This window comes from Qaidamihabitans albus (assembly GCF_016464705.1).
GTDB lineage: Bacteria > Actinomycetota > Actinomycetes > Mycobacteriales > Pseudonocardiaceae > Qaidamihabitans > Qaidamihabitans albus.
In genome coordinates this window covers 56594-113224 of the sequence record NZ_JAEHOB010000002.1, presented here as the reverse complement: position 1 = coordinate 113224, position 56631 = coordinate 56594, and the positions used below count along the sequence as shown (strand labels likewise).

The following is a 56631-nucleotide window of genomic DNA, read 5'->3' as shown; positions in this document are numbered from 1 at the left end:
GGCAGGGCGAGCGCGTCGCGCTGTCCTCGCCGGTGGCCGCGCTGAAGCTCGGCATCGCCACGATGTACCAGGAGCTCGACCTCATCCCGACCCTCTCCGTCGCGGAGAACATTTTCCTCGGCCACGAGCGTGCGCGGTACGGGTTCAGCCGTCCGGCCGCCGCCAGGGCCGAGGCGAGTGCGCTGCTGACGCGGCTGGGGCACCCGGAGATCTCGCCGGACACCGAGGTCGGCAAGCTCTCTGCCGCCGGCCAGCAGCTGGTGTCGATGGCCAGGGCGCTGGCCCACGACGCGAAGCTGATCGTGGCCGACGAGCCGACCGCCGCGCTCGCCAGCGACGAGGTGGACAACCTCTTCCGGATCATCGAGGAGCTGACCGCCGAGGGCGTCGCGGTCGTCTACATCTCGCACCGGATGGAGGAGATCCGCCGCGTCGGGCACCGGGTCACCGTCATCAAGGACGGCGGGACGGTCGCCTCCAACCTCGACGCCCGCGAGACGCCGAGCAACGAGCTGGTCGACCTAATGGCGGGCCGCAAGGTCCAGTCCGCCTTCCGCGAGGCGGGCGAGGGCAGCGGCGAGTTCGGCGACGAGATGCTGATGGTAGAGGGGCTGACCCGCGTGGGCGAGTTTCGCGACGTGTCGTTCACGGTGCGGGCCGGGGAGATCGTCGGCCTGGCCGGGCTCGTCGGCGCGGGCCGCAGCGAGGTGCTGGAGACGATCTTCGGCGCGCGCAGGCCCGACGCGGGCACGGTCACCGTCGGGGGCAAGAAGCTGCGGTCCGGCAGCGTCGCGGCCGCGGTGCGGGCCGGGGTGGGGCTCGCACCGGAGGAGCGCAAGAGCCAGGCCCTGCTGCTCGACATGTCCGTCGCGCACAACGCCACGCTCGCGAGCCTGCCCGGCTACAGCACGCTCGGCTTCAGCCAGCGCGCCAGGGAAATCCGTGATGCAACGTCTACTTTGGAGCGCCTCGACCTGCGCCCTGCCGACCCCCGCCGGATCGCGGGCACGCTCTCCGGCGGTAACCAGCAGAAGGTCGTGGTCGCCCGCTGGCTGGTGCACGGCTGCCGCGTGCTGCTGCTCGACGAACCCACCAGGGGCGTCGACGTCGGAGCCAGGGCGGAGCTCTACCGGCTGATTCACGAACTCGCCGCGACCGGCGTGGCGATCGTGCTCGTGTCCAGCGAAATCCCCGAGGTACTCGGCCTCGCCGACCGCGTCCTCGTCCTGCGCGAGGGCGAGGTGCTGGCGGACCGGCCCGCGGGCGAGCTGAGCGAGGCGGATGTCCTCGACATGGTTATGGAAGGGAGTGCGGCGTGACCAAGGCACTTGACCGGCCACCCGTCAAACCGGCGGCGACGGGTGCGGGACGCCGCGCGTTCCCCGTCGACGTGCGGCTGCTCGGGCTGACCGGTGTCCTCGTGCTGCTCCTCCTGATCGGATACGTGACCAACCCGGACACGTTCATCACGGAGGGCAACCTCTCCATCATGCTGCGGCAGGCCGCGGCGATCGGGGTCGTCAGCGTCGGCATGACGTTCGTGATCCTCACCGCGGGAATCGACCTGTCCGTCGGCTCCCTCGTCGCGCTCGCCAGCGTGTGGATGACGACGGTCGCGACCCAGTCCTACGGCCCGTTCGTCATGGTGCTCTGCGGCCTGCTGGTCGGGCTCGGCGCAGGGCTCGTGAACGGCATGCTCATCGCCTACGGCAAAGTGGTTCCGTTCATCATGACGCTGGCGATGATGGCGTCGGCCCGCGGCCTCGCCGAACGCATCAGCGGCAGGCAGACGCAGGTCGTCACCGAGAGCGGGTTCACCAGCTTCTTCGGGGCCGATTTCCTCGGCATCCCCGTGCTCGTGTGGATGCTCGCGCTTGTCTTCACCGTCGGCTGGGTGGTGCTCAACCGCACGACGTTCGGCAGGAGGACGTTCGCGATCGGCGGCAACGCGGAGGCCGCGCGCCTCTCCGGCATCAACGTCAAGCGGCACGTCGCGCTGGTGTACGGCATCAGCGGGCTCTGCTGCGGCATCGCCGCGATCATCAGCGTGGCGCGGACGACCTCCGGAGCCTCGACCACCGGCATGTTCTACGAACTCGACGCGATCGCCGCGGTGGTGATCGGCGGCACGTTGCTCTCCGGCGGGCGCGGCAGCCTCATCGGCACGCTGATCGGCGTCCTCATCTTCACCGCCCTGAGCAGCATCTTCACCCAGAACAACCTGGACACCGACATCCAGAGCATCGCCAAGGGCGCGATCATCGTCGCCGCCGTGCTGCTGCAGCACACCACCGCCCGGCGGCGCAAGGCGAAACCACGAGGCCCCGCAGAAGCCCCAACCGAAGCAACCGGGAGCGAGAAATGACAGGATCGAACTTAGCGCGGCGCGGATTCCTTTTCGGCGCGGCAGGCCTCGGTGCCGGTGCGGTGCTGGCCGGCTGCACGTCGAACGAGCCCGCGGGGTCCGGCGAGCCGCAGCAGGCCGCGGCGCAGGGTGACAACGCCGAGCCCGGCAAGCAGGTGACCATTGGGTTCTCCGCGCCCGCGGCCGACCACGGCTGGATGGCGGCGGTGACCATCAACGCCAAGGAGATGGCGGAGCAGTTCTCCGACGTCACGCTGAACGCCACCGAGGGCACCAACGACGTCAACCAGCAGATCGCGCAGGTCGAGTCGCTCATCAACGGCGGCGTGGACGCCCTGGTGATCCTGCCCTACGACGGCAAGGCGCTCACCCAGGTCGGCAGGCAGGCCATGGAGAAGGGCATCCCGGTCGTCAACGTGGACCGGGTCTTCGACACCGCGCTCGCCTACCGCATGTGGATCGGCGGCGACAACTACCGCATGGGCGTCAACGCCGGCTACTACATCGCCGAGCAGCTCAAGCAGAAGAACGTCAGCAACCCGGTGATCGCCGAGGTCGCGGGACTCGACTCGCTCCCGCTGACCCAGGAGCGCAGTCAGGGCTTCAAGGACGCGCTCAACACGGAGGGCTTCAAGGTGACCCGCCGTGTCGCCGCGGAGTTCACGCCGGAGACCGGCGAGCAGAAGACCGCGCAGCTGCTGCAGGCCGCGCCGAAGATCGACGCGCTGTGGAACCACGACGACGACCAGGGCATCGGCGTGCTGGCCGCCATCGAGAACGCGGGCCGGGACGAGTTCATCATGGTCGGCGGCGCCGGTTCGAAGAACATGATGGACCGGATCAAGAGCGACGACTCCGTCATCAAGGCGACCGTCCTCTACAGCCCGTCGATGGCGTCCTCCGCGATCGCCATGGCGCGGCTGATCGCGCAGAGCAAGGGCCTGTCCGACCTGGCCGAGCACGAGGTCCCCGCCAGCATCACGACCTACTCCGCCGTCGTGACCAAGGAGAACGTGGACCAGTACATGGATGTCGGGTTCGACTCGTGACGGAAGCACGCACAGCGAACGGACAGACGCTCGGCGTCGCCATGATCGGTCACTCGTTCATGGGAGCGGTGCACTCGCAGGCGTGGCGCAACGTGCACCGCTTCTTCGACGTCCCGCGCGCGCCGCGCATGGTCGCCCTCGGCGGCCGGGACGAACGGCGGACCAAGGAGGCCGCCGACCGGTTCGGCTGGGCTTCGGTGGAGACCGACTGGCGCGTCCTGGTCGAACGGGACGATGTCGACCTGGTCGACATCTGCACCCCGGGTGACACGCACTGCGACATCGCGCTCGCCGCGCTCGCCGCGGGCAAGCACGTGCTGTGCGAGAAGCCGTTGGCGAACACCGTGGCCGAGGCCGAGCAGATGGCCGCGGCCGCCGACCGCGCCGAGGCCGCGGGCGTGCACTCGATGGTGGCGTTCAACTACCGCCGGGTGCCCGCGCTGGCACTGGCGCGGCGGCTGGTCGACGAGGGCAGGCTCGGCGAGTTGCGGCACGTACGCGCGGCGTACCTGCAGGACTGGCTCTCCGACGCCACGGCGCCGATGACCTGGCGGCTGCGCAAGGAGCAGGCGGGTTCCGGTGCGCTCGGCGACATCGGCGCGCACATCGTGGACGCCACGCAGTTCGTCACCGGTGAGCGCCTCACCGGGGTGTCGGCGCTGACGAACACGTTCGTGCCGCGGCGGCCGGCCGCGGGCGGAGCCGAGGAGGACGTCACGGTGGACGACTGCGCGTTGTTCACCGGCCGGTTCGCCTCCGGTGCGGTCGCCAGCTTCGAGGCCACCCGCTACGCGCTCGGCCGGAAGAACGCGATGCGCCTGGAGATCAACGGCTCGCGCGGCAGCATCAGTTTCGACTTCGAGTCGATGAACCAGCTGTGGTTCTACGACGGTGACGATCCGGGTGAGCACGCCGGATTCCGGCGCATCCTCGCCACCGAGCCGGAGCATCCGTACCTGGAGGCGTGGTGGCCGCCGGGCCACCTGCTCGGCTACGAGCACACCTTCACGCACGAGGTGGCCGACCTGCTCACCGCGATCGGCACCGGCGAGCGGCCCCGGCCCAGTTTCGCCGACGGCCTGCGCGTGCAGCGTGTGCTGGCCGCGGTCGAAAAGAGCGCGACGAACGGCTCGCGCTGGGAACAAGTGGAAGAGGAGTAGGCGAGAAGCCCGGCGTTCACCGAGTCCCCACCGGTTGATCAAGGGAAGGTACCAGTGCGACGAAGCAGTAGTACCCGACAGCAAAGACCATCTCCCCGCCGCGGCTGGCGCATCGGCGCCGCCGCACTCGCGTTCTGCACCGGGCTCGGCGGCGCGACCGTCGCTTCGGCCCAGCAGCAGGAGGACCCCAGCGTTCTGGTGTTCTCCAAGACCGCCGGTTACCGGCACGCCTCGATCCCGACGGGTGTCAGCGCCATCGAGCAACTGGGGGCGGAGAACGGCTTCACCGTGGAGGCGACCGAGGACGCGGCCGCGTTCACGGACGAGAACCTGTCCCGGTTCGACGCGGTGGTCTGGTTGTCCACCACGGGCGACGTGCTCGACGAAGCCCAGCAGGGCGCGTTCGAGCGCTACGTGGAGGGCGGCGGCGGGTACGCTGGCGTGCACGCGGCGTCCGACACCGAGTACGACTGGCCCTGGTACGGCGACCTGGTCGGTGCGTACTTCGACTCGCACCCGCAGATCCAGCAGGCGACCGTCAACGTCGAGGACCGCCAGCACCCCTCGACCGCGGGCCTGCCGTACCAGTGGGAACGCACCGACGAGTGGTACAACTTCCGCGACAACCCCCGCCAGGACGTGCACGTGCTGGCCGCGCTGGACGAGTCGAGCTACGACGCGGGCGGCGGCGCGATGGGGGACCACCCGATCGCCTGGTGTCACGAGAACAGCGGTGGCCGCGCCTGGTACACCGGCGGCGGGCACACCGAGGAGTCCTACGGCGAGGCGGAGTTCCGGCAGCACCTGCTCGGCGGCATCCAGTACGTCACGGGCGTGGCCGACGGTGACTGCTCGCCCCCCGACCCCGGCACCGGCAACCCCTCGGACGAGGACTTCGACCAGCTCACCCTCGCCAAGGGCGAGCCGGCCACCGGCGAGCCGATGGCACTCGCGGTGCTGCCGGACCGCAAGGTGCTGCACACCTCACGTGACGGCCGCGTCTTCCTGACCACACCGGAGGCCACGACCAAGCTGGCCGGCACCATCCCGGTCTACAACCACGACGAGGACGGCCTGCAGGGCGTCGCGGTCGATCCCGACTTCGCGAACAGCCGGTGGGTGTACCTCTACTACGCGCCGCCGCTGGACACCCCGGCCGGTGACGCGCCGGAGAACGGCACGGAGGCCGACTTCGCGCCCTTCAAGGGCTACAACCAGCTCTCCCGGTACCAGCTGACCGAGGACGGCATGCTGGACCTGGCCAGCGAGCAGCAGATCCTGCGGGTCGACGCGGACCGTGGCATCTGCTGCCACGCCGGTGGCGAGATCGACTTCGATGCCGACGGCAACCTGCTGCTGTCCACAGGGGACGACACCAACCCGTTCGCCTCGGACGGCTACACGCCGATCGACGAGCGGGCGGACCGCAACCCGGTCTTCGACGGCCAGCGCACCTCGGCCAACACCAACGACCTGCGCGGCAAGCTGCTGCGGATCAAGGTCGAGGAGGACGGGAGCTACTCGATCCCCGAGGGCAACCTGTTCGCGCCGGGCACCGAGAAGACCAGGCCGGAGATCTACGCGATGGGCTTCCGGAACCCGTTCCGGTTCGCCGTCGACAAGGAGACGGGCTGGATCCACCTCGGCGACTACGGTCCCGACGCCGGTTCGGCGAGCCCGGACCGCGGGCCGGGAGGCACCGTCGAGTTCAACCTCATCAAGGGGCCGGGCAACTACGGGTGGCCGTACTGCGTCGGCGACAACCAGCCGTTCGTCGACTACGACTTCGCCACCAGTACCTCCGGCGAGCCTTTCGACTGCGCGGCACCGAAGAACGAGAGCCCGAACAACACCGGGCTGGTGGACCTGCCCCCGGTGCAGCCCGCGTGGATTCCGTACGACGGCGGCTCGGTGCCGGAGTTCGGTTCCGGCAGCGAGTCCCCGATGGGCGGCCCGACCTACGACTTCGACGCCGAGCTGGACTCGACCACGAAGTTCCCCGAGTACTTCGACGGCAAGAACTTCGCCTACGAGTGGGAGCGCGGCTGGATCAAGACCATCGAGGTCGGCCAGGACGGTGAGCGCGGGGCGATCGAGCCGTTCTTCGAGTCGATGGAACTCGTCCGCCCGATGAACATCGAGTTCGGCCCGGACGGCTCGCTGTACGTGCTCGACTACGGCAGCGGCTACTTCGGCGGCTCGCCGGACTCGGCGGTGTACCGGATCGACCACACGGCGGGCAACCGCACGCCGGAGGTCAAGCTGTCGGCAACCCCGACGTCCGGGCAGGCACCGCTCGAGGTGAGCTTCGACCCGGCGGGTACCGGCGACGCCGACGGCGGCGAGCTCACCTACGCGTGGGACTTCGACGGTGACGGCACGACCGACTCCACGGAGGCGGGTCCGGTTTCCCACACGTTCACCGGCACGGGCCAGTACAGCGCGAAGCTGTCGGTGACCGACTCGACCGGGTTGACCGGCTCGGCCAGCGTGGTGGTCACCGTCGGCAACACCGAGCCCACGGTGACGCTGGAGACGCCCGTCGACGGCGGCTTCTTCGGCTTCGGTGACAAGGTGCCGTTCAAGGTCACCGTGACCGACCCCGAGGACGGCCAGATCGACTGCTCGAAGGTGACCGTGGAGTACGTGCTCGGCCACAACGACCACGGCCACCCGCTGTCGCGGGCCACCGGCTGCGAGGGCGTGATCGAGACTCCCGCCGACGAGGGGCACGGGCTGGACGCCGACATTTTCGGTGTCATCGACGCCAGCTACACCGACAACGGCGCCGAGGGCGTGCCGGCGCTCACCGGCGAGGCCCAGACCGTGCTGCAGCCCAAGCTGAAGCAGGCGGAGTTCGCGAGCGAGCAGAACGGGGTCGAGATCGTCGGCGCCGCGGGCGCCAGTGGCGGCCAGCGGGTCGGCTACATCGACGACGGCGACTGGATCAGGTTCGACCCGGTGAACCTCACCGGTATCGACTCGATCGGCTACCGGGTCTCCTCCGGCGGCGCGGGCGGCACCATCGAGGTGCGCTCGGGCGCGGTGGACGGCGAGGTGCTGCAGACCGTGCCGGTGGAGAACACCGGTGGCTGGGACAACTACGTCGACGTCGACCCGGTCGCGATCTCCGACCCTGGCGGCACGAAGCCGCTGTACCTGGTGTTCAAGGGCGCCGGCTCGGGCGGGCTGTTCGACGTGGACGTGCTGCGGTTCACCGGCACCGGTGTGGCGCAGCCGCCCGAGCCGTGTGTGCCCGCCGAGCCGGACGAGGGCTACCGGATGCTCTTCGACGGCACGCAGGCGAGCCTCGACGGCTGGAAGCAGTCCGGTCCCGGGTCGTTCGAGCTGCGGGGCGCCGGGGAGAACTGCACGATCACCTCGACCGGTGGCATGGGCCTGTACTCCTTCGACCAGCGCTTCGGCGTCTACGACCTGAAGCTGGACTGGAAGATGGCGGGCGATGACAACTCCGGCGTCTTCGTCGGCTACCCCGACCCTGGCAACGATCCGTGGGTGGCCGTGCACCAGGGCTACGAGATCCAGATCGACGCCACGGACGCCCCGGAGAAGACAACCGGATCGATCTACGACTTCCAGTCGGCCGACATCGCGGCGCGGGACGCGGCGCTGAACCCGCCGGGCGAGTGGAACTCCTTCAAGATCGAGGTCAGGGGCCAGCGGATCCAGGTGTATCTGAACGGAGTCCTCATCAACAAGTTCGTCAACGAGGACCCCGACCGCAACCTGGCCCGCGGCTTCGTCGGGATCCAGAATCACGGGGACAGTGACGACGTCTCCTTCCGTAACATCCAGATCAAGGAGATCAGCACGGTCCCGGACAGGGCCGGCAACTGAACAACTCCCGGGTGGGTGTCCGCGGCGCGGCGGGTGCCCACCCGGGAGCTCCCAGCCGACGAAGAACGGCTGTTCCCCCGCGAAGAACTGAGGTTTGGCACTATGGGAACCACGGGGTTGTGGTTGATCGGCGCACGCGGCTCGGTGGCCACCACGGCGATCACCGGCCTGCTCGCACTACGGTCCAAGGCCGTCCCGGCGACGGCCTGCGTGAGCGCGCAGCCGGAGTTCGCGGATCTCGGGCTGCCCGACTGGGACGAGATACAGGTCGGCGGTCACGACATCGCCGACATCTCGCTCGACAAGCGCGCCGAGCTGCTCAGCGAGGCGGGTGTGATCCCGCACCGGTTGCTGGACGCGGCGCGCCCCGCGTTGTCCGAAGTGGACACCGAGATACGGCCCGGCTACCATCCCGCGACGCACTCCGGTTCCCAGGCCGACGCGGCCCGCAGGCTCGCCGACGACATCGGCTCCTTCGCCGAGCGGCACGGGCTGGAACAGGTGGTGGTCGTCAACGTCTCGTCCACCGAGCCGGTCTTTCCCGGCCTGCCCGAGCACGGCGCGCTGAAGGCGCTGGAGGCCGCGATGGCGGTGCCAGGACGGACGGTGCTGCCGCCGAGCTCGGTCGCCGCCTACGCCGCCATGCGCGCGGACTGTCCCTTTGTCGACTTCACTCCCTCGCTGGGCATCCGGCTGCCCGCGCTGGAGGAGCTGGCCAGGCGGCAGCGGCTGCCCTACGCGGGCTCCGACGGCAAGACGGGGGAGACGCTGGTGCGCAGCGTCCTGGCGCCGATGTTCGCGTCCCGGTCGCTGGATGTCCGCTCGTGGGCGGGCACGAACCTGCTCGGTGGCGGGGACGGCCTCACGCTCGCCGACGCCGAGCACGCGGGCAGCAAGCTGGAGTCGAAGGGCCGCGGGCTCGCCACCCTGCTCGGCAGTGAGGTCACCGCACCGCTGCACATCGACAACGTGCCCGACCTCGGTGAGCAGAAGATCGCGTGGGACCACGTGTCGTTCGAGGGTTTCCTCGGCGTCCGGATGAGCCTGCAGTTCACCTGGTCCGGCTACGACTCGACGCTGGCGGCGCCACTGGTGCTCGACCTGGCGCGGTTCGTCGCCAAGGCGCACGAGGCGGGGCAGTCGGGCCCGCTCGGCTCGCTCGCGTTCTTCTTCAAGGACCCGGTCGGCTCCCGGGAGCACCGCCTCGCGGAGCAGTACGCCGCCCTGCGCGACTGGGCGGGCACCCTGTGACCGGCGCACCTCGCCTCGGCGCCTTCGCCGAGCTGGTGCGCGCACCGGCGGCGCTGACCGTGCTGGGCGACACGGTGACCGGCGCGGCGGCTGCCGGCAGGCCGCTGCGCGGCAGGCGCTGGGCCCTGCCGCTGGCCTCGGCGGCCTTCTACTGGGCCGGAATGGCGCTCAACGACTGGGCCGACCGGGACCTCGACGCCGTCGAGCGCCCTGAGCGGCCCATCCCATCGGGCCGGATCAGCTCCGGCGCCGCACTAGCCGCTGGGGGTGTGCTGACCGCTGCCGGGCTCGGGCTGGCCGGGTTCGGCGGCGGACAGCGCTGCCTGCGGATCGCGGCCCCGCTGGCCGCCGCCGTGTGGGCCTACGACACGAGGCTCAAGGGCACGGCCGCGGGCCCGCTCGGCATGGCGACGTGCCGGGCACTGGACGTGCTGCTCGGTGCGGACGGGCGCTGGCGCGGCGCCGCTCCGGCGGCCGCGGCGCTCGGGGTGCACACCCTGGGCCTGACCGCGCTCTCCGGCGGCGAGGTGCACGGCGGGTCGAGCGAGACGGCGACCGCGGCGCTGGCCGGCACGGCGGCCTCCACCGGACTCGCCGTGACCGGGCGCAGCGCGCGCCGTTCGCACCGGCTGGCGGCACTCGCCTTCGGCGCCGGATACGCCGGCACGGTCGGCCGGGCGCAGTACCGGGCGGCCGCCTCGCCCTCGGCGGCGCACGTGCGCACGGCCACGGCCGCCGGTATCCACGGCATGGTCCCGTTGCAGGCGAGCCTGATCGCCCGGCACGGAGCGGTGCGCACGGCCACCGCGCTGGCCGGGGCACTGCCGCTGGCCCGCAGGCTCGCCAGGAAGGTGAGTCCCACATGAGCACGCTGCGCCTCGGTTACGGCACCAACGGCTTCGCCAACCACCGGCTGGACGACGCCCTCGGTGTCATCGCGGATCTCGGCTACCAGGGGGTGGCGCTCACCCTCGACCACGCCCACCTCGATCCGTTCGGACCCGATGTCGCCGAGCGCACCCGCCTGCTCGCCGCGCGCCTCGACCGCCTCGGCCTCGCCGTGGTGGTGGAGACCGGTGCGCGCTACCTGCTCGACCCGTGGCACAAGCATCAGCCGACCCTGCTCTCCACCGACCCCGGGCCGCGACTGGACTTCCTGAGCCGTGCGGTGCGGATCGCGGTGGATCTGGGCGCCGAGTGCGTGTCGTTCTGGTCCGGGGTCAGGCCCTCCGGCCCGGACGCCGTCGACGACGAGACCGCGTGGCGGCGGCTGTGCGGCGGTGTCGGCACGGTGCTGGAGGAGGCGGATGCCCGGGACGTGCGGCTCGCGCTGGAACCCGAGCCGGGGCATTTCGTCCAGCATCTCGCCCAGGCGCTGGACCTGCGGGCGGAGCTCGGCGCACCCGCGCGGCTCGGTGTCACCCTCGACGTGGGGCACTGCGTGGCGGTCGAGCCGAAGAACGCGGCGGAGTGCGTGCGCGAGGCCGGGGACCTGTTGTTCAACGTCCAGCTCGACGACATGCTGCCCGGCGTGCACGAGCATCTGGAGTTCGGCGCGGGTGAGCTAGACCTGACCGGCACGCTGGCCGCGCTGATGGAGGTCGGCTACCGCGGCCTCGCCGCGGTGGAGCTGCCGCGGCACAGCCACGCGGCGCCCGAGGTCGCCCGGCGCAGCGCGGCCGCGCTGGGTGCCGCGTCCTGGCTCGCCGAGGCGGAGAACCGCGTCCGCGCCGATCCCGCCTCGGCGCGGAGCCTGTTTCCCGCCGTGGGCCGCAAGGTCGGCCGCGCCGCGCTGCGCCCGGACACCGATCCGCACGGGCTCGTGCACGGCACGGTGGACGACCGGGCGCGCGGCAGGCTGCTCGCCGCGCTGAGCGAGGTGCTGCCCGCCGCGGAGCTGGCGAAGGAGGTCGCCGACCTGTACCGCTACGGTGACGGCGCCGAGCGCCGCGGCGTGCTGCGGGCGCTGCACCGGCTGCCTGCCGGAGCGCACGAGGTACGGGAGGCAGGTCTGCTACTCGTCGAGGACGCACTGCGGGCCAACGACACCGGGCTCGTCGCCGCCGCGCTCGGGCCGTTCGCCGCCGAGCACCTCGACGCGCACGCCTGGCGGCACGGGGTGCTCAAGTGCCTGTTCGTCGGCGTGCCGGTGGCCGCGGTGGCCGCCCTGCACGAACGCACCGATGCCGAGCTCGTCCGGATGGTCGGTGACTACGTCGCCGAGCGGAAGGCGGCCGGGCGCGACGTGCCCGCCGACGCGTACCTGATCGGAGAGGAGGCAGGCCAGTGAGGATCTTCGACCCGCACATCCACATGACGTCGCGGACGACGCTGGACTACGAGGCGATGTACGCCGCCGGGGTGCGCGCGCTCGTCGAACCGGCGTTCTGGCTCGGCCAGCCGCGCACCAGCGTGGGCTCGTTCGTCGACTACTTCGACGGGCTGATCGGCTGGGAACGCTTCCGTGCCGCGCAGTTCGGCATCCGGCACCACTGCACGATCGCGCTGAACCCCAAGGAGGCCAACGACCCTCGCTGCACCGAGGTGCTCGACATCATGCCGCGCTATCTCGCCAAGGACGGCGTGGTCGCCGTCGGCGAGGTGGGCTACGACTCGATGACCGAGGCCGAGGAGAAGGCGTTCGAGCGGCAGCTCGCGATGGCGGTCGAGCACGACCTGCCGGTGCTCGTGCACACCCCGCACCGGGACAAGCTCGCCGGCACCAGGCGCACGCTCGACGTGGTGCGCGACTCCGGGATCGCGCCCGAACGGGTCGTGGTGGACCATCTCAACGAGCTCACCGTCGGGCCGGTCGCCGACTCCGGCTGCTGGATGGGCTTCTCCATCTACCCGGACACGAAGATGGACGAGCACCGCATGGTGGCGATCCTCAAGGAGCACGGCACCGCGCGGATGCTGGTCAACTCCGCCGCCGACTGGGGACGCTCCGATCCGCTGAAGACGCTGCGGACCGGCGAGGCGATGCTCGCCGGAGGCTTCACCGAGTCCGATGTGGACACCGTGCTGTGGGAGAACCCGGTCGCCTTCTACGGGCAGAGCGGCAAGCTGATTCTCGATCCGATCGAGGACGCCGCGCCGACCGGGGAGACGTTCGAGGGCAACTCCGTTCTGAGAGGCCCCCGGCCGGACAGCGGTGCCTGATGCTGCTCTCGTACTGCACGAACGTCCATCCGGCGGAGGACCTCGACGGCATCCTGCGCCAGCTCGACACCTACGCCGTGCCGGTGCGCGAACGTCTCGGCGCCGACCGGCTCGGCGTCGGCCTCTGGCTCGCGGCCGAAGTCGCCGCGGGGCTGGCCGCCGACCGGGCGAGCCGGCAGCGGCTGTCCGCCGAGCTGACCGCCCGCGGGCTCGCGGTGCAGACGCTCAACGCCTTTCCCTACGGCGGCTTCCACGCCGACGTGGTGAAGCATGCGGTGTACGTGCCGAGGTGGACGGACGTGAGCAGGCTGCGGTACACGCTGGACTGCATCACGGTCCTGGCCGACCTGCTGCCCGCGGACGCCGCGTACGGCAGCATCTCGACGCTGCCGCTCGGCTGGCGGGAGCCGTGGAGCTCCTCGCACGACGTGCGCGCGGGAATCGCCTTCGAGGAGGTCACCCGCGTGCTGCGCACCGCGCTGGCGCGGCACGAGCAGCCGATCAAGCTGGCGGTGGAGCCCGAGCCGGGCTGCGTGCTGGACACGGTGGCCGACGCGGTCGGCTGGCTGGCCGAGCGGGTCGAACCCGAGTACGTCGGGCTCTGCCTGGACACCTGCCACCTCGCGGTGTCCTTCGCCGACCCGGCCGGCGCGATCGACCGTATCCATCGGGCCGGTCTGCAGGTGGTGAAGGTGCAGGCGTCGGCGGCCCTGCACGTCGAGCGGCCCGGCAGCGAGCAGGCGCGCGCCGCGCTCGCCGAGTTCGCCGAGCCCCGCTACCTGCACCAGGTGCGGGAGCTGGCGCCGTCGGGCGAGGTGCTCGCCGCCGACGACCTGCCGGAGGCGCTGGACACCCTGCCCGCGGAGGGACCGTGGCGGGTGCACTTCCACGTGCCGCTGCACGCACACCCGGACCCGCCGCTGACGTCCACGACCGGCGTGCTCGAGGCGAGCCTCGCCGCGCTGTCCGCCCACGACGGGCGGCTGCCGCACGTCGAGGTGGAGACGTACACCTGGAACGTGCTGCCCGAAGGGCAGCGCCAGGAGCTCGCCGACGGCATCGCCGACGAACTGCGCTGGGCCCGCGCACATCTGCTGGGCCAGGAGGTCCCCACATGAACGACAAGCTCATCGTCATCGACGTCGTGGGCATGACGCCGAAGCTGTTGCGGCACATGCCCAACCTCGCCGCGCTCGGCGCGCGCGGCTGGCAGGCGGAGCTCGGGACGGTGCTGCCCGCGGTCACCTGCAGCGTCCAGTCGACCTTCCTCACCGGCCGTACCCCGGCCGAGCACGGGATCGTGGGCAACGGCTGGTACTTCCGCGACCTCGGGGAGGTCTACCTGTGGCGCCAGCACAACCGGCTGGTGCAGGGGGAGAAGGTCTGGGAGACCGCCAGGGCGGCCCGGCAGGACCACGTCTCGGCCAACATCTGCTGGTGGTACGCGATGGGGATGTCGACCGACTTCACCGTCACCCCGCGGCCCATCTACCACGCGGACGGCCGGAAATCGCCGGACTGCTACGCGCGCCCGCCCGAGCTGCACGACCGGCTCACCGCGGACCTGGGTACCTTCCCGCTGTTCAACTACTGGGGCCCCACCGCGTCGATCGCCTCGACGAGGTGGATCGTCGGTGCCTCGCGCCGGCTGTTCTGGGACGAGCGGCCGGACCTGCTGCTGGTATACGTGCCGCACCTCGACTACGACCTGCAGCGCTTCGGACCGGACTCGCCGCAGGCGGTTGCGGCGGCACGCGCGGTTGACGCCGAGCTGGCGCCGCTGCTCGGTGACGCCGAGCGGGCCGGCGCCACCGTCGTTGCCCTGTCCGAGTACGGCATCGCACCGGCCGACACCCCGGTCGACATCAACCGTGCGCTGCGCCGCGAGGGCCTGCTGGAGGTCTACGTCCAGGACGGCATGGAGTACCTCGATCCCTGGACGTCGCGGGCCTTCGCCGTCGCCGACCACCAGGTCGCACACGTCTACGTCGCCGACGAGGCGGACATCCCGAAGGTCCGCGGCCTCGTCGCAGGGCTGACCGGGGTGGACGAGGTGCTCGATCGCGAGGACCAGCGGCGGTACGGGCTCGACCACGAGCGCGCGGGCGAGCTGGTGGCCGTCGCCGAGCCGCGGGCGTGGTTCACCTACTACTACTGGCTCGACGACGCCAGGGCGCCCGACTTCGCCAGGGGGGTGGAGATCCACCGCAAACCCGGCTACGACCCGGCCGAGCTCTTCTTCGACCCGGCCGACCGGCTGGTCAAGGCCAAGGCCGGGCTGAACCTGGTGCGCAAGAAGGCGGGCCTGCGCTACACGATGAACGTGGTGCCCACCGACCCGCGCCACGTGCGCGGCTCGCACGGCAGGCTGCCGGACTCGGCGGAGGAGGGGCCGATGCTGCTGTGCTCCGATCCCGCCGTGCCGTCCACAGTGGAGAGCAGCGGGCGGATGGCTGCCACCGAGGTACGTGACCTCCTGTTGACGCTGCAAGGAATCCCGGAAGGAGCTTTTCGATGAGCCGTCCCATCACGCTCTTCACCGGCCAATGGGCCGACCTGCCGTTCGAGGAGGTCTGCCGGCTCGCGTCCGAATGGGGCTACGACGGGCTGGAGATCGCGTGCTCGGGCGACCACTTCGAGGTGGACCGTGCACTGTCCGAAGAGGACTATGTGGAGGGCAGGCGCAAGCTGCTCGACTCGTACGGCCTGAAGGTGTGGGCGATCTCCAACCATCTCGTCGGGCAGGCCGTGTGCGACGACCCGATCGACGAGCGGCACCGCAACATACTGCCTGCGCGCATCTGGGGTGACGGCGAGCCGGAGGGCGTCCGGCAGCGGGCGGCCGCCGAGCTCGCCGACACGGCGCGCGCCGCCGCGAGGCTGGGCGTGGACACCGTCATCGGCTTCACCGGGTCGAAGATCTGGAAGTACGTCGCGATGTTCCCGCCGGTGTCGCAGGACATGATCGACGACGGCTACACGGACTTCGCCACCAGGTGGAACCCGATCCTCGACGTCTTCGACGAGGTCGGCGTGCGGTTTGCGCACGAGGTGCACCCCAGTGAGATCGCCTACGACTACTGGACGACCAAGCGCGCGCTCGAGGCGGTGGGCCACCGGCCCGCGTTCGGGCTGAACTGGGACCCGTCGCACTTCGTGTGGCAGGACCTCGACCCGGTCGGGTTCATCCTCGACTTCGCCGACCGGATCTACCACGTGGACTGCAAGGACACGAAGAAGCGCTTCGACGGCCGTAACGGGCGGCTCGGCTCGCACCTGCCGTGGGCCGACGCGCGCCGCGGCTGGGACTTCGTGTCCACCGGGCACGGCGATGTCGACTGGGAGAGCGCGTTCCGCGCGCTCAACTCGATCGGCTACACGGGACCGATCTCCGTGGAGTGGGAGGACGCGGGGATGGACCGGTTGCGGGGCGCGGCGGAGGCCGTGCACTACATCCGGAACCTCAATTTCGACAAACCCGCGGCTGCGTTCGATGCCGCTTTCAGCACGGAGAAGGAGTGAAGTCAGTGAGCTCTGGAATGCGTGACGAGAAGGGTCTTTCCCGCCGTGCCCTGCTGCGTACCGCGGCCGGCGCGGCGGCCGCGGTCGGCGTGACCGGCGCCCTCGCCGGTACGGCGCACGCCGGCTGGAGCGGGCCGGGCAGGCGGCTGCCGAGAGAGCGGATCGCGATCCAGCTCTACACCCTCCGCAACGCCCTGCAGGCCGACCTGGAGGGCACTCTGGAGGCGCTTGCGGACATCGGTTACCGCAATGTCGAGCTCGCCGGAACGTACGGCCGGTCGGTGGAGGAGTTCCGCGGGCTGCTCGACCGCTACCACCTGCGCGCGGTTTCGGCGCACGTCGGCTTCGACGGGGCGGACCTCGACCAGCTCATCGCCGACGCCAGGGTGCTCGGCTACCACTACGCCGACTGCGCGTGGGCGAACTACGGCTCGATCGACGAGTGGACGGCGTTCGCGCAGCGGCTCGACCGGGCGGGCGAGGCGTTCCGCAAGGCGGGGATCTCCTACGGCTACCACAACCACGCGCACGAGTACCAGGAGATCGACGGCGTGCGGCCGATCGACGTGATCGCGGAGAACACGAGCCCGCGCAACATCCACTTCGAGTACGACCTGTACTGGGTGGTGGAAGGCGGAGCCGATCCCGTCGAGGAGTACTACCGCCGCTTCGGCAGGGTGAAGCAGTACCACGTCAAGGACCGGGCTCCCGGCGGCGGCTTCGCCAACCTCGGCGAGGGCACGATCGACTTCGGGCGCATCTTCCGCAAGACCTGCCGCGGCGCCGTGAAGCACTACATCGTGGAGCACGACTCGCCCAGTGACCCGCTGCACACCGCGAAGGTCGGCTTCGACTACCTGGCCGCCCTTCGCTTCTGACCCCGCCCCCCTGCCCCGGCTCGTGAGTGCGTAACAGTGTTCTAACTCGTGTGGGCACTCACGAGCCGGGCGCTGGGGGCCGGTGGTCGCGCAGGATCGACACGGCTCGCACGGTCGCGTGGCCGCGCCACTCCAGGGCCGCGGCGGGGGAGAAGCTGGCGAAGTCGACCCGCCAGCCACCGTCGTCCTGCTGCCCGGCGGCGAGGCGGCGCAGCTCGCCGTCGACGACCTCCGGGGCGAACAGGTCCCGTGCGGGCCCGCCGGATACCGGTGCGAAGTCGAGCGGCCGCATGAACTCGTCGTCGGCGCCGCCGTCCACCCGCAGCAGCCCGTCCGGCGGGATGTGCTCGCGCAGCCGGTCGATCAGCTCCGCCGCCTCGGGGTGGCGATGGTGCGCGGCGTCGAGGAACTGGACGGCGAAGGCGAGCTCCATCGGCTGCGGCTTGCCGCTGAGCTCCCGGATCGCGGACAGGCAGTACCGGGTGACCTGCGCCAGCCACGGGTGCGCCGCGACGGCGGGGTCGAAGGCGGCGCTCCGGTGGGCGTTCGCGGCGACGATCGCGGAGATCTGCAGCGAGGAGACCGTGGGGTCGGCCTGCGTCCAGAACGGCGCGCAACCAGCGGGCGCGCCGACGGGCAGCGCGAACGGAAGCCCGCCGTCGGGCAGGGTGACCGAGGCCAGCCAGTCGCAGAGTTCGGCGGCGCGGGGGCTGGTGTGCGGGCCGATGTCGGTGAACACCTCGAAGGCGTGCAGGGCCGGACCGGGCTGGCTCTCCGGGGAGCGCAGGTCCGGTTCGAGGCCCCAGCCGTACCCGCCGTCCGGGTTGCGGTACGCCTCCAGCGCGGCGAGCGCGGCCTCGGGGTCGCCGTCGCCGAGCGCGAGCCCGAAGCGGTGCCGGTCGAGCACGCGGGCGTGCGTGGCCATGAAGCCGGTGGCCGCGGTGCTGTCGATGGTGTCGGTCCTGTCGATGCTGTCGGTGCTGTCCATCCGCAAAGCATCACCCGGCGAACGGCGGCCGTCTTGAACGGACCGGTCGTGAGTGCGGAGACGAGTTCTAACTCGGGTGCGCACTCACGAGGGGTTCAGCGCCGCGTCGAGGGTCGGGTACAGCGGCAGCTCCTGGCGCAGCCCGACGGCCTCCACCGGGCGCTTGATCGCCCGTTGCGCGGCCACGATGCACAGTCGCAGCCCGCGCGCGTCGGCCCCCTCCTTGCTGTTCAGCAGCAGCGCCAGCCCGCTCGAGCCGATGAACGCGACGTCGCTGAGGTCCAGCACGAGTGGGTCGGGGGTGGTGAGCTCGTCCAGCGCTTCGTCGATGTGCCGCTCCAGCTCGGGCGCGGTGCTCAGATCGATCTCGCCCTTGATCCGGATGATCAGCGCGTTCGCGCGGCGCTCCTGGCTGACGTCCAGCAAAGGGCTGGGCGGTGGCAACTCGGACACAAGACCTCCCGTGGCGTTCCACAGCGAAGCGAAGTCGGGACTGTCCTGGCCGCTGGCTGCCTAACCGCCTGACATGGCCGAGCGTAGCGGTGTACGCCGCCCGCGCAAACACCACGGTGCACATTGCTCCGGCATGAACGCGTTCGCGCCCGGGTAGCCCTGGTACGACAACTTCATTCCCGACACGAGGAGCGATACCGATGACAGCGGTACGGGAAGTCATGACCAGCAACCCCCGGCACATCGACACCAGCGAGACGGTGGCCCACGCGGCCCGCCTGATGGCGTCGGAAGGCGTCGGTGCGTTGCCGATCCAGGGTGAGGACAAGCAGCTCAAGGGCATGATCACCGACCGCGACATCGTCGTGAAGGTGCTGGCCGAGGGCAAGGACCCGGTTGCCGTCCACGTCGGTGAGCTGGCCCAGGGCGACCCGGTCACCGTCACGCCCGACGACGACGTGGAGCAGGCCCTGTCCGCGATGGCGCGGCACCAGGTGCGGCGCGTCCCGGTCGTGCAGGGCAGCGAGCTCGTGGGCATCATCGCCCAGGCGGACGCCGCTCGCGCGGTGCCGGAGGACAAGACCGGCAAGATCGTCGACTCCATCTCGCGGGACTGAGCCGCCGGCGACATCTCACCCACGCGGCTTTGCCTGGTCACCTCTCGTGAGTGCGCACACGAGTTAGAACACTGTTACGCACTCACGACCGGTGACCTGCGGAAACGGCCTCTCCGGAGCTCAGCGGCCAAGGCCCCGGTAGGTGAACCCGGCCTCGGTGAGCGAGGCCGGGTCGAGCAGGTTCCGGCAGTCGACCACGGTGGGCTGCTCGGCCAGCTCCGCCAGCTGCGCCCAGTCGAGCTCCCGGAACTGCGGCCACTCGGTGAGCAGCACGATCCCGGCTGCGTCCTTCGCGACGAGGCCGGGATCGTCCACCAGCTGCACATGCTCAGGCCGCGCGGTGCCGCGGGCCCCGGGGTCGTACGCGGTGAGCACGGCGCCCTCGGCGGCCAGCCGGGCGGCGATGACGAGTGCGGGCGACTCCCGCAGGTCGTCCGTGCCGGCCTTGAAGGTCAGTCCCAGCAGCCCGAGGCGCATGCCGGCCAGTGACCCGCCCGCGGAGCCGGTGACCGCCTCGCGCACCTTGGTGACCACCCGATCGTGTTGATGCGTGTTGGCGGCGACGGCGTCCGCGAGCACCGCGAAGTCGACCCCCGCCTCGTCCGCGGCGCGCAGCAGCGCGCGGGTGTCCTTCGGCAGGCACGAGCCGCCCCAGCCGGGGCCGGGAGACAGGAACGCCGGGCCGATCCGCTCGTCAAGGCCCATCGTCGCGGTGACCTCCGCGATGTCGGCGCCGGAACGCTCGCACAGCTCGGCGAGCACGTTGACGTAGGAGACCTTCAGCGCGAGGAAGGCGTTGCTGGCGTACTTCGCCAGTTCGGCGCTGGCGGTCGCCGTGTGCAGCACCGGCGCGTCGAGGCCCGCGTACAGCCGCCACACGCGGTCGGCGGCGTCCCCGTCGGCGGTGCCGATCACGATCCGGTCGGGATGCAGGAAGTCGTGCACCGCATGGCCTTCCCGCAGGAACTCCGGGTTGCTCACCGCGGGCAGGCCGAGCACCCGGCCTGCCCGCTCGGTGGTGCCTACGGGCACCGTCGACTTGATCACGACCGCGCAGCCGGGGGCCAGCGTGCCGTGCAGCCCGGTCAGCGCCCGGTCGAACGCGCCGAGGTCCGCGTCGCCGTCGGGCCCCGTCGGGGTCGGCACGCACAGCAGCACCACGTCGGCGGAGGCCAGCGCGGCGTGCTCCGAGCCGAAGCTCAGCCTGCCTTCGCGGAGCCCCTCGGCCACCAGTTCGGGCAGGCCGGGTTCGCTGATCGGCACGTCGCCGCCGCGCAGCGCCTGCACCTTCGGCTCGTCCACATCGACGCAGGTGACCCGGTGGCCGAGGTGGGCGAGGCAGGCGGCGCTCGTCAGGCCGACGTAACCGGCGCCGACGACGCCGACCCGGTACGCCCCGGTGTCGCCGTCGCGTTTCCCGGACACTGTGTCAGGCATGTCGCGCTCCGTCCTTGTCGCGTTCTCGCGTCCGGCCGAGCAACGGCCGGGCGGCCGCGAGCACGTCCGCTTCGGTGAGCCGCAGCAGGCCCGGGTCCGGGTGCGCGGCGAACGGGTCTCCCGTGCCGCCCGCCCACAGCGCCACGTGCTGCGGGCGCCCGGAGGGCGGTCCCCAGCGTTCGGGCGGAGTCGGTCCGAACAGCAGCACCGAAGGGGTGCCGAACGCCGTGGCCAGGTGCCCCACCCCGGTGTCGCCGCAGACGACGAGCGCCGCACCGGCGACGACCGCGGCGAGCCCGGCCACGCCGGTGTGCCCGGCCAGCACGTCGTCCGCGGGCAGCCCGGCCCGCCCGGCGACTTCCTCGGCCAGCCGCCGTTCCCCGGCATCACCGGTCACCACGACCCGCCGCCCGGTCCCGGCGAGCGCGCGCGCCACCGCTGCGAACCGCTCGGCGGGCCAGCGCCTGGCCGGGTAGGCCGCGCCGGGATGGACCACCACGGCACCCGGCGCCGGACTCGGCTCCGCGGGCGCGGGCAGGGAAAGATCGCCGGGATCAGCCGGGATGCCGTGCCACTCCAGCAGGCGGCACCACCGGTCCACCTCGTGCAGGTCCTCCCGCCACGGTGGCCCCGGCACGTCCGGCAGGCCGGGGTGGCGGTGCGTGATCAGCCGGGCCGGGCGCGTGCCGAGCAGGTCGGTGATGCTCTCCGGTCCGCTGCCGTGCAGGTTGACCGCCAGCCCCGGCGGCTCGGCGGGCCGGGGCAGCGCGCCGAGCCCGCGAGCGGGCAGCAGCTCGTCGACGGCGCCGGTCAGCTCGGCCAGCGGTGCGAGCGGGGCCGGGGCGGCCAGCACGAGCCGGTCGCGCGGAGCCGCGCGGCGCAGCGCGCGCACGGCGGGCACGGCGGTGAGCAGGTCGCCGAGGCCGAGCGCGCGCAGGGCGAGGATCACGGCCACGAGCCCTCTTCCGAGTGGCACACGACCATCTCCCGCACCTCGCAGCCCCGCGGCTGGCGCAGCGCGTGGACCACCGACTGCGCGACGTCCTCCGGCCGGTTCAGCTTCGCGCCGGGCGGCGGCTTGTACTGCTCGTCGCGGCCGTCGAAGAACGCGGTGTCCATGCCGCCCGGCACGAGCATCGTCACGCCGATCCGGCCCGCGGTCTCCGCGGCGAGCGCCCTGGTGAAGCCGACGACGCCCGCCTTCGACGCGCAGTACGCCGTCGCGTCGCCGACCGAGCGGACGCCCAGCGTGGACGCGCAGGTGACGATCGTCCCGCCGGAGCGTTCCACGTACGGCAGTGCGGCGCGCACGACGGCGGCCGTGCCCAGCAGGTTCACCTGCACGACCTGTTCCCACTCCTTCGCGGGCACCTTGTCCAGCGGGCCGCACGCGTCGGTCCCGGCGGCCGTGAACACGGCGTCCAGCCCGCCCGCGCGCTCGGCGAGCGCGCGCACCGCGTTCTCGGCGGCCGGGGTGTCCGCCAGGTCGGCCAGCTCGTAATCGACCTCGCCGACCCCGCCACCACCGCCATCACCGCTGACGGGCGCGGCACGGTCGAGCACGAGCGGCGTGCCGCCCTGCTCCCGTACCGCCGCGACGGTCGCCGCGCCCAGCCCGGACGCGCCACCGGTGATCAGTACGTTCCCCAGTGCTCTCATCGTGCTCCTTCCGCGAGTAGCCGGGTGGTCGAGTAGCCCGCGACCGTGGGCACCAGCGCGACCTCGCCGCCGTGCCGGTGCACGACCTCCGCCTCCGGCAGGTCGGTGCCCGCGTAGTCGCCGCCCTTGACCCACACGTCGGGGCGCAGGCGTTCGAGCAGGGCCACCGGGGAGGACTCGTCGAACACGGCCACCGCGTCGACGGACTCCAGCTCGGTGAGCAGGCGCACGCGGTCGTCGACGGGCACCAGCGGGCGGGTGGGTCCCTTCAGCCGCCGTACGGAGTCGTCCGAGTTCACGCACACGACCAGCGCGTCGCCGAGCGCCCGCGCCTGGCGCAGCAGGCTCACGTGGCCGGGGTGCAGCAGGTCGAAACAGCCGCCGGTGGCGACCAGCCTGCCGCCCTGCCTGCGCACCCGCTCGGCGAGGTCGAGGGCGGTTCCGGCGAGGCCGTCGCCGTCTCCGGTTCCGGCATCGGGATCGCCGGCGACGGACAGGGCCGCGGCGCCGCCCGCGGCGACGAACCGGGCGGCCGTGTCGACGGCCGAGCGCACCGCCTCAGGAGTGTCCGCACCGTCCAGCAGGGCGGCGGCCGCCGCGCTGGCGAACCGGTCGCCCGCCCCGCAGGTGTCCGGCCTGACCTGCCCGGTCACCTTCGCGGCGGCGGAAACCGGCACCCGGGTGACGTCCTCGCCGGGGCCGGCGAGCACGGCGCCCCGTTCGCCGACGGTGACCGCCGCGGCCCGGCAGGACCAGTCCCGGCGCAGCGCCGCGGCGGCTTCGCCCGGCTCGGCGCGGCCGGGCGCGAAGCTCAGCGCCTCCTTGTCGTTCGGGGTCACCAGCGCCGCTCCGGGCACGGGCGCGGGACCGCGCGGGTGCGGGTCCCACACCACCGGAACGCGTGGCGCCAGCTCGCCGAGCAGGCTTCGCAGCTCCGGGTGCGCGGGCAGGCCCCGGCCGTAGTCGGAGACGAGGACGGCACCCGCCGACCGCAGGGCCGCCGAGGCCCGCGCGGGCAGCGGTGCCGCACCGGCCCTGCCACCGCCGGTGTCGAGCCGGAGCAGGGACTGCCCGGCCGCCTGGACCCGGGTCTTGCACACGGTCTCGCCGTCCATCGGCACGCGCACCACCTGGACGTCACGGCCCAGCAGCGCGGCCAGGCGCCGCCCCGTGTCGTCGTCGCCGAGTGCGGTCACGAGCACGACCTCCGGCGCGGTACGGGCTGCCAGCAGCGCCGCGAGCCCCGCGCCGCCCGGTCGCTGCCACCGCCGCGCGACGTCCACCACCGGCACCGGCGCCTCCGGGCACAGCCGGTCGGCCGTCCCCTCGATGTCGGCGTCGAGCAGCGCGTCGCCGACCACTACGAGCGGCTTCACGTCGGCACACCCAGTGACTGGTCGAGCTCGGCGCACAGCGCGTGCACGACGGCGAGGTGCACCTCCTGCACGGTGGCCACGCTCGGCGCTTCCACGGCGATCGCGCCGTCGCACAGCGCGACCAGCGGGTTCGGCGCGGGCCCGGTGAGCGCCCAGGTCGTCATGCCGAGCTCGTGCGCGGTCTTCGCCGCGGCCACGACGTTCTGGCTGCGGCCGCTGGTGGACAGCGACACCAGCACGTCGCCGGGGCGCCCGTGCGCCCGGACCTGCCTGGCGTAGAGCTCGTGCTCGCCGTAGTCGTTGCCGATCGCGGTGGCCGCCGAGGTGTCGGCGTGCAGCGCGATCGCCGAAAGCGGCTGCCGGTCGTTCAGGAACTTGCCGACCAGCTCACCGGTGAGGTGCTGAGCCTCCGCGGCACTGCCACCGTTGCCGCACGCGAGCAGCCGGCCGCCACCGCTCAGCACGGCGGCGAGATGGGTCCCCCACTCCTGGATCGTGGGCGCCGCGGCCTGGACCTTGTCCAGCGCGCCGCTGAGCGCCGCGAAGTGCTCTTCGATCACGCGAAACCTCCTGACATGAGTTGCCCGACCGCCGAGACGACCTCGGCCGGGTCGACGGCCAGGCACGGATGTCCCGGCACCGGGCACCGCCGTGCCCTGGTGTCCCGGCACGGGGCGTTCTGGTCGCCCAGCAGGACGGTGGGCACGCCGTAGGGCGCCCACCGTGCGGCGGGCACGACGGGTGCGAACAGCGAGACCACCGGCGTGCCGACGGCGGCCGCCAGGTGCGCGGGCCCGGTGTTCGGCACCACGACGGCGCTCGCGCCGTCGAGCACCGAAGCCAGTTCCGGCAGGCCGGTCCGCCCGCCGAGGTCGAGGGCGGTGCTCCCGGCGACCTCGGCGGTGAGCTCCTGCTCGGCGGGGGCGCCGGTGACGACCACGCGGTGTCCCGCCCCGGCGAGTGCACGCACGATCGCGCCGGCGCGGTCCGCCGTCGGCTGCCTGGCCGGCACGGACGCGGCAGGGTGCACCGCGACGTAGCCCGGTTCCCCGGTGAGCCCGGCCGTGTCCGGCAGTGGCCGCCGGATCGCGAGCGTGCCGTCGTCGCCGGGCGGCAGGTCGTATCCCGCAGCTCGGGCCAGCGAGAGCGCCCGCTCGGCTTCCGGCGGATCGCCGTGGACGCGGTGCCGCAGGTCGAGCAGCGAGCCGGGGTAGTCCTCGCTGGTCGCGCCGATCCACGGCACCCCGGCAAGGCGCAGCACCAGAGCCAGCGGCAGCGGGTCCTGGTGGAACGAGGTGAGGATCAGCGCGGCGTCCGGCCGCAGGTCGCGCACCTGTTTGCTGAGCGCGTCCACCGCGTCCGGCGTCAGCTCGGGCGGGTCCGGGTCGATCCACGGTGCGCACCACTCGACGACCTCGTCGACGCCCGGCAGCAGGTCGGCCGCCGCCCGGCCCCGCGGGCCGGCGAGCAGGGCGACCGAGTCGGCGTGCGCGGCGACGGCGCGGACGCACGGGCCGGCGAGCAGCACGTCGCCCGCGTTGTCCAGCCGCGCGACCAGGACCCGGCCCGTCATGGCCGCCCCCTCGGCGGTTCCGGCGCGGGCGCCTTCGGCAGGCGGGTCCCGTTGTGCGTGCCCGGACGCCCCAGGGCGAGGCACTGCCTGGCCAGCGTCACGGCCTCGGTGAGGTCGGCGGCGACCCGCGCCTCGCGGTGGGCGCGCTCGACCTCGCCGGGCAGCGTGCGGGCGGTGGGTACCAGGATGCCGTGCGCCCCGGCGGCCGCGGCCGCGGCGACGTCGGCGCCGGTGTCGCCGATGACGACGCACCGGCCGGGATGCACGCGGAGCCGGGCGGCGGCGCGCAGCACGAGGCCGGGCTCGGGCTTACGGCATTCGCAGCCGTCGTCTTCGCCGTGCGGGCACACCTGCCAGGTCTGGAACGGGCCGAGCAGTTCGTCGACGCGGGCGTTCACGGCGTGCACCTGCGCCGGGCTCAGCCGGCCACGGGCGACGCCGGACTGGTTGCTGACCACGCCGAGCAGCACGCCCGCCTCCCGCAGTCCGCGCAGCGCCTCGGCCGCACCGGCCACGGGCCGCACCTGCTCCGGGTCGCCGAGGTAGGGCACGTCCTCGATGAGCGTGTCGTCACGGTCGAACAGCACCGCGGCGGGCCGCCGGGCGGCGATCTCGCCGCGCAGCCGGTGCGCGCACGCCGCGGGCGGGATCAGCACGCTCGTCACGAGCATGCGCGCGACCTCGTCCGGGGTGCGCGGTCCGGGCCTGATGCGGCGGGCCGCGAACTCGGCGGTCAGCCCGCTCCACACGCCGCCCGCGGCCGCCGCGGCGCGCCACCGCCGCGCGGCGAGCAGGGCGAGTGCGGCCGTCCCGGCCATCGTGGTCAGCACGTGCCTGCCCAGCCTGCCCGGCCCTTCCCCGGTCTGCTCGCGCCAGTCGCGGCCGTGCTTGCGCCGCATCAGCGCGTTGTCGGCGTTGCCGCGCTGCCTGCGCACGCTGGCGAGGAAGTCGCCGTTGCCCGCGGGATGGGTGGTGGTGCGCTCGCCCTCCGCGATGCGGTGTCCCGCCCTGCGCACGCGCAGCGCGAGGTCGGCATCTTCGCGGAAGGCCCGCGGGAACCGTTCGTCGAACCCGCCGGCTTCCAGCAGCGCGGAGCGCCGGTAGGCCATGTCCGCCGTGATCCAGCGGGCCGCCGTCAGCCCGAGGGTGCCACGCTCGTCGTCGGTGGGCCGCCTGCCCCCGGGCAGCGGTACCACGATCCTGGCGACGGAGGCGGCGACGTCGGGGCCGAGCCCTTCGAGGTCGGCGGCCAGTCGCTCGGGCCAGTCATCCGGGGTGAGCACGTCGTCGTCGAGGAAGGCGACCCACTCGGTGCCGGCCGCGCGCCAGCCTGCGTTGCGCGCCGCCGCGGGGCCCCGGCCACCCGAGCGCACCTGCCGCACCCGCAGCGTGAGCTCCGGCAGTGCGAGGGGTTCGCCGTCCGGCCGGTCGTCGGCGACGATCACCTCCGCAGGCCGCGGCCCGCGCGCGTCGTCCAGCGCCCGCAGCAGCGTGGCCAGGTTGTCCCGGCCCGCCGTGGGGATGACGACCGTGTACTCCGGACTCATGGGACTCATGCCGCGCTCCGTGGCCTGCGGACGGCGAACGGCCCGATCGCCAGCAGGTCGACCGGCGCGGAGCCGAAGCATTCGAGGGCGTCGGTGGGGCTGTCCACCATCGGCCTGCCCGCCGTGTTCAGGCTCGTGTTGACCACCGTCGGCAGCCCGGTCCGCCGCTCGAACGCGCCGAGCATCCGCGCGACGAGCGGCTCGGCACCCGGGTCGACCGTCTGGATGCGGGCCGTGCCGTCGACGTGGGTGACGGCGGGTACGCGGTCGCGCCACGGCGGCGCGACGTCGTGGACGAAGAGCATGTACGGGCTCGGCAGCGGCCCGCGGCTGAACAGCTCACCGGCCCGGTCGGCCAGCACCATCGGTGCGACCGGGCGGAACTGCTCCCGGCCCTTCACCTCGTTGAGCCGTTCGAGGTTCTCGGCGCGGCCGGGGTGCGCGAGCAGCGAGCGGTGTCCCAGCGCGCGAGGTCCGAACTCGGCGCGGCCCTGGAACCAGGCGACGATCCCGTCGTCCGCGAGGGCCTCGGCAACGGTCTCGGCGATGTCGTCCGGCCGCTCGTACGGGATCCGCGCCGCCCGCAGCCGCTCCTCGATCTCCTCGTCGGACCAGCCACGGCCCAGGTCGGCGCCCGCCATCGGTGCCGTGGGCTCGCCGAGGTCGGCGGCGAGTTGCAGCGCAGCGCCGAGCGCGGTCCCGGCGTCACCGGAGGCCGGCTGCACCCACACCCGGTCGAACGGCCCCGCGGCGTGCAGCCGGGTGTTGGCCACGCAGTTGAGGGCGATGCCGCCCGCGAGCGTGAGATCGCTCGCCCCGGTGCGCCCGTGCAGCCAGCCCGCCAGCTCCAGCAACACCTCCTCCAGCCGCTCCTGCATGCTCGCGGCGAGGTCGGCGTGCTCGGGCAGCATCTCGCCGTCCGGCGGGCGGGCCGGGGCGAAGGCGCTCCAGTCGATCGGCTCGGTGCGGTATCCGCCGTCACCGGTGGTGTAGACACGCTCGCGCAGCCGCGGCAGGAACCGCGGCTCGCCGTAGGAGGCGAGCGCCATCACCTTGTACTCGTCGCTGGAGCGCCGGAACCCGAGGTGCGCCGTCAGGTCCTCATAGGCCAGACCGAGCGAGTGCGGCAGCGACTGCGCGGCCAGCTCCTCGAACTTGCCGTCGCGGTACTCGCCGGCCAGGTACGAAGTGGACTCCCCACGGCCGTCGGCGACGAGGACGGCGGAGTCGCCGAACGGCGCGGCCAGCGCCGCGGACGCGGCGTGCGCCACGTGGTGCCGGACAAAGTGGACGATATCGGGATCGAGCCCGGGCAGTGCCGTCTTCAGGAACCGGGGCGCGCGCTCCGCGTAGCGGGTACGCAGCTCTTCCCAACCGGGATCGGTTCCCTCCAGCTCGTCGTCGACAAGGCCGGGTTCGTAGGAGTAGCCGACGGCGTCGAGCTGGTCCGGGGTGATCCCGGCGTGTTCCAGGCACCAGCGCGCGGCCTGCTCCGGCAGCTCCCAGGCCGAGAACGGCACGGGCGCCTTGCCGTGCTTGCGCCTGCTGAACCGCTCCTCCTCGGCGGCTGCGACGATCCTGCCGTCCACGACCAGCGCGGCGGCGGGATCGTGGAAAACGGCGTTGATCCCGAGTATGCGCACCTGGCTTACCTCCAAGCCTGTGTCCTCGGCCGCCTTTCGCGGCCCGCACTATGTCGCTACCCCTTGCAGCGACGGCTAAACAGCATTGGGCCGAATGCCCAGGACGTCGCTACGGAACGGAGTCGCCGGGAGAGGCCTCAGGCCGCTGCTCGGTGCGCCGCGAACCAGTCGATCGTGCGGCGCAGTCCTTCGCGGAGGGTTACCTCCGGGCGCCAGCCGAGCTCGGTGCGCGCGAGGCCGATGTCGGGGCAGCGGCGCCGGGGGTCGTCGGCGGCCTCGTCCACCCGCACGACCCGCGAGCCGGAGCCGGTGAGCTGGCGCACCTCGTCGGCGAGCCGCCACACGGGCAGCTCCTGCGGGTTACCGATGTTCACCGGGCCGGTCAGTGTGCCCGCCGCCAGCGCCAGCAGCCCGGCGACGGTGTCGGTGACGTAGCACACGGACCGGGTCTGGTTTCCGGAGCCGTGGACGGTCAGCGGCTCGCCGGCCAGCGCCTGCGTCACGAAGTTCGGGATCATCCGCCCGTCTCCCGCGCGCAGCCGCGGGCCGTAGGTGTTGAAGATGCGGGCGATCGCCACGTTCGCACCCCGTTCGCGGTGGTGCGCCATGGTCAGCGCCTCGGCGTAGCGCTTCGCCTCGTCGTACACGCTGCGCGGGCCGACGGGGTTCACGTTTCCCCAGTAGTCCTCCCGCTGCGGGTGCTCCAACGGGTCGCCGTACACCTCGCTGGTCGAGGCGAGCAGGAACCGCGCCCGGTGCCGCGCGGCGAAGTCCAGCGCGTGCTCGGTGCCGAGCGAACCCGTGCGCAACGTCTCGATCGGCAACCGCAGGTAGTCGCGCGGCGACGCGGCGGAAGCCAGGTGCAGCACCACGTCCACGTCATCGACACCGTCCGGAACGGGCAGGTCGTCCAGCGGCTCGGTCACGTCGTGCTCGACGAGCGCGAAACCGGGATCAGGCAACAGATGTGCGATGTTGTCCCGCTCGCCCGTCGCGAAATTGTCCACACAGGTCACCCGGCTTCCGCTGCGCAGCAGGCTTTCGCAGACATGTGAGCCGACGAAGCCGGCGCCGCCGGTGACCAGCGCGTGCGTGAACCCAGTGACCATGAGGCCGGTCTACCCGAAATGGACCGGCCGAAACGCCGTGGTTAGCGCGGCGGTCACCGCGGGTACTGCTGGGGGCATGCGAGTGCTCGTCACCGGTTGGCCCACCTTCCTGCACGGCGAGGCGACCGCGGGCGACGTGCTCAGCATGCGCGGGGTCGCCTCGGCGCTGGCCGAGGAAGGCATCGCCGCCGACACGGCGTGGAGCCCGGGTTTCCGGCCAGGGGCACTGCACCTGGACGACGCCGACCCCGCGCGCTACACGCATGTGGTTTTCACCTGCGGCCCCGCGCACGGGGAGCAGGTCAGCGGCCTGCACGAGCGCTACGCCGGCTGCCGCCGCATCGCCGTCGGCGTCTCGGTGCTCGACCCCGCCGACCCCGCGGCGGCCGGCTTCCACCGCGTGCTGGCGCGCGACGGCGGCTCCCGCCCGTATCCGGACCTCTCGCTGTCGGGGGGCGGCACCTCGGTCCCGGTGGCCGGCGTGGTGCTCGCGCCCGGCCAGCGGGAGTACGGTGCCCGGCGCAGGCACGAGCAGGTGCACGAGGCGCTGCTCGACTGGGCGAGCCGGCTCGACTGCGCGCGCGTGCCGCTGGACACGCGGCTGGACGGTGCGGACTGGCGGCACTGTGCCACTGCCGACCAGTTCCTCTCCCTGATCCGCCGCTTCGACGTGATCATCACCACCCGGCTGCACGGCCTCGTGCTCGCACTGCGCGCCGGCGTGCCCGCGCTGGCGGTGGACCCGGTCGCCGGCGGCGGCAAGGTGGCCGCGCAGGCGGAAGCGCTGGACTGGCCCGCGGTCGTGCCCGCCGAGACGGTCACCGGCTCCGGCGGTGACGCCGCCCTCGGCCGGTGGTGGGAGTGGTGCCTCTCCGCCGGGGGCCGGGAGCGCGCGCGACATCCCGCGCCGCTGGACGGAGCGCACCCACTGCTCACCGAGCTGCTGGCGGAGGTGCGCCGATGAACGAGGCGAGGACGACCGTGGTGGTCGCCACCCGCGACCGCGCCGCCGAGCTCGTCCGCACGCTGGCCATGCTCGGCACGCTACGGCCGCGGCCGCCGGTCATCGTGGTGGACAACGCCTCCGCCGACGACACGGGCGCGCGGGTACTGCGCGAGTTCCCCTGGGTACGCCTCATCCGGCTGCCCCGCAACGGCGGTGCGGCGGCGCGCAACATCGGGGTCCGCGCCGCGGAAACCCCGTACGTCGCCTTCAGCGACGACGACTCGTGGTGGGCACGTGACGCTTTGCCGGAGGCGGAGCTGCTCTTCGACGTCTATCCCCGGCTGGGGCTGATCGCCGGCCGGACCCTCGTCGGGCCCGGCGGCGAACCCGATCCCGTGTGCGAGGTCATGGCGGCGAGCCCGCTCGGCAAGCCCGCCGACGTGCCGGGCCCGCTCGTGCTCGGCTTCCTGGCCTGCTCGGCGATCGTGCGCCGGGACGCGTTCCTCGACACGGGCGGGTTCAGCCCGCTGCTGCACTTCGCCGCGGAGGAGAAGCTGCTGTCCTACGATCTCGCGGCCCGCGGCTGGGCGCTCTGCTACGTCGACCGGGTACGCGCCCACCACCACCCCTCTTCGACCCGCCCGCCCCCGGCCTGGCGGCAGCGGCTGGAGACGCGCAACAACGCGCTGATCGCGTGGCTGCGACGCCCCCCGGGGGAGTGCGTGCGCGCCGCGGCTCCGCTGCTGCGCGACGCGGGTGCGGCGGCGGGCGCGCTGCGCAGGCTGCCAAGGGCGCTGGCGGGGCGCGATCCGCTGCCGCACGAGGTCGAGGCACAGGTACGGGAACTGGAGCGCCGATGAGCCGAGTTACGGTCGTCCTGATCACCCACAACCGCCGCGAGGAGACGCTGCGGACGCTGGAGCACATGACGGCGCTGCCCGACGCCGCGCCGATCATCGTCGCCGACAACGCCTCGGCCGACGGCACGGCCGACGCGATCGCCCGGCGGCATCCCGGCGTGCTGCTCCTGCGTTGTGACCGCAACCTCGGCGCCCTCGCGCGCAACCTCGCCGTCCGCCACGTGCACACGCCGTACGTGTCCTTCTGCGACGACGACACCCGCTGGCAGCCCGGCGCGCTGACCCGCGCGGCCGACCTGCTCGACGCCCATCCGGCGCTCGCGTCGGTCACCGGCCGCTGCCTGGTGGAGCCCGGGCTCGAGGAGGACCCGATCACCCCGGAGCTGCGGTACTCGCCGGTGCGCGGGCCGGACTGGCTGCCCGGGCCCGCGCTGCTCGGTGTCATGGCGGGGCTCTCGACGTTCCGGGTGAGCGCGTTCCGGGAGGTCGGCGGCTTCTCGCCGCGGATGTGGCTGGGCGGGGAGGAGGAGCTGCTCGCCCTCGACCTCGCCGCGCGCGGCTGGTGGATGTGCTGGGCCGAGGACGTGGTGATCCACCATGCGCCGTCGAAGCAGCGCGATCCGCGCCGCCGCCGCCAGCTCGGCATCCGCAACACGCTGTGGACCCTGTGGCTGCGCAGGCCGTGGCGCAGCGCCGCAAGGCGCAGCGTGGCCGTGCTGCGTTCGGCACCCGCCGACCGGGCCACCGTGGCCGCCGTGGTCGAGGCACTGCGCGGTGTGCCGTGGGTGCTGCGCGAGCGCGCCGTCGTACCCGCCGGGGTGGAGGAGGGCCTGCGGTCGCTGGAGGAGGCCCAGCGCCGGTCACCGGCCCGCCGCTACGTCGGCTGATGCCGGCACGAGCGTGGGCACCCCTGGTGAGTGCGGACACGAGTTCTCACTCGTGTCCGCACTCACGAGTCCCGGCGGTCCGCCGCCGGTTGACGGGCGCGCGCACCGGGTAGGCCGAGGGGCAGTGAACCCACCTTTCGGCCAAAGGGAGTTGTGCTATGACCGGCTTCTTCGGGGCGGACCCCGGACCGAGCCCGTTCGACGCGATGCTCGCCCACTTCTTCGGCAACGCGGTACCGGGAAGGCACCCGCGCGCCGTCGGCATCACCCGGCTGATGAGCGAGCAGGCCCAGGCGCTCGTCTCGGCGGCCGTCCGGCAGGTCGCGGAATGGGGCGGGGCCGAGCTCGACTCCGTGCACCTGCTGTGGGCGGCGGCGCACACCCCGGGCAGCCGGGAGCTGATCCAGCGGGCGGGCGCCGATCCGGACGCCCTGGCCGAGCGGGTCGAGAAGGAGGTCCGGCGCGGTGAGCAGCAGACCGCGGCCCCCACGCTGACGCCCGGCGCCAAGCGGACGCTGCTCGACTCGCACCAGATCTCGCGGGGGCTGCGCTCCTCCTACATCGGCCCCGAGCACCTGTTGCTCGCGCTCGTCGCCAACCAGGACTCACAGGCGGGCCGGATGCTCGGCGAGGCCGGGCTGACCCCGGACGCGATGCGGCGGGTGCTCGCCGGACCGGGTGCCGCGGCCGGCCAGCCCCGCGCGCAGCAGCAGCAACAACAGCGGCCCAGCGAGACGGAGACGCTCGACACCTACGGCCGTGACCTGACCGCCATGGCCCGTGACGGCCAGATCGACCCGGTGGTGGGCCGCGACGACGAGATCGAGCAGACGATCGAGGTGCTGTCCCGCCGTACCAAGAACAACCCGGTGCTGATCGGCGAGGCCGGTGTGGGCAAGACGGCGATCGTCGAGGGCCTTGCCCAGCGCGTCGCCGACGGGCAGGTGCCCGAGTCCCTGACTGGCAGGCGGGTGGTGCAGCTCGACCTGACCTCGCTCGTCGCGGGCACCCGCTACCGCGGCGACTTCGAGGAACGGATGAACAAGCTGCTCGAGGAGATCCGCGCGCACCGCGACGAGCTGATCGTGTTCATCGACGAGCTGCACACCGTCGTCGGCGCCGGTGCCTCCGAGGGTTCGATGGGGGCGAGCAACATGCTCAAGCCCGCGCTGGCCCGCGGCGAGCTGCACATCGTGGGCGCGACGACCCTCGACGAGTACCGGAGCAACATCGAGTCCGATCCCGCGTTCGAGCGCCGGTTCCAGCCGATCCTCGTGCCCGAGCCCAACGTGGAGGACACGCTCGCGATCCTGCACGGGCTGCGGGACCAGTACGAGGCACACCACCAGGTGCGGTTCACCGACGAGGCGCTGTCCGCGGCGGCCACGCTATCCGACCGCTACATCACCGACCGGTTCCTGCCGGACAAGGCGATCGACATGGTCGACCAGGCGGGTGCCAGGGTCCGGATGCGCTCGGGCAGGCGGCCGGACCGGCTGCGCGAGATGGAGTCCCGCCTCGAACAGCTCACCCGCGACCGCGACCAGGCCGTCAGCGAGGAGCACTACGAGCGCGCCTCGGCGCTGCGGGACGAGATCAACGAGCTGCGCGGGCAGCTCGACGAGGCCAGGGACGACGGGCGGCAGGCCGGGGTGCCCGAGGTGGGTGCCGTCGACATCGCCGAGGTCGTATCGCGGACCACGGGTGTCCCGGTGAGCCAGCTGACCCAGGAGGAGCGCGAGCGGCTGCTGCACCTGGAGGAGCACCTGCACGGACGCGTCGTCGGGCAGGACGAGGCCGTTGAGGCGGTCGCCGAGGCGGTGCGCCGGACCAGGGCGGGCCTGGCCGAGCCGAACCGGCCCTCGGGCAGCTTCCTGTTCCTCGGGCCGACCGGCGTCGGCAAGACCGAGCTCGCCAGGGCACTGGCCGAGGCGCTGTTCGGCGGCTCGGACCGGATGATCCGGCTCGACATGTCCGAGTACGGCGAGCGGCACACGGTCTCCCGGCTGATCGGTGCGCCGCCCGGCTACGTCGGCTACGAGGAGGCGGGCCAGCTGACCGAGGCGGTACGCCGCCGCCCGTACTCGGTGGTGCTGCTCGACGAGATCGAGAAGGCGCACCCCGAGGTGTTCAACATCCTGCTGCAGGTGCTCGACGACGGCAGGCTGACCGACGGTCGCGGCCGCACGGTGAACTTCGCGAACACGGTGCTGATCATGACCAGCAACATCGGCTCCGAACTGGTGCTCAGCGGCACCCAGGGTGCCCTCGGCTTCGCGCCGCCCCGCGAGTCGGACACCGAGCAGCCGCTGCGGGACCGGCTGATGCGCAGGCTCCGGGAGTCCTTCCGGCCCGAGTTCCTCAACCGCATCGACGAGATCATCGTGTTCCGCCGGCTCTCCGCGGAGCAGCTCCAGCGCATCACGACGCTGCTGCTCGAGGAGACCCGCCGCAAGGCACACGCACAGGACGTCGAGGTGGAGGTCGAGGAGGGCGCCGTGCGCTGGCTCGCCGAGGCCGGCTACCAGCCGGAGTACGGCGCCCGCCCGCTGCGGCGCACGATCCAGCGGGAGGTCGACAACGTGCTGTCCACGATGCTGCTGGACGGGCGGGTGACCGCTGGCTCGTTGGTGCGCATCGGTGTCGGCGAAGGGCGGCTGTCCTTCGACGTGGCCGAGCGGGCCGGAGCGATGTAAGCCACACTGGTGCCCGACTTCGGGGTAGGCCAAAGTTAGGGGTGAGCAGGCCGGAACCAGTTCCCCGAGGAGAGCCCATCATGGAAGAGCACGTCGTCCCGCGGCCGGCGGAGCTGGACGTGGCCGAGGCGCTTGCCACCGCGGTGCGGGAGCTGGACGCGGCACCGGACGTCGACGCCACCGTGGAACGGGTCGTGGCCGCCGCGGCCGCCAACATCCCCGGCACCGAGCACGCCGGGATCTCGCTGGTGGACCGCAAGGGCATCCGCACGGTGGCGCCGTCGGACGAGCTCGTCTCGCGCATCGACAAGTCCCAGTACCAGCTCGGTGAGGGGCCGTGCGTGGACGCCATCGAGCACCACCGCACCTACCGCACGGGCAACCTGCGGGAGGAGCCGCGGTGGCCCAGTTTCGGCGGGGCCGCCGCCGACCTCGGGATGCTGTCGATGCTGTCGATGCGACTGTTCTCCGGTGACGGCACCATCGGCGCCCTCAACCTCTACTCGGCGCGGCCCGACGCGTTCGACGCCCATGCCGAGCACATCGGCGAGCTGTTCGCCGCCCACGCCGCGGTGGTGCTCAGGGGCTCCCAGCGGCAGGCCCAGTTCCAGGCGGCGCTGCAGAGCAGGGACCTGATCGGGACAGCCAAGGGCATCGTCATGCAGCGGCACGGCGTCACCGGCGAGCGCGCGTTCTCGATGCTGGTCGAGGCCTCCCAGCGGTCCAACCGCAAGCTCTACGAGGTCGCGGAGTGGGTCGTCGAGGACGTCAACCGGGCGGCGGGCAGAGACCGCTCGTAGACCCGCTGGGTGTCGGCGGCGATGCGGTCCCACGAGTAGCGGCAGCGGGCGCGGTCGGCGCCGGCGATCCCGTAGGCGTCGCGCAGGGCGCCCTCGCCGAGCAGCCTGCGCAGCGCGGTGGCCAGCCCGTCCGGGTCCTTCGGTGGCACGAGCGTGCCGGTCACCCCGTCGACCACGGTGTCGGTGAGCCCGCCGACGGCCGCGGCGACCACGGGGACGCCGCACGCCATCGCCTCGAGCGGGACGATGCCGAACGGCTCGTACCACGGCGTGCACACCACGGCGTCCGCCGACCGCAGCAGTGCCGGCATGTCCGGCCGGGCGACCTGCCCGGGCATCCGCACCCGGTCGGCGACGCCGAGCCTGCGGGCGTAGTCGAGCAGCCGCCGCGCCTCGGCGTCGTCGGCGAGCCTGCCCCGCTCGGGGCCGCCTGCGATGACCAGCTCCGTGTCCGGCAGCGCGGGCAGCGCCGCGATCGCGACGTCGAAGCCCTTGCGGGGCACGAGCCTGCCCACCGAGACGATGCGGTGCCGGTGCCCTCTCGGCGACCGTGGACCGGCCGGGTCGAACCGGGTGAGGTCGACCCCGCAGGGCACCACCGACATCCGGTCGCGCGGCAGCCCCAGCCTGGCGAGCTCGAACACCTCGTCGGAACACGTCGCGGCCACCCGGGTGGCGCTGCGGCCGACGAGCCGCTCCAGCCGGATCCGCTCCGGCGGGCTGGTGTCCTCCTCGCCCTGGTAGCGCCGCTTGACCACGCCCAGCGCGTGGAACGTCTGCACCACCGGCAGGTCGTGTGCGCGGGCGGCCAGCACGGAGGCGAGCCCGGACATCCAGAAGTGGGCGTGCACCAGGTCCGGCCGGTCGGCGGCCCAGGCGTGTTCGAGGTACTCGGCGAAGGAGCCCATGTGCGGCAGCAACTCATCCTTCGGCACGTGCCGGGCCGGGCCCGCGGGCACGTGCACGACGCGGTAGCCGCCCGGGGTGCGCACCTCGCCGGGCAGGTCGTCGGCGTCCCGGCGGGTGTAGACCGTCACGTCGTGGCCCGCGCGGGTGAGCCCAGCCGACAGCTCGGCGACGTGCACGTTCTGGCCACCGGCGTCGACCTCGCCCAGTGCGGCCAGCGGGCTGGCGTGTTCGGAGACCATGGCGATCTTCATGTGCTCCCTCCCAATCTCGGGGCCCGGCTCCCGGCACTCACGACAGCACCCCATCGAGTAGGACGTCCCAGTTCCGCAGGAAGGGTTCGAGCCCGTAGTGCGCGAGCGCGTGCTCGCGGGCCGACTTGCCCATGTGCACGGCTCGCTCCGGCTCGGCGATCAGGGTGCGCACGGCCGAGGTCAGGGCCGCGACGTCGGTCGAGACGACGCCCGCCTCGGGCGGCACGGCCATGGCCGCCTCGGTGCACGCGAGCGCGACCGGCGGCAGGCCGAGGTGCATGGCTTCGAGCAGGGAGAGGCCGAGCGAGGTCCAGCGCGCGGTGTGCACGTACACGCGCCTGCGCGCCATCTCCCGGTGCAGCGCGTCCTGATCCAGGTCGCCGACCGGGGTGACGCGGTCGAGGTCGAGACCGTCGAGGCCCATCCCGTACAGGTCGATCGGCGCGGCCTCGGCGAAAACCGGCAGCAGGTCCGTGCCGACGATGCGGCCCCGCCGCACCGGTTCGTTGATGAGCACGGCCGCGCGTTCCAGCTCGCCGGTGTAGGCGTAGCCGGGGTCGGCGATGCCGTGCGGGATCACCACGGTCGGCGCGCGGCCGTTGTCCCACATCAGCTCGTTGAAGTGGGTGACGTGGACGAGCACGATGTCGTCGCGGTCGGCGACCGGATGCCGCGTCGTGGCGGCGTGCTCACGCGGGGTGTTGTGCTCGACGTAGACGGCGGGGACGTCCCGCCCGGGACGCCGGCCGAGCCAGCGCTCGGCGAGCTCGAGCTCCTCCGGCCGTTGCAGCACGACCAGGTCCACGTCGGTGTCCCGCAACCGTGGCGCGGGCACCTCCACCGCGGAGTCCGGCCACGCGCGCCCGCAGCGTCCCCGGCCCCACGGCCCGCCCTCTTCCAGGGTGGGCAACAGGTACGTGTGTCCACCCCGGACGAACGAGCCGGTCCACGAGCCGTGGACGTGCCACACGAGCACTCTCGGCTCGCCGGTCGCGCGGGTCGCGGGTGTTGGCATGTACAAGTGATTGCCCCGCGCCCGCTCGACTAAACACTATGGACGGCTAAGTGCTTGTCCCCGTCCTCACCTCCCGGCGTGCCGGGAACAGCGCCAGGAACAGCCCGGCGATCGCGGTGGAGCCGTAGAGCAGGATCGCGGGCGCGTTCACGTTGACGATGTTGCCCGGTAGGTCCGTCGCTGCCGCGACCAGCCCGTACGCGCTCAGACCGGTGAAGACGAAGAACATCAGCCAGCCGTAGATCCGCGTGGCTGCGGGCTTGCGGGACGCGGCGAGGCCGAGCAGCCCGACCCCGGTGTGCACGATGTTGAGCAGCACGCTGATGCTGAACACCCACACGGTGCGCTGCGGGTCCGGCCCGATCTGACCGCCGTTGCCCACGATGAACCCGGCGATGCCCAGCACGAGGTACACGACGCCGATCAGCAGCGCGAGCCGCATCAGCCAGACCTTGCGCGGGAGCATGCCGTCGGGGGAGGAGCGTTCTGTGCTCATCGCTCTCCCGTCCGCCACATCGGCGCGTTCGTGTCCAGGCACGACGTCTGCAGCAGCCCGCCGTCGACGGCCAGTGACTCGCCGGTGACGTAACCGGCCGCCGGGGTCGCCAGAAACGCGACGACGGCCGCCACCTCTCGGGCATGCCCCGGACGGCGCAGCGGGATGCCCGCGCGCGGCCGCTCGGTGGGGTCGGCGTTGTCCTGGCCGGTCATCGGCGTCGAGATCTCGCCGGGCGCCACCGAGTTCACCGTGATGCCGTGCTCGGCGAGCTCGATCGCCATGACCTTCGTCAGGGCACCGACGCCCGCCTTCGCCGCGCAGTACGCCGCCGCGCTGTGCTTCGGCGCGTGCTCGTGCACGCTGGTGATGTTGACGATGCGCCCACCGCGACCGGCGTCGATCATGTGCCGGGCGGCGCGCTGGGCGCAGGCGAAGGCTCCGTCGAGGTCGACGGAGAGCGTCTCCCGCCACGAGTCGAAGTCGGTCTCCATCACCGGCTGCCCGAAGCCCGTGCCTGCGTTGTTGACGAGGACGTCGACGCCGCCGAGCTCGTCCGCGAGCTCGTCGATCGCGGCGGCGGCCGTGGGCAGGCCGGTCAGGTCGAGCCTGCGGACCGCGGTGGACACCCCCTGCTCCTTGGCCTCCTGGGCGGTCGCGGCCGCCCCGGCCTCGTCGGAGTGGTAGGTGATGCCGACGTCCAGTCCACCACCGGCGAGGGCCACCGCGATGGCCCTGCCGATTCCGGAGTCCGATCCGGTCACCACGGCGGTGCGTGGCTGGTCGGTCTGTTCGGGGAGGGGCGCTGGTCGGCTCATGGGTGACACCTCCACACGGAACCGTCGGTTCCTCAGGCGGGTACGGACTCGGTGCGCCGCTGCCACGCGCGGTGCTTGGCCAGCTCCTCGCCGAGGCGGGCGAAGAACTCCTCCGGCAGCGACTGCTCGGCCGCCTTCGACGACACGACACCGTTGTCCACCAGCACGCCGGTGTCATCGGCCAGCTCGTCGGCGACCCCGGCGCGGCGCAGCAGCTTCAGCCCGGAGCCGAACCCGGCTACCGGCTTGACGTGCTTGTATGCCTCGGTGACGAAGTGCACCGCGTAGCCGTCCTGCGACAGCGTGGCCACACTGTCCGGGCCGCAGGGCACCACCACCGCGTCGTAGAGCACCGAAGCCATCGTGTTCAGTGCGCGATCGGCCTCGATGTCCTCGCCGGTGGCGGCACGGACCCGGCCGTCGGTGGGCGCGAGCACCTCGGGCAGGGCACCCTGCTTGCCGAGCGCGTCGACGAGCCTGCGGACGCCGTCGCCGTCGACACCGTCGGCCACCAGCACCGCGACCTTGCGCGAGTCGATCCGGTGCATGGGCGCGTTGAGCTGCGAGAGCGCCGGGGAGGAGCGGCCGTGGTTCGGGGTGGCCTCGGCCGCGGGCGGCGGCACTCCGATGCCCGCGGCGACCCTCGTCGCCAGCCCGTGGTCGACGTGTTTCAGGTGCTCCACCACGCGGGCGCGCACCTCCATCGTCTCCACCTTGCCGAGTTCGAAGCGGAAAGCCGAGACGATGTGCTCCGCCTCCACCTCGGACATGCTGTTCCAGAACAGCGTCGCCTGGCTGTAGTAGTCCTTGAAGCTCTCGCTGCGCCTGCGGATCTTGTGGCCCTCCACCTTCTCCGCGTAGTGCGTGAACGCGCCGGAGTCGGCCAGTGCCGGGCAGCCGCCGCCGAGGCTGTTCTTGAAGTACGACGTGCGCCCCTTGTGGATGGCCTGCTGCCCGTAGCCGTCGCGCTGGTTGTGGTGCGGCTCGGCGAGCGGCCGGTTCACCGGCAGCTGCGAGAAGTTCGGGCCGCCGAGGCGGATGAGTTGCGTGTCGAGGTAGGAGAAGTTGCGTGCCTGCAACAGGGGATCGTTGGTGAAGTCGATCCCGGGCACGACGTTGGCGGTGTGGAAGGCGATCTGCTCGGTTTCGGCGAAGAAGTTGTCCGGGTTGCGGTCGAGCACCATCCGGCCGACCGGGCGCACCGGCACCTCCTCCTCCGGAATGATCTTGGTGGCGTCGAGCAGGTCGAAGTCGAAGGAGAACTCGTCACTCTCCTCGACGAGCTGGACGCCGAGCTCCCATTCGGGGAACTGGCCAGCTTCGATGCTGTCCCACAGGTCGCGACGGTTGAAGTCCGGGTCCTTGCCCGCGATCTTCTGGGTCTCGTCCCACACCAGCGAGTGGGTGCCAAGTACGGGCTTCCAGTGGAACTTCACGAAGGTGGCCTTGCCCTCGGCGTTGACCAGCCGGAACGTGTGTACCCCGAAGCCCTGCATCATCCGGTAGCTGCGCGGGATGGCGCGGTCGGACATCAGCCACATCATCATGTGCATGGTCTCCGGCTGCAGCCCGACGAAGTCCCACAGCGTGTCGTGCGCCGACTGTGCCTGCGGGATCTCGTTGTGCGGCTCCGGTTTCACGGCGTGCACGAAGTCCGGGAACTTGATCCCGTCGTGGATGAAGAACACCGGCATGTTGTTGCCGACGAGGTCGTAGTTGCCCTCACGGGTGTAGAACTTCGTGGCGAAGCCCCGCACGTCCCGCACGGTGTCGGCGGACCCGCGTGAGCCCGCGACGGTGGAGAACCGCACGAAGACGGGCGTCCGCACGCCGGGGCTGGTGAGGAAGTCCGCGGCGGTGTAGTCGGCGAGCCACCCGTCGTAGGGCTCGAAGTAGCCGTACGCGCCGGCGCCACGCGCGTGGACGACCCGCTCCGGGATGCGCTCGTGGTCGAAGTGCGTCAGCTTCTCTCTGGCGTGGAAGTCCTCGAGCAGGGTCGGCCCCCGCTCGCCCACGGTGACCGAGTCGTCGGTGTTGTCGACCTTCACCCCCTGCTGGGTGGTGAGGTCGGTGCCCTCCTGGCGGACTCGGAACGATTCCAGCTGCTGGTTCTTGTCGCTCGGTTGTTCGGGCACGGTGTCCTGCACCTTTCCGGACGGGCTTTCGACGATTTCCCGTCGGCTACCCGGCCCGGTCCGCGGCAAACAGCCGCCGCGCGCTCATCCTGTGATTCCCGGGCCGCCGGTCAGGACACGCCGGCGAGGCGCCGTTTGGCGATGACGATGTGCACCACGCGGCCCCCGTTGTGGTGCCCGTTGTGTTCTTCGCGCCAGGCCGACAGCGAGTCGGTCACCGTGCGCATCACCTGCCAGCCGAACGTCCGCTCGTCCGGCATCCGGCCGCCGCGGGTGGTGCAGGAGACCGTCACCCGGAGCGCATCCGGGCCGGCCAGGAAGCGGCAGCCCAGCACGGAACCGGGCAGTGATCTGCTGATCAGGCACGTGCACGCCTCGTCGACGGCGAGCTTGACATCGGCCACCGCGTCCGGCGTGAAGTCCGCGCGCTCGGCGACGTGCTGGACGACCATGCGGACCATGGCCAGCTGGCCGTTGTCGGCGGGCACGCGAAGTTCGACGGGGCCGGCGAACCGGGGCCCGATCCAGTCCGCGAGCTCAGGTCTACGCATTCGACTCGGCTACCCATCGGCCGTCCACCCACACGCGTTCGTATGTCACGGTCCGACGTCGATCTTGCGGCTGGTGAAACTCGTTTTGGGCATTTTGCACCAGAGCGTTGGCCCATTCCCGCAGGGCGTCGCAGGTTTGGCCCCGGGTGCGCCGGGGCAACCGCTCATCGTACGAGAGAAGCACTTCCAGCGCCGGTCACCGCCGACGAACGGAGGTAGTCATGGTGTACGAGGAACGTCGCGATGTAGCGCTGGAGGACCGTTCCGTGTCGCAGCTGGTCAGCGACATGTCCGAACAGGTCAGCAGGCTCGTCCGCGACGAGATGAAACTCGCCGTCACCGAGATGCAGCACAAGGGCAAGCGCTTCGGTGCCGGTGCCGGGCTCGCCGGCGCCGCCGGGGTGACGGCGCTCTTCGGTGCCGCGACGCTGATCGCCGCCGCGGTCCTCGCGCTGGCTCTGGTGCTGCCCGGGTGGGCGTCAGCCCTGATCATCGGCGGTGGGCTGCTGCTCGTCGCCGGCGTGCTGGGGCTGGTCGGCAAGAGCCAGGTGCAGCGGGCCGTTCCACCGGTACCGGAGGAGGCGACCACGAGCGTGCAGCGCGACGTGGAGTCCGTGAAGGAAAGGGTGCGCCGATGAACACACCAGAGGAGCCGCGTGCCGAGAGCGGTACGGAGCGGGAGTTCCCCCGCGACGCCGAGCAGGCCCGTACCGACATCGAGCTCACCCGCGAAGAACTCGGCGACACGGTGCAGGCCCTTGCCGAGAAGGCGAACGTCCCGGAGCGCGCGAAGGAGCAGCTGCACGAGCGGACCGAGCAGGCAAGGGACCTGATGCGGGACAAGCTGCCGCCGCCCGCGGCCGACCGGGTGGAGAAGGTGGCAGGCACCGTCGGCCGCAACCCCGCACCGATCGTCGGCGCCGCGGTGCTGGCGGTGATCCTGGTCCGCCTCATCGTGCGCAGGAGGCAGCAGTGAAGGTTCTCTACCGGCCGTTGAGCATGGCGGTCAGTGCCGCGGGTGGCGTGCTCGCGGGCGTCGTGTTCAAGCAGGTGTGGCGCCGGGTTACCGGTGAGCCGGACGCGCCGAGCGCGACCGATCGCGGTTACGGCTGGCGCCATGTCGTCCTGGCGGCGGCGCTACAGGGCGCGGTGTTCGGTGCCGTGAAGGCCGCCGTCGACCGCGCGAGCGCCACCGGGTACGAGAAGGCGACCGGCGACTGGCCCGGCGACGGCTGAGCCCGCCGGTGTGGTTGTTGAGAGTGCCGGGCGTGTACCGGCCGCAGGAGGACACGTGGCTGCTCGAAAGCGCCGTCCGCTCCGCGGCGGTACCGCCCGGAGCACGGGTGCTCGACCTGTGCACCGGAGCGGGCGCGCTGGCCGTCGCCGCCGCCCGCGCGGGCGCGGCCTCGGTGACCGCGCTGGACCTCTCCCGCCGGGCGCTGGCCGTGACCTGGCTCAACGCCCGGGCACGCCGCCTGCCGGTGCGCGTACGCCGGGGCGATCTCCGCGGTGACCTGCCCGGAGGCAGGTTCGATGTCGTGCTGGCGAACCCGCCGTACGTGCCCTGCGCGCCCTCGGGCGGCCGGAACTTCCGGTGGGACGCGGGAATTGACGGAAGGGACGTGCTCGACCCACTGTGCGCGTCGGCGCCGGACCTGCTGTCCGAGCAGGGTTTCCTGCTGCTCGTACAGTCCGCGATCAGTGACACGGACGGCACGCTCGTCCGGTTGCGGGACTCCGGGCTCAAGGCGTCGGTCGTCGCGCGCCGCCGCGTACCGTTCGGCCCGGTGCTGCGTGGCCGCACCGGATACCTGGAACGGCACGGGCTGATCGAACCGGGCGCCCGCGACGAGGAGCTGGTGGTGATTCGTGCCGACCGCGCCGAACGACGAGCGTGAGCCCCGCAGGGTCACCATCATCCCCGGCGGCCCCGTACTGGTCGAAGGCCCCGTCGAGGTCGAACTGCCCGGCGGCGGGACCGTCACCTCCGACCGGTTCCGGGTCGCGTTGTGTGCCTGCCGCCGCAGCCGGACGTACCCGTTCTGCGACACCAGCCACCGTCGACGCCGCAGGCGCTGATTCAAGCGGGCTCAGTCGAGGGGCTGCCGCAGCGAGGACTCACCGCGCCGCCACCAGCCGAGCACGAAATCGGCGAGCCGCCCCTCCAGCAGTTCGGTGGCCTGGATGCCGAACACCACGTCCGCCGCCAGTTCCGGCTCGCGGCCGAGCAGGTCGCCGATCACCTCGTGGCGCATCACCTGCTCGTGCACCGCGTCGGCCTCCACGTGCTCGCTGAAGAACCGCACGCAGGCCTCGTCGGCGCCGTGTCGCCGCAGCGTGCGGACCATCCGCTGCGCGCTGGGCGCCGTGGTGATCTCGGCGGCGGCGAAGTGCCCGACGAGCGCGCCGCGCAGCGCCCGATGCAGGCCGAACATCGACATCATGTTGACCGGCGCGAACGCGTGCGCCGGAACGTGTTCCAGGTAGCCGAGGTAGGCGGGAGACAGCCCCGCCCCCGCGAGCAGGTCGGCGTAGAGCTTGGAGTGCATGCGCTCGCCGTGCCCGCCGCCGAACTCGTCGAACTCGACGGCGACCAGCGCCGCCTTCGCCTGGCCCCGCAGGCGCGGAATGGCCCACGCGTGCGGATCGGCCTCCTTGAGGTGGTAGATCGAGCGGTGCACCAGGTACTCGCGCACTTCCGGCCAGGTGCCGTCGGCGGCGAGCCTGCCGGTCAGCCCGGCGCCGTCGTCGGCGGGCTCGGTGAGCAGTTCCTCCAGCGCGCCTTCCACGTCGGCGCCGCCGGGCGTGTCGGCGCGTAGCGCGCCGAGGAACTCCCTCTCCAGTGCGCCGCGCGTGCGCAGCAGGTCCGGGTTCCACTCCCAGTCCGGGTCCACCCCGGAGAACCCGCGGTAGTGCAGTTCGTAGCACACCTGGAGTGCGAGCTGGAGATCGTCGCCGTACGGATCGGCCCTGCTCGCGTCGGCGGGCAGGAGGCAGTCCGGCCGCGGGCTGCGCGCGAGCGCGTTGACGATCGCCGCGGACAGCGGTCCTCGCGGCAGTGGCAGCGCGGCGGCGTCGTGCGCGGCGTCGCGTTCGGCCAGGGGTGCGGCCATGAAGGACCTCCATCGGGTGCTCGGGTGCGGCTCGGCGCCGGGAAAGCGGCTACCCACGCCGCCGCACCCGTACACGCCGGGGTTGACACGGCCACCTGTTCCCACATATAACCAATCAAAGCCACATAGACTCGGCAAGGAAGCCACATGTACGCACAGGAGCGTCAGCAGCGCATCGTCGAGCGGGCACGCGCCGAAGGGCGAGCCGACGTCGCGGAGCTCGCCGCGGACTTCGACGTCACCACCGAGACGATCCGGCGGGATCTCACCGTGCTCGAACGGCAGGGGCTGCTGCGCCGGGTGCACGGTGGCGCGATCCCCGTCGAGCGCCTCGGGTTCGAACCCGGCCTTGCCGACCGCGACGCCGTGCTGACCGCGGAGAAGGAGCGCATCGCCAAGGCCGCGCTCGCGGAGCTGCCCCGGGAGGGCTCGATACTGCTCGACGCGGGCACGACCACCGCGCGGCTCGCCGAGATCCTGCCGAACGACCGCGAGCTCACCGTCGTCACCAACGCCGTGCCGCTCGTGGCGTCCCTCGCCGTCCGCCCGCAGCTCACCGTCCTGCTGCTCGGCGGCAAGGTCCGCGGCCGCACGATGGCCGCGGTGGAGGACTGGACGCTGCGCGCGCTCGCCGACACCTACGTCGACGTCGCCTTCCTCGGCACCAACGGCATGTCGGCGGAACGCGGTCTGACCACCCCGGACACGGGCGAGGCCGCGGTCAAACGCGCGATGATCCATGCGGCCCGCCGCGTCGTGGTGCTCGCCGACCACACCAAGGCGGGCAACGACTGCCTCGCGCGGTTCGGCAGGTTGTCCGAAGTGGACAGGGTGATCACCGACTCCGGCATCGACGCCGACATCGCCGACCGGCTCGCCGCGGCCGGTCCGGAAGTGGTGCGCGCATGATCGTCACGATGACGCCCAACCCGAGCATCGACCACACCGTCGAGATCGCCGCACTGCGCCGTGGCGAGGTCTCGCGGGCCCGGCGGGCGCACGTCGATCCTGGCGGCAAGGGCGTCAACGTGTCGCGGGCGCTCGCCGCGCACGGGCGCAAGACGGCCGCCGTGCTGTTCGCCGGTGGCGCCGAGGGCAGGCGGCTCACCGAGCTGCTCGACGCGCAGGGCGTGGCGGTGCACGAGGTGGCCGTGGCGGGGGACACCAGGACCAACATCACCCTCGCCGAGCCGGACGGCACGGTCACCAAGCTCAACCTGCCCGGCCCCGGCTGCACCGCCGCCGAGACCGGCGCCCTGCTCGACGCCGCGCTCGCCGCGTGCGGCGAGGGCACCGCGTGGCTGGCAGGCTGCGGCAGCCTGCCACCCGGCGCGGCGACCGACAGCTACGCACGCCTGGTCGCCCGGGCACGGGCGGTGGGCGTCCGGGCCGCGGTCGACTCCTCGGGGCCGGCGCTCGCCCGCTGCCTGGCCGCGGGGCCCGACCTCGTCAAGCCCAACCGCGACGAGCTGGCCGAGTGCGCCGGCCTGCCGGTGCCGACCCTCGGCGCCGTGGTCGAGGCTGCCGGGGCGCTGCGCGCCCGCGGCGCGCGGGCCGTGCTGGCCAGCCTCGGGCCGGACGGGGCCGTGCTCGTCGACGAGCACGGGGCACTGCACGGCGAGGCGCCGGTCGCGGCCGCCCGCAGCAGCGTGGGCGCCGGTGACGCGCTGCTGGCCGGGTTCCTCGCCGCGGGCGGCGAAGGCTCCGCCGCGCTCGCCGTGGCACTCGCGTGGGCTGCCGCGGCCACCGGACTGCCCGGCAGCCGGATGCCGGCCCCCGCCGACGTCCGGCGCATCGACGTCACCATCCATCCCGCGGTCGACGCCGACCGCGTACTCGAGGAGGGCCGCTGACATGGCCGAACTGATCACCGCCGACCTGGTCGATCTGGACCTGGCCGGCACCGAACGGGCCGAGGTCACCGGAGACCTCGCGCGACGGCTCGCCGGCGCGGGCCGCGTCACCGACGTCGACGGCTTCCTCGCCGACCTCCGCAGGCGCGAGGAGCAGATGCCGACCGGGCTGGAGGGCGGCATCGGCATCCCGCACGCCCGCTCGGCGCACGTCACCGAACCGACCCTCGCCTTCGGCCGCAGTGAGTCCGGAGTGGACTTCGGCGCCGCCGACGGGCCCGCCCACCTGATCTTCCTCATCGCCGCCCCCGAGGGCGGCGGTGACGAGCACATGACCGTTCTCGCCTCGCTCGCGCGGCGCCTCGTGCACGAGTCGTTCCGCCAGTCGCTGCACACCGCACCGGACGCCGACGCCGTCGTCGAGCTCGTTCGGCGGGAGGTGCTGGGACGATGAGGTTCGTCGCCGTCACGTCGTGCCCCACGGGCATCGCGCACACCTACATGGCCGCCGAGTCGCTCGAACAGGCAGCGAAGGCGGCCGGGCACGAGATCGCCGTCGAGACCCAGGGCGCGGCAGGCTCGGCTCCGCTGACCGCGCAGCAGATCGCGGAGGCTGACGCGGTGGTCTTCGCCGCCGACGTCGACGTCCGGGACCGGGAACGGTTCGCGGGCAAACCGACGGTGACCGCCGGGGTCAAGGCCGCCATCAACGACGGTGCCGGGCTGATCGCCGAGGCGAGCCGGGCCGCTGAGTCGGCGGAGCCGGCTGAATCGGTTGCGGGCGAGGAGACCCCGGCGGGGGCGGCGCCGGGCCCGGAACTGGCCGGCAAGGTCGAGGGGGGCGCCGGTGCGGGCACGCGAGTGCGCCAGTGGCTGATGACCGGGGTGAGCTACATGATCCCGTTCGTCGCCGCGGGCGGCATCCTCATCGCCATCGCGTTCATGATCGGCGGGGCGGAGATCGCCGCCATCGTGGACGGCGGCGAGTACCGGGGCGTGCAGTACGAGGGCGTCGCCGAACTGTCCGACCTGTTCGGCCAGGCCGGGATCGCGGGCGTGCTGTTCAAGATCGGCTCGACGGCGTTCGAGATGCTCGTGCCGATCCTCTCCGGGTTCATCGCGTTCGGCATGGCCGACCGGCCGGGTATCGCCCCCGGCGTGGTCGGCGGCCTGCTCGCCTCGGCGATCGGGGCTGGCTTCCTCGGCGGCCTGGTGTCCGGCCTGCTGGCCGGTGCCGTCGTGATGGGCCTCAAGCGGCTGCGCGTTCCGCGCGGTGTCGCCGGAGTGATGCCCGTCGTGGTGATCCCGCTCATCGCGACCCTGGTGGTCGGGCTGCTGATGATCGTGGTCGTCGGCGAGCCGATCGCCGCCGTGCAGACCGGCATGACCGACTGGCTCTCCGGCCTCTCCGGTGGCGCCGCATGGCTGCTCGGCGGCCTGCTCGGCCTGATGATGGCCTTCGACATGGGCGGCCCGGTGAACAAGGTGGCCTACACCTTCGGCCTCGCGGCGCTCGCCAGCGGCGACACGCTCATCATGGCCGCGGTGATGGCCGCGGGCATGACACCGCCGCTGGGCCTAGCGCTGGCCACCGTGGTCCGCGCCCGCCTCTTCACCAGGGCCGAACGGCAGGCGGGACAGGCGGGCTGGCTGCTCGGGCTCTCGTTCATCACCGAGGGCGCGATCCCGTTCGCCGCGGCCGATCCGTTCCGGGTCATCCCGTCGGTGATGGTCGGCAGCGCCACCACCGGAGCCCTTGCCGTGGCCTTCGGCACCACCTCCCTCGCCCCGCACGGCGGTATCTGGGTGGTCGGGCTGATCGGCTCGCCACTGCTGTACCTGCTCGCGATCGCCGCCGGCACGGCCGTCACCTGTGGCTGCCTGCTGGTGGCCAAGAACATCGGCCGGAACAGGACCGGTACCGCCACGACCAGCGCGGCGACCGCCGAGCCGGTCACCGTCTGAACACGAGGAGAAGACCATGATCGAACGCCGAGTCGTCGTCGGTTCCGCCGTCGGCCTGCATGCCCGGCCCGCGGCGCTGTTCACCCAGGCGGCCGCCGCCCAGCCCGTGCCGGTGACCATCGGCAAGGACGGTGCCGAGCCGGTGGACGCCCGCAGCATCCTGTCGGTGATCGGCCTCAACGCGCGCGGTGGCGACGAGGTGGTGCTGCGTGCCGACGGGCCGGAGGCCGGCCGCGCGCTGGACGAGCTCGCCGCGCTCCTCGCCACCGACCACGACACCTGATCACGGCATCGGGTGGCGCTGCCCGGCCCCGACGGCCCGCTCGAAGGCATGGCCGACGCGCAGCACCCTGCGGTCCCCGCGGTGCGGCCCGACGACCTGAAGGCCGACGGGCAGGCCGCCCGGTGTGAACGCCGCGGGCACCGACAGCGCCGGGCAGCCGGTCACCGAGATCAGGTAACAGCTGGCCATCCAGTCCAGGTAGGTCCGCATCTCGACGCCGTCCACGGAGCCGGGGTGGACGAGCCCGGCCTCGAACGGCACGACCTGGCTGACCGGGGCGAGCAGGACGTCGAAGCGCTCGAAGAACTCCCGGACCCGGTGGTACAGCGCCGCCTGGAGCCGCTCCGCGCGGCCGAGGTCGGGTCCGGTGAGCGCGCGGCCCTGCTCGATGTTCCACACGGCGTCCGGTTTCAGCCGCTCGCGGTGCTCGTCGAGCAGGGCGCCGTAGGCCAGTTCGAGCTGCCACGCACGGCGTATGCGGAACACCTCGTCGGCGCCGGTGAGGTCGGGGCACGCCTCCTCCACGCAGGCGCCCAGGTCGGTGAAGGCGCTCAGGGTTGGCAGGAGCGCGTCCCTGACCTCCCGGTCCACCGGCACGGTGCCCCCGAGATCCGGGGTCCAGGCGATCCGCATCCCCCGCAGATCGGCGTCGAGCGGCGGCCGGAAGTCCGCGCCGGGCGCCTCCAGTGCGAGCGGACAGCGCGGGTCCGGCCCGGCCAGCACCGACAGCAGGAGCGCGGTGTCCGCGACCGTGCGCCCCATCGGCCCGCTCACCGCCAGCGGCGACCACGGCGCGGCGGACGGCCACGACGGCACGCGGCCGGGGGAGGGCCGCAGCCCGACGACGTTGCAGAACGACGCGGGGTTGCGCAGCGAGCCGCCGGTGTCGCTGCCGTCGGCGAGCGGCACCATTCCGGTGGCCAGCGCGGCAGCTGCGCCGCCGCTGCTCCCGCCCGCGCTGCGGTCGAGGTCGTAGGGGTTGCGGGTGACGCCGAAGACCGGGTTGAACGTGTGCGAGCCGAGGCCGAGCTCGGGAACGTTGGTCTTGCCGACCGTGATCGCACCTGCCGCCCGCATCCGCTCGACGACCAGGTCGTCGTGGTCCGGCACGTGGTGGGCGAAGATCGGGGAGCCGTAGGTGGTCCGGATTCCGGCCGTGGCCGCGAGGTCCTTGTGCGCGACCGGCACGCCGTGCAACAGGCCGGTGTCCTCGCCCGCGGCCAGCCGGTCGTCGGCCAGCGCGGCCTGCGCGAGCGCGCGCTCCGCGGTGAGCGTGACGACGGCGTTGACGGCCGGGTTCACCCGCTCGATGCGGTCCAGGTGTGCGGTCACGGCCTCCCGGCTGGACACCTCCCCGCGGCGGATCGCGGCCGCGAGGGCCACGGCGTCGTCGAAGTGCACGTCATCTCCTCGTTCGCTACGGGGACCCGGCGATCAGCGCAGCGGGTGCAGGGCGGCGAGCTCCGCCTGCGGCGCGCCGGTGGCGATCGTGTCGGCGAGCAGGCTGCCGGTCACCGGCCCGTGGGTGATGCCCCACATGCCGTGCCCGCCCGCGACGAAGACGTGCGGGGAGAGCGTCGGCCCGACCAGCGGCAGCCCGTCGCTGGTCACCGGGCGCGCGCCCACCCACTCGTCGGTGCGCGAGTCCCAGTCGACGCCACGCAGGAACGGTCGGGCGGCGGCCACCACACTGGCGATCCGTCGCGGGTCCGGCGGTGCGTCCGCGTGCCGGAACTCCATCATCCCGGCCACCCGCAGCCGGCCGCCGAGCGGCGTGCAGACCACCTTCCGCGACGGGAAGTACACCGGTCCCGCGGGCATCCGCTCGGGCACCACGCTGAAGCTGTAGCCGCGCCCTGCCTGTACCCGCCTGCGCACACCGAACGGCCGCGCCAGCCGGTTCAGCAGCGCGCCGGTCGCCAGGACCACCGCGTCGGCACGCGTGCGACCCCGGCCGGTGCGTACCTCGGCGCCGCCTGCCTGCTCGCGCACGCCGGTGACCGGCACGCCCTCCTCGATCCGGCCGCCCTTCGCCCGCAGCGCGGCGGCCACCGCCTCGACGTAGCCGCCCGGATCGATGTAGCGCTGGCCGTGCAGGCGCAGCGCGCAACCCACCTCGCCGCTCAGCATCGGTTCCAGTTCGCGAGCCCGCGGCCCGCTGAGCAGGTCGAACTCCACTGGCTGGCCTGCCGCCCGCACGTGCTCCAGCTCGGTGACCACCGCGCGGCACTGCGCCTCGGTGTGCGCGGCGACGAGGCACGGCTCCATCGGCCTGCTCACCACGCCACCGGCCGACGCGAGCGTGTCATGCGCCTCGAGTGCCCGCAGGTTCAGCGGCACCAGCGCGGCCATGGCCGCCCGCCACCGCCGCTGCGTGCTGTTGCGGGCGAACGAGAGCAGGAAGCGCGCCAGCGCCGTGTCCGGGCCGGCGGGTACGTACAGCGGCGCCGACGGCGACATGAACCCGGACAGGCCCGCCCGCAGGGCCGCCGGTTCGGGCAGCGGCACCGCGAACGCGGGGGAGAGCCACCCGGCGTTGCCCCACGAGGCGCCCGCGCCGACGTGGCCGCGCTCCAGCACGGTGACGTCGATGCCGTGCTCGCGCAGGAACCAGGCGGTGGACAGGCCCACGAGACCGGCCCCGACGACGACCACGTGCTCCGGCCGGTGCTGTGTGTGCGTCACGGCCGCCATGCTCCGCCCGCGCCGGTCGCGGCGGCAACCCGCCCCGCGGGTGCGGAACCGGATGTGCCCGCCGCCGTATGCTCGGTCCCGTGTCCGTCGAGCCCGGGGAGTTGCGGGAGTTCGAGGCCGAGCGGCCCCGCCTGTTCGCGGTCGCCTACCGGCTGCTCGGCTCGGCGAGCGAGGCCGAGGACGCCGTGCAGGACACCTTCCTGCGCTGGAACTCCGCCGATCATGCCGCCGTGCGCAATCCGGCCGCGTGGCTGACGAAGGTCCTCACCAACCTCTGTCTCAACCGGCTGACCTCGGCCCGCGCACGCCGCGAGAGCTACGTCGGGCCCTGGCTCCCGGAACCCGTGGCCACCGGTGACGGCGTCGAGGGGCCGCTCGCCACCGTGGAGCGGCGCGACACGGTTTCGATGGCCTTCCTCCTCCTGCTGGAGCGGCTCACGCCACCGGAGCGCGCCGTGTTCGTGCTGCGGGAGGCGTTCGACTACGGCCATCGGGAGATAGCCGGGATCCTCGATCTGACCGAGGCGAACTGCCAGCAGCTCTACCGGCGCGCACGGTCGCGCATCGCCGAGGAACGGCCGCGGTTCGCCGCCTCCCGCGAGGACGGGCACCGCATCGCGCGACGGTTTCTCGCCGCGGCGCGGGGCGGCGACCTCGGGCGGCTGGAGAGCCTGCTCGCCGACGACGTGGTGGCGTGGGCCGACGGCGGCGGGCGGACCTCCGCCGCCCGGCGGCCGGTGCGCGGCGCACGGCGGGTGGCGCGCTACCTGAGCGGCTGGATGAGCCGGGACGTCCCGGGACTCCGCACCTCCGTGACCGAGGTGAACGGTGAGCCCGCGATCCTCGGGATCGCCGAGGGGCAGCTGCTGGTGGCGGTCGTGCTGGACATCGCCGACGGCCGGGTCGCCGCCGTGCGCACGGTCAACAACCCCGGGAAGCTCGGCTATCTCGCCACGCAGGTCCTGTGACCGAGGCCACGTCCCGCGGTGTCAGGAACCGGCCCGCCACGCGGTTCGGGTGGTGACCAGCGGCGTGGAAGGAGACGACGGTGAAATCGGAGACAGGGCAGGGACAGCACATCGTGGTGGTGGGAGCCGGGTACGCGGGCCTCGCGACGGCCGGACGGGTGGCCCGCAGGACGCGGAGCGCTCGCGTGACGCTCGTCAACGCGAGCCCGCACTTCGTGGAACGCGTCCGGCTGCACCAGGTCGCGGCGAACCAGCGCCCGCGCGAGCACGCGCTCGCCGACCTGGTTCGCGGCACGGGGATCCAACTGGTCGTCGGCCGGGTGACGGCGCTCGACGCGGGCCGCCGCGAGCTGTGGGTCGACACGCTCGGTGAGCCGCTGGGCTACGACGCCCTGGTGTACGCGCTGGGAAGTGTGGCGGACACGAGCGGCGCCGCCGGTGTGGCCGAGCACGCGTACACGGTGGCCGGCGTCGACGGCGCCCGCGCGCTGCGGGACCGTGCGGGTGCGCTGGCGGCAGACGGTGGTGCGGTGGCCGTGGTCGGTGGCGGGCTGACCGGTATCGAGACGGCGACCGAGCTGGCCGAGACGTACAGCGGGCTGCGGGTGCGGCTGCTGAGCGGCACGGAGCCGGGCGCGGACCTGTCGCCGCGCGGCCGGGCGCACCTGCGCCGCGCCTTCGGCAGGCTCGGCGTCGAGGTGCACGCGGATGCGGCGGTCGAGGAGGTGACCGAAGGCAAGGTCGTGCTCACCGGCGGGCGGGCCGTCGCCGCGGACCTCACCGTCTGGGCGGCGGGCTTCACGGTCCCGGCGCTGGCCGCCGAGGCGGGGCTCGCCGTGGACGGCAGCGGCCGGATCGTGGTGGACGGCACGATGCGGTCGGTGTCGCATCCGGAGGTCTACGCCGTCGGCGACAGCGCCGCGGCCCACCGGCCGGACGGGCGGGAGCTGCGGATGTCGTGTGCCACGGGGCTGCCGGTGGGGCAGTACGCGGCCGACGCGCTCGTGGCACGGCTGGCCGGGCGCGAGCCGGGACCGTTCCGGTTCCGCTACCTGATCCGGTGCATCAGCCTGGGCAGGCATGACGGCGTGATCCAGTTCGTCGACCCGGCCGACCGTCCACATCGGACCGTGCTGACCGGTGGCACCGCCGCTCGGGTGAAGGAGGCCGTGGTGCGCGGTGCCCGGATGACGGCCGCCAGGTCCGGCCCCTACCTACCGGCTCGCCGGTACTGACGCCGTCCCGGCCGCGCGGGCCTCAGCAGAACGGCCAGATCCACCGGCAGCCGCCGTCGTCATCGTCGTCGTCATCACCGCCGTCACCGCCGCCGCCCGGTTCGCTGGAGGTGGTCGGCGGTGCCGAGGTGCGCGGCGGGCTGGTCGGCTGCTCCGAGCCGGTGCGTGAGGGCTGGGTCGTGCCGGGCGCCGTGCTGGAGTCCTCGGTCGCCGAGGTGGACGTCTCCTCCTCGGTCCGCGAGCTCGGTTCCGTCTCGCTGGAGGTTTCGGAGCTGGTCGTGGTCGTCTCCGTGCTACGGCTGGTGGTGCCGGTGAGCGTGGCCGCGGGCGTCGAGGTGAGCGTGACGTCCACGCCCGGGGTGCGATCGGGGAACGTGATGACCCGGACCTCGTCGGGCCGGTCGACCTGCCGGTCGTTGTCGCCGGGCACCGTCTTGACGAGGAACGCGGCCACTCCGCAGCCGATCACGACGGCGGTCATGACGGCGAACACACGCAGGCGCGACCGCGGCGCCGGGGGAACCCGCTCGTTCCACCCGTCGTCGGAGAGCCTGGTCACCGACACGTCGTCGTTCACCGGGAAGACCTTTCGTGCTCGGAGGCGCAGCGGCGCTCTGTCTACCGTAGAGCACCACCCGATGGGGCGACATTCGGGTATTCTTCCCAAAACTTGAGAGGGCTGTGCGAGGCTATTCGGCCTCGCGAGCGCTTAACTACGGGAAGTGTTGTCCCCGCAACGAAAGGTAATCACCGGGCCTGTGCGGCGCCCACGCCGAAGTCCGTTGTGGACAGGCGCCTCACGGAGGTGCCTACGAGGCGGACATGAGGAGCGCGTGCAGTGCACGGTTGAACTCGTCGGGACGCTCCAGGTTCGGCATGTGCGCCGCGCCTTCGATGACGGCCAGTGTGGCGCCAGGGATGCGCTCGTGCACGGACTCGGCGACATCGACGGGGGTGAACTCGTCGTCGGCGCCGACCACGACCAGCGTCGGCACGGCGATCTCCGCGAGCATGTCCACGTAGTCCGGCCGCTCCGCCCGGCCGCGCAGGGCGGCCGCGGCACCCTCCGGCGAGGTCGCGCGCATCATGCCGAGCACGTGTTCGGCGACGTCCGGCAGCGTGCGGATGTTGTGCGGTGCCACCATCTTGGGCAGCACCTCGGCCGCGTACGGGGCCATCCCCTCGCGCACCAGCCGGTCGGCGAGGTCGTGCCGCCATGCCCGGCCCTGCGGCGTCTCCGCCCGCGCCGAGGTGTCGGCGAGCAGCAGCGCACGGATCCGGTCCGGGAACAGCCGGTGCAGTTCGAGCGCGATCTGGCCGCCCATGGAGAGGCCGCCGAGGGCGAACGTGCCGATGCCGAGGTGGTCGAGCAGGCCGGTGATGTCGCGGGCGAACGTCTCGAACGGCGTGCTGCCCGCGACCACGGTCGTCTCGCCGTAGCCGCGCAGGTCGGGGGCGATCACCCGATGGCCGGCCCGGCTGAGGTGGTCGATCTGCGGCCGCCACATCGAACGGTCGAACGGGTGACCGTGGACCAGCACGAGCGGGTCGCCGCCGCCCTGGTCGTCGTACCCGACGGTGATCTCGTTGACCCTGGCCACGTTCATGCCCGTTCCCTTTCGTGGTTGACCACCCGACACTATCGAGAGCATTATCTCAGTGCAATAGAAACAATGTCCTCGGTGCAATTCGGATGGGCAGGATGGACGACTACCGGGCGATAGCGGACCGTGTCGCCGCCGACATCGCCGCCGGCAGGCTCGCGGCGGGCGACCGGCTGCCACCGCAGCGCCGGTTCGCGCGCCGGCACGGCATCGCGAGCTCCACGGCGGCGCGGGTGTACGGCGAACTGACGCGGCGCGGGCTGGTCGTCGGGGAGGTGGGCCGGGGCACCTACGTGCGGGCGGCACAGCCGCCGCCGGATCTCGCGCTGGCCGAGCCCGCCCCGGCCGGGGTGGATCTGGAGCTGAACTTCCCGGTGCTGCCCGGCCAGCCGGAGCTGCTCGCACGAGTGCTGGACGGCCTCGCCCGGCCGGACGCCCTCGGCGCCGCACTGCGGCCGGCCGGGGTCGCCGGCACGCCGCGGTCCCGCGCGGCGGCCGCCGGGCTGCTCGCCCGCGCGGGCTGGACCCCGGACGAGGAAAGGGTGCTGTTCGCCGGCAACGGCAGGCAGGCGATCGCGGCCGCGATCGCCGCGCTCGTGCCGGCAGGCGGGCGGCTCGGGGTCGAGGCACTCACGTACCCGGTGGTGAAGGGGATCGCGGCACGGCTGGGCGTCACGCTCGTGCCGCTGGCCACCGACGACGAGGGCCTCGTGCCGGATGCCCTCGTGGCGGCTCACCGTGCCGGGCCGCTGCGCGCCGTGTACCTCCAGCCGACACTGCACAACCCGCTCGGCGTCACGATGCCGCCGGGACGGCGCGCGGCCGTCGCCGCGACCCTGCGGGAACTGGACGTCCCGGCCGTCGAGGACACCATCTACGCGTTCCTGCGCGAGGAACCGCCGCTC

The 56631-nt window shown here is 72.7% G+C and carries 54 protein-coding genes (2 of these 54 only partly in view); 32 read left to right on the top strand and 22 right to left on the bottom strand.

Going from position 1 to position 56631, the window contains the following annotated elements:
- From JAP66_RS03740 to JAP66_RS03680, 13 genes are all read left to right on the top strand, one after another.
- Positions 1-1319: the 3' portion of a sugar ABC transporter ATP-binding protein gene (locus JAP66_RS03740; RefSeq protein ID WP_199430595.1), read on the top strand. Its footprint begins 169 nt before the window's first position; the window shows 1319 of its 1488 coding nt (coding positions 170-1488); its start codon lies beyond the left edge, outside the window; its stop codon occupies positions 1317-1319.
- Complete coding sequence (locus tag JAP66_RS03735; protein WP_199430143.1) at positions 1316-2365, top strand: ABC transporter permease; 1050 nt, start codon at positions 1316-1318, stop codon at positions 2363-2365. The genes JAP66_RS03740 and JAP66_RS03735 overlap by 4 nt, the downstream gene beginning before the upstream one ends.
- On the top strand, positions 2362-3414 hold the full coding sequence (locus tag JAP66_RS03730) for a substrate-binding domain-containing protein (RefSeq protein WP_199430142.1): 1053 nt from the start codon (positions 2362-2364) through the stop codon (positions 3412-3414). Before JAP66_RS03735 ends, JAP66_RS03730 begins: the two co-directional genes overlap by 4 nt.
- 41 nt (positions 3415-3455) lie before the next feature.
- Positions 3456-4574, top strand: a complete 1119-nt coding sequence (locus JAP66_RS03725) for a Gfo/Idh/MocA family protein (protein WP_199430594.1) — start codon at positions 3456-3458, stop codon at positions 4572-4574.
- 54 nt (positions 4575-4628) lie between these two features.
- Positions 4629-8432 (top strand): ThuA domain-containing protein, encoded by a 3804-nt coding sequence (locus JAP66_RS03720; RefSeq protein WP_199430141.1) that lies wholly within the window; start codon positions 4629-4631, stop codon positions 8430-8432.
- A gap of 102 nt (positions 8433-8534) precedes the next feature.
- Positions 8535-9683 carry an inositol-3-phosphate synthase gene (locus tag JAP66_RS03715; RefSeq protein ID WP_199430140.1) on the top strand — a complete coding sequence of 383 codons (1149 nt, stop codon included), beginning with the start codon at positions 8535-8537 and terminating at the stop codon, positions 9681-9683.
- Complete coding sequence (locus JAP66_RS03710) at positions 9680-10549, top strand: SCO3242 family prenyltransferase (RefSeq protein ID WP_199430139.1); 870 nt, start codon at positions 9680-9682, stop codon at positions 10547-10549. Before JAP66_RS03715 ends, JAP66_RS03710 begins: the two co-directional genes overlap by 4 nt.
- Positions 10546-11973 carry an EboA domain-containing protein gene (locus JAP66_RS03705; RefSeq protein WP_199430138.1) on the top strand — a complete coding sequence of 476 codons (1428 nt, stop codon included), beginning with the start codon at positions 10546-10548 and terminating at the stop codon, positions 11971-11973. Before JAP66_RS03710 ends, JAP66_RS03705 begins: the two co-directional genes overlap by 4 nt.
- Positions 11970-12845 carry a TatD family hydrolase gene (locus JAP66_RS03700; RefSeq protein ID WP_199430137.1) on the top strand — a complete coding sequence of 292 codons (876 nt, stop codon included), beginning with the start codon at positions 11970-11972 and terminating at the stop codon, positions 12843-12845. The genes JAP66_RS03705 and JAP66_RS03700 overlap by 4 nt, the downstream gene beginning before the upstream one ends.
- A gap of 2 nt (positions 12846-12847) precedes the next feature.
- A complete protein-coding gene (gene eboE, locus JAP66_RS03695; RefSeq protein ID WP_199430593.1) occupies positions 12848-13963 on the top strand; it encodes a metabolite traffic protein EboE in 1116 nt (371 codons plus the stop codon).
- Entirely contained in the window at positions 13960-15363 is a 1404-nt protein-coding gene (locus JAP66_RS03690; protein WP_199430136.1) for an alkaline phosphatase family protein, read from the top strand. Before eboE ends, JAP66_RS03690 begins: the two co-directional genes overlap by 4 nt.
- Positions 15360-16367 carry a sugar phosphate isomerase/epimerase family protein gene (locus JAP66_RS03685; RefSeq protein ID WP_199430135.1) on the top strand — a complete coding sequence of 336 codons (1008 nt, stop codon included), beginning with the start codon at positions 15360-15362 and terminating at the stop codon, positions 16365-16367. The genes JAP66_RS03690 and JAP66_RS03685 overlap by 4 nt, the downstream gene beginning before the upstream one ends.
- Positions 16368-16384: 17 nt before the next feature.
- On the top strand, positions 16385-17245 hold the full coding sequence (locus tag JAP66_RS03680; protein ID WP_199430592.1) for a sugar phosphate isomerase/epimerase family protein: 861 nt from the start codon (positions 16385-16387) through the stop codon (positions 17243-17245).
- Between the two features lie 58 nt (positions 17246-17303).
- Here JAP66_RS03680 and JAP66_RS03675 read toward each other — a convergent pair whose 3' ends face one another.
- Positions 17304-18233, bottom strand: coding sequence for a prenyltransferase/squalene oxidase repeat-containing protein (locus JAP66_RS03675; protein WP_199430134.1), 930 nt, complete (start codon positions 18231-18233; stop codon positions 17304-17306).
- An 84-nt stretch (positions 18234-18317) separates the two neighbouring features.
- Positions 18318-18686, bottom strand: a complete 369-nt coding sequence (locus tag JAP66_RS03670; RefSeq protein ID WP_199430133.1) for an STAS domain-containing protein — start codon at positions 18684-18686, stop codon at positions 18318-18320.
- A 200-nt stretch (positions 18687-18886) separates the two neighbouring features.
- On the opposite strand from JAP66_RS03670, the gene JAP66_RS03665 reads away from it, so the two are divergent.
- Positions 18887-19303, top strand: a complete 417-nt coding sequence (locus JAP66_RS03665) for a CBS domain-containing protein (RefSeq protein ID WP_199430132.1) — start codon at positions 18887-18889, stop codon at positions 19301-19303.
- A 120-nt stretch (positions 19304-19423) separates the two neighbouring features.
- Here JAP66_RS03665 and JAP66_RS03660 read toward each other — a convergent pair whose 3' ends face one another.
- The 9 genes from JAP66_RS03660 to JAP66_RS03620 all read right to left on the bottom strand — a co-directional run bounded on the left by JAP66_RS03660 (position 19424) and on the right by JAP66_RS03620 (position 29647).
- The gene (locus tag JAP66_RS03660; protein WP_199430131.1) at positions 19424-20740 is read right to left on the bottom strand and encodes a UDP-glucose dehydrogenase family protein; all 1317 of its coding nucleotides are present in this window, start codon (positions 20738-20740) and stop codon (positions 19424-19426) included.
- Entirely contained in the window at positions 20733-21695 is a 963-nt protein-coding gene (locus JAP66_RS03655) for a glycosyltransferase family 9 protein (RefSeq protein WP_199430591.1), read from the bottom strand. Before JAP66_RS03655 ends, JAP66_RS03660 begins: the two co-directional genes overlap by 8 nt.
- Positions 21686-22399, bottom strand: coding sequence for an SDR family oxidoreductase (locus JAP66_RS03650; RefSeq protein WP_199430130.1), 714 nt, complete (start codon positions 22397-22399; stop codon positions 21686-21688). The genes JAP66_RS03655 and JAP66_RS03650 overlap by 10 nt, the downstream gene beginning before the upstream one ends.
- On the bottom strand, positions 22396-23775 hold the full coding sequence (locus JAP66_RS03645; protein WP_199430129.1) for a PfkB family carbohydrate kinase: 1380 nt from the start codon (positions 23773-23775) through the stop codon (positions 22396-22398). Before JAP66_RS03645 ends, JAP66_RS03650 begins: the two co-directional genes overlap by 4 nt.
- Positions 23772-24335, bottom strand: coding sequence for a D-sedoheptulose-7-phosphate isomerase (locus JAP66_RS03640; RefSeq protein WP_199430128.1), 564 nt, complete (start codon positions 24333-24335; stop codon positions 23772-23774). The genes JAP66_RS03645 and JAP66_RS03640 overlap by 4 nt, the downstream gene beginning before the upstream one ends.
- The gene (locus tag JAP66_RS03635; protein WP_199430127.1) at positions 24332-25348 is read right to left on the bottom strand and encodes a glycosyltransferase family 9 protein; all 1017 of its coding nucleotides are present in this window, start codon (positions 25346-25348) and stop codon (positions 24332-24334) included. Before JAP66_RS03635 ends, JAP66_RS03640 begins: the two co-directional genes overlap by 4 nt.
- A complete protein-coding gene (locus JAP66_RS03630; RefSeq protein WP_199430126.1) occupies positions 25345-26904 on the bottom strand; it encodes an HAD-IIIA family hydrolase in 1560 nt (519 codons plus the stop codon). The genes JAP66_RS03635 and JAP66_RS03630 overlap by 4 nt, the downstream gene beginning before the upstream one ends.
- Positions 26901-28538 (bottom strand): carbamoyltransferase family protein, encoded by a 1638-nt coding sequence (locus tag JAP66_RS03625; protein ID WP_199430590.1) that lies wholly within the window; start codon positions 28536-28538, stop codon positions 26901-26903. The genes JAP66_RS03630 and JAP66_RS03625 overlap by 4 nt, the downstream gene beginning before the upstream one ends.
- Before the next feature lie 137 nt (positions 28539-28675).
- Positions 28676-29647, bottom strand: a complete 972-nt coding sequence (locus JAP66_RS03620) for an NAD-dependent epimerase/dehydratase family protein (RefSeq protein WP_199430125.1) — start codon at positions 29645-29647, stop codon at positions 28676-28678.
- A 76-nt stretch (positions 29648-29723) separates the two neighbouring features.
- Between JAP66_RS03620 and JAP66_RS03615 the strand changes: the two genes are divergently transcribed.
- The 5 genes from JAP66_RS03615 to JAP66_RS03595 all read left to right on the top strand — a co-directional run bounded on the left by JAP66_RS03615 (position 29724) and on the right by JAP66_RS03595 (position 35836).
- Positions 29724-30611, top strand: a complete 888-nt coding sequence (locus tag JAP66_RS03615; protein ID WP_199430124.1) for a polysaccharide pyruvyl transferase family protein — start codon at positions 29724-29726, stop codon at positions 30609-30611.
- The gene (locus tag JAP66_RS03610) at positions 30608-31453 is read left to right on the top strand and encodes a glycosyltransferase family 2 protein (RefSeq protein ID WP_199430123.1); all 846 of its coding nucleotides are present in this window, start codon (positions 30608-30610) and stop codon (positions 31451-31453) included. The genes JAP66_RS03615 and JAP66_RS03610 overlap by 4 nt, the downstream gene beginning before the upstream one ends.
- Positions 31450-32340, top strand: coding sequence for a glycosyltransferase family 2 protein (locus tag JAP66_RS03605; RefSeq protein WP_199430122.1), 891 nt, complete (start codon positions 31450-31452; stop codon positions 32338-32340). The genes JAP66_RS03610 and JAP66_RS03605 overlap by 4 nt, the downstream gene beginning before the upstream one ends.
- A 158-nt stretch (positions 32341-32498) precedes the next feature.
- Positions 32499-35036, top strand: a complete 2538-nt coding sequence (locus tag JAP66_RS03600; RefSeq protein ID WP_199430121.1) for an ATP-dependent Clp protease ATP-binding subunit — start codon at positions 32499-32501, stop codon at positions 35034-35036.
- Between the two features lie 80 nt (positions 35037-35116).
- Complete coding sequence (locus JAP66_RS03595) at positions 35117-35836, top strand: GAF and ANTAR domain-containing protein (RefSeq protein ID WP_199430120.1); 720 nt, start codon at positions 35117-35119, stop codon at positions 35834-35836.
- Here the strand turns inward: JAP66_RS03595 and JAP66_RS03590 are convergent.
- From JAP66_RS03590 to JAP66_RS03565, 6 genes are all read right to left on the bottom strand, one after another.
- On the bottom strand, positions 35773-36996 hold the full coding sequence (locus JAP66_RS03590; protein ID WP_199430119.1) for a glycosyltransferase: 1224 nt from the start codon (positions 36994-36996) through the stop codon (positions 35773-35775). The genes JAP66_RS03595 and JAP66_RS03590 overlap by 64 nt on opposite strands.
- 37 nt (positions 36997-37033) lie before the next feature.
- Positions 37034-38011, bottom strand: coding sequence for a glycosyltransferase (locus JAP66_RS03585; protein WP_199430118.1), 978 nt, complete (start codon positions 38009-38011; stop codon positions 37034-37036).
- A gap of 46 nt (positions 38012-38057) precedes the next feature.
- On the bottom strand, positions 38058-38507 hold the full coding sequence (locus JAP66_RS03580; RefSeq protein ID WP_235998740.1) for a DUF4383 domain-containing protein: 450 nt from the start codon (positions 38505-38507) through the stop codon (positions 38058-38060).
- Positions 38504-39325 (bottom strand): SDR family oxidoreductase, encoded by an 822-nt coding sequence (locus JAP66_RS03575; protein ID WP_199430117.1) that lies wholly within the window; start codon positions 39323-39325, stop codon positions 38504-38506. The genes JAP66_RS03580 and JAP66_RS03575 overlap by 4 nt, the downstream gene beginning before the upstream one ends.
- A gap of 32 nt (positions 39326-39357) precedes the next feature.
- Positions 39358-41460 (bottom strand): catalase, encoded by a 2103-nt coding sequence (locus JAP66_RS03570; RefSeq protein ID WP_199430116.1) that lies wholly within the window; start codon positions 41458-41460, stop codon positions 39358-39360.
- 110 nt (positions 41461-41570) lie between these two features.
- Positions 41571-42011 carry an ATP-binding protein gene (locus tag JAP66_RS03565; RefSeq protein ID WP_199430115.1) on the bottom strand — a complete coding sequence of 147 codons (441 nt, stop codon included), beginning with the start codon at positions 42009-42011 and terminating at the stop codon, positions 41571-41573.
- 221 nt (positions 42012-42232) lie between these two features.
- Here JAP66_RS03565 and JAP66_RS03560 point away from each other — a divergent pair, with 221 nt between their 5' ends.
- Genes JAP66_RS03560 through JAP66_RS03540 form a run of 5 tightly spaced genes read left to right on the top strand, consistent with a single transcriptional unit; the run spans position 42233 to position 44090 of the window.
- Entirely contained in the window at positions 42233-42649 is a 417-nt protein-coding gene (locus JAP66_RS03560) for a phage holin family protein (protein ID WP_199430114.1), read from the top strand.
- Complete coding sequence (locus JAP66_RS03555) at positions 42646-42987, top strand: DUF3618 domain-containing protein (protein ID WP_199430113.1); 342 nt, start codon at positions 42646-42648, stop codon at positions 42985-42987. Before JAP66_RS03560 ends, JAP66_RS03555 begins: the two co-directional genes overlap by 4 nt.
- Positions 42984-43247, top strand: coding sequence for a DUF4235 domain-containing protein (locus tag JAP66_RS03550; protein WP_307849422.1), 264 nt, complete (start codon positions 42984-42986; stop codon positions 43245-43247). The genes JAP66_RS03555 and JAP66_RS03550 overlap by 4 nt, the downstream gene beginning before the upstream one ends.
- A gap of 8 nt (positions 43248-43255) precedes the next feature.
- The gene (locus JAP66_RS03545) at positions 43256-43909 is read left to right on the top strand and encodes a HemK2/MTQ2 family protein methyltransferase (RefSeq protein WP_199430112.1); all 654 of its coding nucleotides are present in this window, start codon (positions 43256-43258) and stop codon (positions 43907-43909) included.
- Entirely contained in the window at positions 43881-44090 is a 210-nt protein-coding gene (locus JAP66_RS03540) for a CDGSH iron-sulfur domain-containing protein (protein WP_199430111.1), read from the top strand. Before JAP66_RS03545 ends, JAP66_RS03540 begins: the two co-directional genes overlap by 29 nt.
- Positions 44091-44101: 11 nt before the next feature.
- On the opposite strand, the gene JAP66_RS03535 is transcribed toward JAP66_RS03540, so the two are convergent.
- A complete protein-coding gene (locus JAP66_RS03535; protein ID WP_199430110.1) occupies positions 44102-45124 on the bottom strand; it encodes an iron-containing redox enzyme family protein in 1023 nt (340 codons plus the stop codon).
- Positions 45125-45271: 147 nt separating this feature from the next.
- Here JAP66_RS03535 and JAP66_RS03530 point away from each other — a divergent pair, with 147 nt between their 5' ends.
- Genes JAP66_RS03530 through JAP66_RS03510 form a run of 5 tightly spaced genes read left to right on the top strand, consistent with a single transcriptional unit; the run spans position 45272 to position 49225 of the window.
- Positions 45272-46033, top strand: coding sequence for a DeoR/GlpR family DNA-binding transcription regulator (locus JAP66_RS03530; protein WP_199430109.1), 762 nt, complete (start codon positions 45272-45274; stop codon positions 46031-46033).
- The gene (gene pfkB / locus JAP66_RS03525) at positions 46030-46977 is read left to right on the top strand and encodes a 1-phosphofructokinase (protein ID WP_199430108.1); all 948 of its coding nucleotides are present in this window, start codon (positions 46030-46032) and stop codon (positions 46975-46977) included. The genes JAP66_RS03530 and pfkB overlap by 4 nt, the downstream gene beginning before the upstream one ends.
- Position 46978: 1 nt before the next feature.
- A complete protein-coding gene (locus JAP66_RS03520) occupies positions 46979-47431 on the top strand; it encodes a PTS sugar transporter subunit IIA (protein ID WP_199430107.1) in 453 nt (150 codons plus the stop codon).
- On the top strand, positions 47428-48942 hold the full coding sequence (locus tag JAP66_RS03515) for a PTS fructose transporter subunit IIC (RefSeq protein ID WP_199430106.1): 1515 nt from the start codon (positions 47428-47430) through the stop codon (positions 48940-48942). The genes JAP66_RS03520 and JAP66_RS03515 overlap by 4 nt, the downstream gene beginning before the upstream one ends.
- Positions 48943-48958: 16 nt before the next feature.
- Entirely contained in the window at positions 48959-49225 is a 267-nt protein-coding gene (locus tag JAP66_RS03510) for an HPr family phosphocarrier protein (protein ID WP_199430105.1), read from the top strand.
- On the opposite strand, the gene JAP66_RS03505 is transcribed toward JAP66_RS03510, so the two are convergent.
- Positions 49226-50626, bottom strand: a complete 1401-nt coding sequence (locus JAP66_RS03505) for an amidase (RefSeq protein ID WP_199430104.1) — start codon at positions 50624-50626, stop codon at positions 49226-49228.
- A gap of 33 nt (positions 50627-50659) precedes the next feature.
- Entirely contained in the window at positions 50660-51919 is a 1260-nt protein-coding gene (locus JAP66_RS03500; RefSeq protein ID WP_199430103.1) for an NAD(P)/FAD-dependent oxidoreductase, read from the bottom strand.
- A 68-nt stretch (positions 51920-51987) separates the two neighbouring features.
- Between JAP66_RS03500 and JAP66_RS03495 the strand changes: the two genes are divergently transcribed.
- Both JAP66_RS03495 and JAP66_RS03490 read left to right on the top strand, forming a co-directional pair.
- A complete protein-coding gene (locus tag JAP66_RS03495) occupies positions 51988-52887 on the top strand; it encodes an RNA polymerase sigma-70 factor (protein ID WP_199430102.1) in 900 nt (299 codons plus the stop codon).
- 80 nt (positions 52888-52967) lie between these two features.
- On the top strand, positions 52968-54122 hold the full coding sequence (locus JAP66_RS03490; protein WP_199430101.1) for an NAD(P)/FAD-dependent oxidoreductase: 1155 nt from the start codon (positions 52968-52970) through the stop codon (positions 54120-54122).
- 22 nt (positions 54123-54144) lie between these two features.
- Here JAP66_RS03490 and JAP66_RS03485 read toward each other — a convergent pair whose 3' ends face one another.
- Positions 54145-54699: a hypothetical protein gene (locus tag JAP66_RS03485; RefSeq protein WP_199430100.1), complete on the bottom strand. Its 555-nt coding sequence runs from the start codon at positions 54697-54699 to the stop codon at positions 54145-54147.
- 232 nt (positions 54700-54931) lie between these two features.
- Positions 54932-55729 carry an alpha/beta fold hydrolase gene (locus JAP66_RS03480; RefSeq protein WP_199430099.1) on the bottom strand — a complete coding sequence of 266 codons (798 nt, stop codon included), beginning with the start codon at positions 55727-55729 and terminating at the stop codon, positions 54932-54934.
- Positions 55730-55824: 95 nt separating this feature from the next.
- On the opposite strand from JAP66_RS03480, the gene JAP66_RS03475 reads away from it, so the two are divergent.
- Positions 55825-56631: the 5' portion of an aminotransferase-like domain-containing protein gene (locus tag JAP66_RS03475; protein WP_199430587.1), read on the top strand. It continues 525 nt past the right edge of the window; the window shows 807 of its 1332 coding nt (coding positions 1-807); it begins with the start codon at positions 55825-55827; the stop codon falls past the right edge of the window.

Excerpts from the sequence above, each read along its gene's own strand:
- JAP66_RS03730 (WP_199430142.1), top strand. The coding sequence starts at position 2,362 with ATGACAGGATCGAACTTAGCGCGGCGCGGATTCCTTTTCGGCGCGGCA.
- JAP66_RS03725 (WP_199430594.1), top strand. The coding sequence starts at position 3,456 with ATGATCGGTCACTCGTTCATGGGAGCGGTGCACTCGCAGGCGTGGCGC.
- JAP66_RS03715 (WP_199430140.1), top strand. The coding sequence starts at position 8,535 with ATGGGAACCACGGGGTTGTGGTTGATCGGCGCACGCGGCTCGGTGGCC.
- JAP66_RS03705 (WP_199430138.1), top strand. The coding sequence starts at position 10,546 with ATGAGCACGCTGCGCCTCGGTTACGGCACCAACGGCTTCGCCAACCAC.
- JAP66_RS03690 (WP_199430136.1), top strand. The coding sequence starts at position 13,960 with ATGAACGACAAGCTCATCGTCATCGACGTCGTGGGCATGACGCCGAAG.
- JAP66_RS03685 (WP_199430135.1), top strand. The coding sequence starts at position 15,360 with ATGAGCCGTCCCATCACGCTCTTCACCGGCCAATGGGCCGACCTGCCG.
- JAP66_RS03680 (WP_199430592.1), top strand. The coding sequence starts at position 16,385 with ATGCGTGACGAGAAGGGTCTTTCCCGCCGTGCCCTGCTGCGTACCGCG.
- JAP66_RS03675 (WP_199430134.1), bottom strand. The coding sequence starts at position 18,233 with ATGGACAGCACCGACAGCATCGACAGGACCGACACCATCGACAGCACC.
- JAP66_RS03665 (WP_199430132.1), top strand. The coding sequence starts at position 18,887 with ATGACAGCGGTACGGGAAGTCATGACCAGCAACCCCCGGCACATCGAC.
- JAP66_RS03660 (WP_199430131.1), bottom strand. The coding sequence starts at position 20,740 with ATGCCTGACACAGTGTCCGGGAAACGCGACGGCGACACCGGGGCGTAC.
- JAP66_RS03650 (WP_199430130.1), bottom strand. The coding sequence starts at position 22,399 with ATGAGAGCACTGGGGAACGTACTGATCACCGGTGGCGCGTCCGGGCTG.
- JAP66_RS03635 (WP_199430127.1), bottom strand. The coding sequence starts at position 25,348 with ATGACGGGCCGGGTCCTGGTCGCGCGGCTGGACAACGCGGGCGACGTG.
- JAP66_RS03630 (WP_199430126.1), bottom strand. The coding sequence starts at position 26,904 with ATGAGTCCCATGAGTCCGGAGTACACGGTCGTCATCCCCACGGCGGGC.
- JAP66_RS03620 (WP_199430125.1), bottom strand. The coding sequence starts at position 29,647 with ATGGTCACTGGGTTCACGCACGCGCTGGTCACCGGCGGCGCCGGCTTC.
- JAP66_RS03615 (WP_199430124.1), top strand. The coding sequence starts at position 29,724 with ATGCGAGTGCTCGTCACCGGTTGGCCCACCTTCCTGCACGGCGAGGCG.
- JAP66_RS03610 (WP_199430123.1), top strand. The coding sequence starts at position 30,608 with ATGAACGAGGCGAGGACGACCGTGGTGGTCGCCACCCGCGACCGCGCC.
- JAP66_RS03605 (WP_199430122.1), top strand. The coding sequence starts at position 31,450 with ATGAGCCGAGTTACGGTCGTCCTGATCACCCACAACCGCCGCGAGGAG.
- JAP66_RS03600 (WP_199430121.1), top strand. The coding sequence starts at position 32,499 with ATGACCGGCTTCTTCGGGGCGGACCCCGGACCGAGCCCGTTCGACGCG.
- JAP66_RS03595 (WP_199430120.1), top strand. The coding sequence starts at position 35,117 with ATGGAAGAGCACGTCGTCCCGCGGCCGGCGGAGCTGGACGTGGCCGAG.
- JAP66_RS03590 (WP_199430119.1), bottom strand. The coding sequence starts at position 36,996 with ATGAAGATCGCCATGGTCTCCGAACACGCCAGCCCGCTGGCCGCACTG.
- JAP66_RS03585 (WP_199430118.1), bottom strand. The coding sequence starts at position 38,011 with ATGCCAACACCCGCGACCCGCGCGACCGGCGAGCCGAGAGTGCTCGTG.
- JAP66_RS03580 (WP_235998740.1), bottom strand. The coding sequence starts at position 38,507 with ATGAGCACAGAACGCTCCTCCCCCGACGGCATGCTCCCGCGCAAGGTC.
- JAP66_RS03575 (WP_199430117.1), bottom strand. The coding sequence starts at position 39,325 with ATGAGCCGACCAGCGCCCCTCCCCGAACAGACCGACCAGCCACGCACC.
- JAP66_RS03565 (WP_199430115.1), bottom strand. The coding sequence starts at position 42,011 with ATGCGTAGACCTGAGCTCGCGGACTGGATCGGGCCCCGGTTCGCCGGC.
- JAP66_RS03560 (WP_199430114.1), top strand. The coding sequence starts at position 42,233 with ATGGTGTACGAGGAACGTCGCGATGTAGCGCTGGAGGACCGTTCCGTG.
- JAP66_RS03555 (WP_199430113.1), top strand. The coding sequence starts at position 42,646 with ATGAACACACCAGAGGAGCCGCGTGCCGAGAGCGGTACGGAGCGGGAG.
- JAP66_RS03535 (WP_199430110.1), bottom strand. The coding sequence starts at position 45,124 with ATGGCCGCACCCCTGGCCGAACGCGACGCCGCGCACGACGCCGCCGCG.
- JAP66_RS03530 (WP_199430109.1), top strand. The coding sequence starts at position 45,272 with ATGTACGCACAGGAGCGTCAGCAGCGCATCGTCGAGCGGGCACGCGCC.
- pfkB (WP_199430108.1), top strand. The coding sequence starts at position 46,030 with ATGATCGTCACGATGACGCCCAACCCGAGCATCGACCACACCGTCGAG.
- JAP66_RS03520 (WP_199430107.1), top strand. The coding sequence starts at position 46,979 with ATGGCCGAACTGATCACCGCCGACCTGGTCGATCTGGACCTGGCCGGC.
- JAP66_RS03515 (WP_199430106.1), top strand. The coding sequence starts at position 47,428 with ATGAGGTTCGTCGCCGTCACGTCGTGCCCCACGGGCATCGCGCACACC.
- JAP66_RS03510 (WP_199430105.1), top strand. The coding sequence starts at position 48,959 with ATGATCGAACGCCGAGTCGTCGTCGGTTCCGCCGTCGGCCTGCATGCC.
- JAP66_RS03500 (WP_199430103.1), bottom strand. The coding sequence starts at position 51,919 with ATGGCGGCCGTGACGCACACACAGCACCGGCCGGAGCACGTGGTCGTC.
- JAP66_RS03495 (WP_199430102.1), top strand. The coding sequence starts at position 51,988 with ATGCTCGGTCCCGTGTCCGTCGAGCCCGGGGAGTTGCGGGAGTTCGAG.
- JAP66_RS03480 (WP_199430099.1), bottom strand. The coding sequence starts at position 55,729 with ATGAACGTGGCCAGGGTCAACGAGATCACCGTCGGGTACGACGACCAG.